43 protein-coding genes and 2 pseudogenes (2 of these 45 only partly in view) are annotated in these 57,671 nt (G+C 55.5%); 22 read left to right on the top strand and 23 right to left on the bottom strand.

All coding sequences use genetic code 11. The features are described from left to right. From murA to HY788_05045, 3 genes and pseudogenes are all read left to right on the top strand, one after another. On the top strand, positions 1 to 1,081 hold the 3' portion of the coding sequence (murA, locus tag HY788_05055) for a UDP-N-acetylglucosamine 1-carboxyvinyltransferase (GenBank protein ID MBI4773541.1). It extends 167 nt beyond the left edge of the window; the window shows 1,081 of its 1,248 coding nt (coding positions 168-1,248); its start codon lies off the left edge, out of view; its stop codon occupies positions 1,079 to 1,081. Positions 1,082 to 1,186: 105 nt separating this feature from the next. Then, a complete protein-coding gene (locus HY788_05050) occupies positions 1,187 to 3,673 on the top strand; it encodes a DNA internalization-related competence protein ComEC/Rec2 (GenBank protein ID MBI4773540.1) in 2,487 nt (828 codons plus the stop codon). 531 nt (positions 3,674 to 4,204) lie between these two features. Further along, positions 4,205 to 4,528 (top strand): annotated as a pseudogene (locus tag HY788_05045) (hypothetical protein). Positions 4,529 to 4,669: 141 nt separating this feature from the next. On the opposite strand, the gene HY788_05040 reads toward HY788_05045, so the two are convergent. Further along, the gene (locus HY788_05040; GenBank protein ID MBI4773539.1) at positions 4,670 to 5,761 is read right to left on the bottom strand and encodes a DUF362 domain-containing protein; all 1,092 of its coding nucleotides are present in this window, start codon (positions 5,759 to 5,761) and stop codon (positions 4,670 to 4,672) included. A gap of 351 nt (positions 5,762 to 6,112) precedes the next feature. Here HY788_05040 and HY788_05035 point away from each other — a divergent pair, with 351 nt between their 5' ends. Both HY788_05035 and HY788_05030 read left to right on the top strand, forming a co-directional pair. Beyond that, entirely contained in the window at positions 6,113 to 6,748 is a 636-nt protein-coding gene (locus HY788_05035) for a hypothetical protein (protein MBI4773538.1), read from the top strand. 349 nt (positions 6,749 to 7,097) lie between these two features. Further along, entirely contained in the window at positions 7,098 to 10,685 is a 3,588-nt protein-coding gene (locus HY788_05030; protein ID MBI4773537.1) for a DUF4020 domain-containing protein, read from the top strand. Positions 10,686 to 11,084: 399 nt separating this feature from the next. Here HY788_05030 and HY788_05025 read toward each other — a convergent pair whose 3' ends face one another. Beyond that, a complete protein-coding gene (locus tag HY788_05025) occupies positions 11,085 to 11,801 on the bottom strand; it encodes a DUF3047 domain-containing protein (protein ID MBI4773536.1) in 717 nt (238 codons plus the stop codon). An 863-nt stretch (positions 11,802 to 12,664) separates the two neighbouring features. On the opposite strand from HY788_05025, the gene HY788_05020 reads away from it, so the two are divergent. The 3 genes from HY788_05020 (at position 12,665) to HY788_05010 (ending at position 15,951) form a co-directional block, all read left to right on the top strand. After that, positions 12,665 to 13,966 carry an acetyl-CoA hydrolase/transferase family protein gene (locus tag HY788_05020; GenBank protein ID MBI4773535.1) on the top strand — a complete coding sequence of 434 codons (1,302 nt, stop codon included), beginning with the start codon at positions 12,665 to 12,667 and terminating at the stop codon, positions 13,964 to 13,966. 332 nt (positions 13,967 to 14,298) lie between these two features. Beyond that, positions 14,299 to 15,210: a carbon-nitrogen hydrolase family protein gene (locus tag HY788_05015; GenBank protein MBI4773534.1), complete on the top strand. Its 912-nt coding sequence runs from the start codon at positions 14,299 to 14,301 to the stop codon at positions 15,208 to 15,210. 78 nt (positions 15,211 to 15,288) lie between these two features. Beyond that, positions 15,289 to 15,951, top strand: a complete 663-nt coding sequence (locus HY788_05010) for a nitroreductase (protein ID MBI4773533.1) — start codon at positions 15,289 to 15,291, stop codon at positions 15,949 to 15,951. Positions 15,952 to 15,994: 43 nt separating this feature from the next. Here the strand turns inward: HY788_05010 and HY788_05005 are convergent, their stop codons facing one another. From HY788_05005 to HY788_04980, 6 genes are all read right to left on the bottom strand, one after another. After that, positions 15,995 to 16,720, bottom strand: coding sequence for a hypothetical protein (locus tag HY788_05005; protein ID MBI4773532.1), 726 nt, complete (start codon positions 16,718 to 16,720; stop codon positions 15,995 to 15,997). Then, complete coding sequence (locus tag HY788_05000) at positions 16,717 to 17,895, bottom strand: cysteine desulfurase (protein ID MBI4773531.1); 1,179 nt, start codon at positions 17,893 to 17,895, stop codon at positions 16,717 to 16,719. Before HY788_05000 ends, HY788_05005 begins: the two co-directional genes overlap by 4 nt. 72 nt (positions 17,896 to 17,967) lie before the next feature. Continuing rightward, positions 17,968 to 18,492, bottom strand: coding sequence for a Fe-S cluster assembly scaffold protein NifU (gene nifU, locus HY788_04995; GenBank protein ID MBI4773530.1), 525 nt, complete (start codon positions 18,490 to 18,492; stop codon positions 17,968 to 17,970). Positions 18,493 to 18,748: 256 nt separating this feature from the next. Next, positions 18,749 to 19,219, bottom strand: a complete 471-nt coding sequence (locus HY788_04990) for a DUF2141 domain-containing protein (GenBank protein MBI4773529.1) — start codon at positions 19,217 to 19,219, stop codon at positions 18,749 to 18,751. A gap of 87 nt (positions 19,220 to 19,306) precedes the next feature. Next, positions 19,307 to 21,085 carry an NAD(P)H-dependent oxidoreductase gene (locus HY788_04985; GenBank protein ID MBI4773528.1) on the bottom strand — a complete coding sequence of 593 codons (1,779 nt, stop codon included), beginning with the start codon at positions 21,083 to 21,085 and terminating at the stop codon, positions 19,307 to 19,309. A gap of 358 nt (positions 21,086 to 21,443) precedes the next feature. Further along, on the bottom strand, positions 21,444 to 22,892 hold the full coding sequence (locus tag HY788_04980) for a choice-of-anchor D domain-containing protein (protein ID MBI4773527.1): 1,449 nt from the start codon (positions 22,890 to 22,892) through the stop codon (positions 21,444 to 21,446). 267 nt (positions 22,893 to 23,159) lie between these two features. Here HY788_04980 and HY788_04975 point away from each other — a divergent pair, with 267 nt between their 5' ends. After that, the gene (locus tag HY788_04975; protein MBI4773526.1) at positions 23,160 to 23,936 is read left to right on the top strand and encodes a hypothetical protein; all 777 of its coding nucleotides are present in this window, start codon (positions 23,160 to 23,162) and stop codon (positions 23,934 to 23,936) included. Between the two features lie 967 nt (positions 23,937 to 24,903). On the opposite strand, the gene HY788_04970 is transcribed toward HY788_04975, so the two are convergent. Further along, entirely contained in the window at positions 24,904 to 25,212 is a 309-nt protein-coding gene (locus tag HY788_04970) for a hypothetical protein (GenBank protein MBI4773525.1), read from the bottom strand. Positions 25,213 to 25,477: 265 nt separating this feature from the next. On the opposite strand from HY788_04970, the gene HY788_04965 reads away from it, so the two are divergent. The 7 genes from HY788_04965 to HY788_04935 all read left to right on the top strand — a co-directional run bounded on the left by HY788_04965 (position 25,478) and on the right by HY788_04935 (position 37,510). Further along, on the top strand, positions 25,478 to 26,278 hold the full coding sequence (locus HY788_04965) for a VanW family protein (GenBank protein MBI4773524.1): 801 nt from the start codon (positions 25,478 to 25,480) through the stop codon (positions 26,276 to 26,278). Next, positions 26,262 to 26,927 (top strand): AMMECR1 domain-containing protein, encoded by a 666-nt coding sequence (locus HY788_04960; GenBank protein ID MBI4773523.1) that lies wholly within the window; start codon positions 26,262 to 26,264, stop codon positions 26,925 to 26,927. Before HY788_04965 ends, HY788_04960 begins: the two co-directional genes overlap by 17 nt. After that, entirely contained in the window at positions 26,924 to 32,137 is a 5,214-nt protein-coding gene (locus HY788_04955; GenBank protein MBI4773522.1) for a carboxypeptidase regulatory-like domain-containing protein, read from the top strand. Before HY788_04960 ends, HY788_04955 begins: the two co-directional genes overlap by 4 nt. A 137-nt stretch (positions 32,138 to 32,274) precedes the next feature. Continuing rightward, entirely contained in the window at positions 32,275 to 33,297 is a 1,023-nt protein-coding gene (locus tag HY788_04950) for a CopD family protein (GenBank protein MBI4773521.1), read from the top strand. A gap of 188 nt (positions 33,298 to 33,485) precedes the next feature. Continuing rightward, a complete protein-coding gene (gene pdxA / locus HY788_04945) occupies positions 33,486 to 34,538 on the top strand; it encodes a 4-hydroxythreonine-4-phosphate dehydrogenase PdxA (GenBank protein MBI4773520.1) in 1,053 nt (350 codons plus the stop codon). Then, on the top strand, positions 34,525 to 37,338 hold the full coding sequence (gene uvrA, locus HY788_04940; GenBank protein ID MBI4773519.1) for an excinuclease ABC subunit UvrA: 2,814 nt from the start codon (positions 34,525 to 34,527) through the stop codon (positions 37,336 to 37,338). The genes pdxA and uvrA overlap by 14 nt, the downstream gene beginning before the upstream one ends. A gap of 31 nt (positions 37,339 to 37,369) precedes the next feature. Then, on the top strand, positions 37,370 to 37,510 hold the full coding sequence (locus HY788_04935) for a hypothetical protein (protein ID MBI4773518.1): 141 nt from the start codon (positions 37,370 to 37,372) through the stop codon (positions 37,508 to 37,510). Here the strand turns inward: HY788_04935 and HY788_04930 are convergent. Then, positions 37,499 to 37,765 carry a hypothetical protein gene (locus HY788_04930; protein MBI4773517.1) on the bottom strand — a complete coding sequence of 89 codons (267 nt, stop codon included), beginning with the start codon at positions 37,763 to 37,765 and terminating at the stop codon, positions 37,499 to 37,501. The genes HY788_04935 and HY788_04930 overlap by 12 nt on opposite strands. Positions 37,766 to 38,006: 241 nt before the next feature. Here HY788_04930 and HY788_04925 point away from each other — a divergent pair, with 241 nt between their 5' ends. Further along, entirely contained in the window at positions 38,007 to 38,273 is a 267-nt protein-coding gene (locus HY788_04925) for a hypothetical protein (GenBank protein ID MBI4773516.1), read from the top strand. A 224-nt stretch (positions 38,274 to 38,497) separates the two neighbouring features. Here the strand turns inward: HY788_04925 and HY788_04920 are convergent, their stop codons facing one another. Together HY788_04920 and HY788_04915 are read right to left on the bottom strand one after the other, a co-directional pair. Further along, a complete protein-coding gene (locus tag HY788_04920; GenBank protein ID MBI4773515.1) occupies positions 38,498 to 38,689 on the bottom strand; it encodes a hypothetical protein in 192 nt (63 codons plus the stop codon). Between the two features lie 29 nt (positions 38,690 to 38,718). Next, positions 38,719 to 39,237 carry a YIP1 family protein gene (locus HY788_04915; GenBank protein MBI4773514.1) on the bottom strand — a complete coding sequence of 173 codons (519 nt, stop codon included), beginning with the start codon at positions 39,235 to 39,237 and terminating at the stop codon, positions 38,719 to 38,721. Between the two features lie 246 nt (positions 39,238 to 39,483). Here HY788_04915 and HY788_04910 point away from each other — a divergent pair, with 246 nt between their 5' ends. Continuing rightward, positions 39,484 to 39,750, top strand: coding sequence for an ogr/Delta-like zinc finger family protein (locus tag HY788_04910; GenBank protein MBI4773513.1), 267 nt, complete (start codon positions 39,484 to 39,486; stop codon positions 39,748 to 39,750). 363 nt (positions 39,751 to 40,113) lie between these two features. After that, the gene (locus tag HY788_04905; protein ID MBI4773512.1) at positions 40,114 to 40,899 is read left to right on the top strand and encodes an endonuclease/exonuclease/phosphatase family protein; all 786 of its coding nucleotides are present in this window, start codon (positions 40,114 to 40,116) and stop codon (positions 40,897 to 40,899) included. A gap of 73 nt (positions 40,900 to 40,972) precedes the next feature. On the opposite strand, the gene HY788_04900 is transcribed toward HY788_04905, so the two are convergent. From HY788_04900 to HY788_04865, 8 genes are all read right to left on the bottom strand, one after another. Then, entirely contained in the window at positions 40,973 to 42,391 is a 1,419-nt protein-coding gene (locus tag HY788_04900) for an aminopeptidase (protein ID MBI4773511.1), read from the bottom strand. Positions 42,392 to 42,406: 15 nt separating this feature from the next. Then, the gene (locus tag HY788_04895; protein MBI4773510.1) at positions 42,407 to 43,075 is read right to left on the bottom strand and encodes a TIGR04211 family SH3 domain-containing protein; all 669 of its coding nucleotides are present in this window, start codon (positions 43,073 to 43,075) and stop codon (positions 42,407 to 42,409) included. A 122-nt stretch (positions 43,076 to 43,197) separates the two neighbouring features. Further along, positions 43,198 to 43,758 carry a hypothetical protein gene (locus tag HY788_04890; GenBank protein MBI4773509.1) on the bottom strand — a complete coding sequence of 187 codons (561 nt, stop codon included), beginning with the start codon at positions 43,756 to 43,758 and terminating at the stop codon, positions 43,198 to 43,200. 133 nt (positions 43,759 to 43,891) lie between these two features. Then, positions 43,892 to 44,668, bottom strand: a complete 777-nt coding sequence (locus tag HY788_04885) for an adenosylcobinamide-GDP ribazoletransferase (GenBank protein MBI4773508.1) — start codon at positions 44,666 to 44,668, stop codon at positions 43,892 to 43,894. After that, entirely contained in the window at positions 44,661 to 45,722 is a 1,062-nt protein-coding gene (gene cobT, locus HY788_04880; protein MBI4773507.1) for a nicotinate-nucleotide--dimethylbenzimidazole phosphoribosyltransferase, read from the bottom strand. Before cobT ends, HY788_04885 begins: the two co-directional genes overlap by 8 nt. Positions 45,723 to 45,854: 132 nt before the next feature. Beyond that, a complete protein-coding gene (gene cobU / locus HY788_04875) occupies positions 45,855 to 46,400 on the bottom strand; it encodes a bifunctional adenosylcobinamide kinase/adenosylcobinamide-phosphate guanylyltransferase (GenBank protein ID MBI4773506.1) in 546 nt (181 codons plus the stop codon). Positions 46,401 to 46,482: 82 nt separating this feature from the next. Continuing rightward, positions 46,483 to 47,328, bottom strand: coding sequence for a DegV family EDD domain-containing protein (locus tag HY788_04870; protein ID MBI4773505.1), 846 nt, complete (start codon positions 47,326 to 47,328; stop codon positions 46,483 to 46,485). Positions 47,329 to 47,331: 3 nt separating this feature from the next. Then, on the bottom strand, positions 47,332 to 48,903 hold the full coding sequence (locus HY788_04865; protein ID MBI4773504.1) for a DAK2 domain-containing protein: 1,572 nt from the start codon (positions 48,901 to 48,903) through the stop codon (positions 47,332 to 47,334). Positions 48,904 to 49,377: 474 nt separating this feature from the next. Here HY788_04865 and HY788_04860 point away from each other — a divergent pair, with 474 nt between their 5' ends. Then, the gene (locus HY788_04860; protein ID MBI4773503.1) at positions 49,378 to 49,980 is read left to right on the top strand and encodes a hypothetical protein; all 603 of its coding nucleotides are present in this window, start codon (positions 49,378 to 49,380) and stop codon (positions 49,978 to 49,980) included. A gap of 55 nt (positions 49,981 to 50,035) precedes the next feature. Here the strand turns inward: HY788_04860 and HY788_04855 are convergent, their stop codons facing one another. From HY788_04855 to glgA, 3 genes are all read right to left on the bottom strand, one after another. Continuing rightward, entirely contained in the window at positions 50,036 to 51,169 is a 1,134-nt protein-coding gene (locus tag HY788_04855; GenBank protein MBI4773502.1) for a DUF362 domain-containing protein, read from the bottom strand. Between the two features lie 391 nt (positions 51,170 to 51,560). Continuing rightward, positions 51,561 to 53,774: a GAF domain-containing protein gene (locus HY788_04850; GenBank protein MBI4773501.1), complete on the bottom strand. Its 2,214-nt coding sequence runs from the start codon at positions 53,772 to 53,774 to the stop codon at positions 51,561 to 51,563. After that, positions 53,771 to 55,222, bottom strand: a complete 1,452-nt coding sequence (glgA, locus tag HY788_04845) for a glycogen synthase GlgA (GenBank protein ID MBI4773500.1) — start codon at positions 55,220 to 55,222, stop codon at positions 53,771 to 53,773. The genes HY788_04850 and glgA overlap by 4 nt, the downstream gene beginning before the upstream one ends. A gap of 182 nt (positions 55,223 to 55,404) precedes the next feature. On the opposite strand from glgA, the gene HY788_04840 reads away from it, so the two are divergent. Next, on the top strand, positions 55,405 to 57,297 hold the full coding sequence (locus tag HY788_04840; protein MBI4773499.1) for a SurA N-terminal domain-containing protein: 1,893 nt from the start codon (positions 55,405 to 55,407) through the stop codon (positions 57,295 to 57,297). A 251-nt stretch (positions 57,298 to 57,548) separates the two neighbouring features. Further along, a pseudogene (locus tag HY788_04835) lies at positions 57,549 to 57,671 on the top strand (DnaJ domain-containing protein); it runs 859 nt beyond the window's last position.

The raw sequence follows: 57,671 nt of genomic DNA, 5'->3' as shown, positions 1-57,671 counted from the left end.
GCTCACGAGATTGGGAGTCCGATTCGAGAACTCCGATGGGCTTGTGGTGGACGCGGCGCAAATGGATAGATGGGAAGCCCCTTACGACCTGGTAAAGACCATGCGGGCATCGGTCCTCGTACTGGGACCGCTTCTGGCTCGCTTCGGCCGGGCCAAGGTGTCTCTGCCCGGGGGTTGCGCCATAGGAGCTCGCCCCATCGATGTGCATCTCGCCGGGCTGGAAAAGATGGGAGCAGCCATTGAACTCGACCATGGTTATGTGGTGGCCAGGGCTTCCCGCCTGAACGGCGCCGAGATCGATATGGACATCCCCTCGGTAACCGGCACGGAAAACCTGCTCATGGCCGCGACTCTGGCAAAGGGAGTAACCGTCCTCCGAAACGCGGCCCGGGAACCTGAAATCGTGGATCTGGCAGACGCCTTGAGCAAAATGGGGGCTCGCATCCACGGCCAGGGAACGTCCACGATTACCGTGCAAGGCGTGGATCGCTTGCACGCCGCCACCCATACCGTTATCCCGGACCGAATCGAGACGGGGACCTACATGGTCGCCGCCGCCATCACGGGAGGGGACATATTGATCCGCGGCGGCCGGATGGACCATTTGACGGCCCTCACCGAGAAATTGACGGCAGCGGGAGTCCGCGTCAATGAGGAACCCAACGGCTTCCGGGTCAGGGGAGAGCGAAGAGTGCGGGGCGTTGATGTGACCACGGCGCCTCATCCGGGTTTTCCAACCGATATGCAGGCCCAATTTATGGCGCTTATGGCGGTCTCGGACGGCCTGAGCGTAATTACGGAAAACGTGTTCGAAAACCGGTTCATGCACGTGAGCGAATTGAAACGCATGGGAGCCGACGTTCAGGTGGTGGGAAGAAACGCCGTAGTCCGGGGCATGCCTTCCTTGGGAGGCGCGCCGGTCATGGCCACGGATTTGAGAGCCAGCGCATCCTTGGTGCTGGCCGGTCTCGTTGCGGAGGGAGAAACGGTGGTGGATCGCGTCTATCATCTGGATCGCGGCTACGAGGCGCTGGAAGCCAAATTCTCTTCCCTCGGCGCTCAGATCGAACGTATTGCATAAGGATTCGAAAAACCCTCAGGGTCAACCACCGGCCATGAACGTAAGGGTGCGTTTTCGCCTGATGTAAGTCATTCATATATACCCTCCAGCCATACGCCAAACATCATGCGCAGACTTCTGGTGGTCATAACCATCGCCTTTATGGCGGGCCTCGTTCTGGGTCCCCTCTGCGTTCCCGTCAAGCCTCTCATTTACCTTGCGCTCGCCCTGAGTTTCCTTACGGCAGCTTTTCTGCTGCTGAAAAAGAAAAACGCGGTCGCAGCCATCGCGCCCGTTTTCATGTTCATCGGAATGCTGCATGGAATTCCGAGCGATCCCACCTCGTCTTCGTCCGAACACATCGTCCTTCTGGCCGACAAGGAGGCCGCTTTTCCCGTGATTGCACGTGTTACGGACGACGCAGTCAACTATCTGGACCGCACGGTCTTCACGGTGGAGAGCGACCGGGTATGTGAAAGTGGGACCTGGCAGTTGTGCCAAGGCAAAGTCCGTGTCAACGTACTTCATGCTGCACAAACGTATTACAAGGGACAGCAGCTCGCTCTGCTCCTGGAACCCAAACGACCCAAGAGCTTTCGAAATTCCGGGGGATTCATATACGATCGATTTCTGGCTCGAAGAGACATCTACGCCACGGCGTTTGTGCCGGACGAGGCGTACGTGGTCCCGTTTGGTCCGGACGAAGAGGTCTCGTTGGAACAGCGTATTCTCGACTACCGGCAGCGGTTGTCCCGGTTTTACAGCAACACGCTGGGGCCCGACGAGGCGGCGGTCTTAAAAGCCCTGATCCTGGGGAATCGCGGAGAATTGAGCTCGGACGTCAAGACGTGGTTCCAGAATACCGGGGCGGCCCATCTGCTGGCCATCTCCGGCCTGCACATGGGCATGGTGGCTTTCGGATGTTTCTGGTTGATCCGATGGCTGTTGAGAAGATCGGCCCGACTGGTCTTGCACACCAACGTGTTCAAGTCGGCATTGATCCTCAGTGTGGCGCCGCTGATAGGCTATGTGGCTGTTTCCGGAGGCTCCCTGTCCGCCTTACGCTCCTTTATCATGATTTCAGCGTTCATGGCCGCGTTTTTGCTGGACAGGGATCCGGATACGCTTACCTCGCTGGCACTGGCTGCCTTGGTGATTCTGGCCGTGTGGCCCACCGCGGTGTTCGAACCTTCCTTCCAGCTTTCTTTCGTCACGGTGACCGCCCTGATTTGTGTGGCGCCTCGCCTGGCGGACATCCTACCCAGGGAATCGTTCCGATCCCGGTTTGTGTTCTACGTTGCCGCTCTTCTGGTCACGTCCCTGGTGGCCGGGTTGGCGACGGCGCCTCTGGTGGCCTACTATTTCAACCGGGTTTCCCTGGTGGGACTGCCGGCCAACGCCTTACTCGTGCCGTTGACCGGGTTCTGGATTCTACCGCTGGGCCTGCTGGGAACCGGACTGCAGTCCGTGTCTCCGTGGGCGGCGGCCCTCGTGCTGAAGGCCTCCGCTTTGGGTGTGTCAGGCATGATCCGGATCGTACGAAGCCTGGCGGAACCGGATTGGAGTTCCACCACCGTGTTCACGCCCAGCCTGATTGAAATTTCCCTCTGCTACGCCGCTCTGTTGCTTGCCGTGAATGTGTGGAAAAGAAGATGGATACCCTGGGCGTTGGCGGGCGTGCTGGTGCTCGGCATGGTCGACGCGGCCTACTGGGCGGTCAAGAGGTGGGGGCAGGAAGGCATCACGGTGACGATGTTCGACGTGGGGCAGGGAGCTTCGACGTTGGTGACGTTTCCCAAAAGCGTTCACATGGTCGTCGACGGCGGCGGTTTCGGCTCGAGTTCGTTCGATGTCGGAGAGCGGGTGGTGGCCCCGGTGCTTTGGGCTCAAAAAATCTTGCGCCTGGACTATCTGGTGCTCACGCACCCACAGATCGATCACGTGGGAGGACTCCCCTTTCTGGCGGAAGAGTTTCGACCCCGGGAGCTTTGGACCAACGGGGAGCCGGGAGATAATGAAGCCTATGCCCGCCTCATGGCCGTGGTGCGGGAAAAGGGCATCCGTCATCGCGTCCTCTCTTCCCGGAGCGCCCCTATGAGCATCGGGGACGCCCAAATCGAGGTGCTCCATCCCCCGGAACCTTTTCAGCCGGACGGACGGCCGGACGGTGGACTGGACACCAACGACCGCTCGCTAGTACTCAGAATCCGGGGGAACGGCATGACCGTGTTGTTTCCCGGAGATCTCCAGAAAAAGGGGGAAAGGATATTGATAGAGTCGGGCAAGCCGATCCGATCCCACGTCCTGGCGGCGCCTCACCACGGGAGCCGGTCTTCCAGCTCGATCGCCTTTCTGGACCGTGTGCGGCCTCGGATCGCGGTCATCAGTGCGGGCCTTGGAAACCCTTGGAATTTCCCTCACCCCGATGTGTTGAGCCGCTACCGCGATCGGGACTGTTCCGTCTATCGAACGGATATGGACGGGGAGATCGTCATCCACGCGGAAGATGGGAAGATCCGAATACGCACCTTCGGCCGGAGAGAGGAAACCTTCGAGCTTTTCGAAAGGTTGGAAGACGGTTTACCCGATCCCCGAGAGTTCGGGCTGAAATAGGCCGACTCGAGGCGCGACACCGGACCCGCCGGCGGATCCGGTCACTGGATCCGGCTCGCGGCCAACGAAGGTACCCCGGTTTGGATTGGCCCCTCGGGTGAGGCGCGTTATTTTTCCGTGCGTATTCATCTCTCGCCACCAGAAAAGCCGACCTTTTCCGATTCTACAGACCGCGATTTCATCAACAAAATTGGGTTCATACGGAATTATTGGATATTGACCCGGGAAAGAGCAATCAGGTAGCCTATTCAGCAAGAGCAGGCCTTGGTCACCATGAAATGCACTACAATCCGAACAGAAGTTGCACAAAAAGGAGCTGACACACAGGACGAGGAAGGGGGTTTGACCGGGCTTTACGATGACATAAATCGATGTTCTGCGCTTTAATGCACCATCATGAGAAGGTATTTACTTTACATTTCTTATTAAAAAAGAGGCGCTATCATGAAATTATCCCGTATGAGTTTGTTTGCCGGTTGCGTACTTGCCGTTACATTAGGCTGTTTTCTTTATCCGTCTACAACAGTCGGTTTCGATATCCAGATCGATGTTGCTCCGAATGTACTCAACATTCAGAGCGAAAGCACGGTTGTCACTGTTCACACCGACATCGACTATAATTTGGTCGTTGGATCGAGCGTGTTTCTCAACAATGTTGCAATCGACCACTGGAAAGCCGACGATCGAGGCAATTTTGTTGCCAAGTTCTTGTCGGACGAGATAAAAACCTTGGACGGATTGATCATAGGCGATTACAATACACTGACGTTGACCGGTTACACGACCGAGGGAGAAGCATTCATAGGAAGTCAGGACATCATGGTCGTTAACAATATCCCTCAAGGGAAGAAATAACGATCAGACGGCGCTCAGGTTACATCACTTTGGTTTTATGAAAGGCAGAGATGGATATGCTCTGCCTTTTTCTTCATGCTCGGGGGATTCCGGGGAGCTAAATAGCTCCCCGGTTTATCTTCCCCGGAGTGTTGAAGGCCTTCAGGCGGGAGGAGCGGTCATCTCCCTGAGCCGCTTCAGCAGATCCGCGGGAACCGTGTCATCAACCGCTTCGAGAGCCGGTTCCGGCCGGCCGCCAAGCACCTCGAAGCCGCGATTGAGCACGCGATCGTTCCAAATCGCATCCAGATCGTTCTTGATCAGCTTTTCGGAAGCCAATTCGATCGGCCGTTGACTTAATTTGCTGACTACCCAATGGTTGGCGACATTGGCGAGCCATCGACTGTTGTCCCGAAATGCATCCTTATTGTGAGGCAACAGAGCGCGCCTGGTAAGCAGGAGCCACGCGAGGGTCGCCATTTCGTGGGCCGTAACCGACTCCGAGGCCATCACCAGACCGGTCTCCGGCTCCAGCACATACCCATCGTCCGGACCGAACGTGGCGAGCATTTTGTCCGCCGCGGAGAGCACCAGCCGTTGTTTTTCGAGCAGGGTTTTCACCGTATTGCCCTCGGCCGTTTTCTCGTGGAACGTGGATGCATCCCGATGATATTCCAGGCGCGTGTCCGTGCGCCAGTAACCCACGGCCGCCTTCAGGCCCAACGTGGCGCCCGCAAGCACGTGCCGGCCGCAACGGGGCACGAGAACGATATGATCCACCTCCTTGAGTATGCTGGGCATCATGAGTCCGCGTTTCCAGTGGGAGCCGGCGGCCGGCATATCCTCATAGAAAGCGTCCCATCCCGCTTCTTCGAAAAAATGGAGTTCCGCCCCCGCCTCGATCACGGCCCGGGCCATGCCGCTGTGTTCCATCAAACGGCGGGAACTGCCTTTGAAGCCTTTCGGCGTCAGTTTGACGTGCTCGATGCCGGACATATCTCCCACAATCACCCGGCCCGCTCCCTTTTCCTTGAGCGGTTCGATGGTCGCCGCAAGGGCCATGGGGCTCGTTGTGGCGGGATAGGGTTTGCCCGAGTTCGAGGCCGGTTTGACGAACACGGCGTCGCCTTTGGACAACCAGGAAAAATCCGTGGCCGCTTCCGCCACGGCGCGAATCGCGGACTTCAATGTTTCGGAAGAGGGGTCCTTGGGTACGCTGGCGAGGAAGACTCGGGCGGTAGTTGTCGTGGTCATGATGTTCTCCTATTGAAATCCGAGGGAAACGTTGAAAATCCCACCGGCGGGACTCAGACTCCCTTCAAACCTTCCAAGCATGCCCGCACCGCTTTTAGCGGAGAGGGTGTGGAAGGGCGCATTTTTTAACCACCGAACCTGTCGGGTATTAAGCAGCCGAGCGTCCGGTGAATCCTATTTCCGCCAGGCCGCATGATATCTAGGGGTATTGATTTACGAGCCAATGGCAGGTAGCCTACCATAATTCAGTTGATTTAACCCGCCCTCGTAGTAGGAATTTTCAAGAAAGGGCCTGTCTGCTCAAAGCCGGGTTTCAACGGCGGTTAAGTCCGGCGGAAAGGATTCTCCACCATGCGCTGTCCTGCATCAACTCCCGTCCTCGCAAGCCGTCCCATGCGGAAGTCCGGCGCCTTCCATCAACGAGCGGCCCACGAACGCCGGCGCAGCGCCCGTTGGAAAGGGACCTGCCGTATCATTCTGCTATTCTTGGTTGTTGCAGCCCTGGCCGGATTCCCAGGGCTTTTTCCCGGAAACCCCGCGGCGTTCGCCGAACCGCCCAAAGCCACGCAAGGGGCTTCGCCTGCGGCCGCGTACCTGGAACTCCCTTTGCCCCAGGATGGCGAGATCAAGAGTTTTACCGACCGGGAATGCCTGGCCCCTTTCGAAATCAAGGCCGCGGCCGGATCGAACTATCTGGTGAAACTGGCGGACGACGCTTCCCATGCCGCCGTCATGACGATCTTTGTGAAGGGCGGTTCCACCATCCAAGTCGACGTACCCTTGGGAACCTATGAATTAAAATATGCGGCGGGCGACAAGTGGTACGGCTACGACCACCTGTTCGGACCCAATACCGGGTACAGCAAAGCGGACACCCGGCTGAACTTCATCCGCACCGAAAACCAGGTGTCCGGCTATTCGGTGACCTTGTACGCCGTGCCGAGCGGAAATTTGAGGACGTACGCGATTAATGCGAGCGAGTTTTAGGAGAAAAGGTCCGAACTGCGCCCAAAAAACCTTTGACGATGCTCGCGAGCTTGAGTTTTAATACCAATCGGTTTATTGTGACGTCATATAAACTGAAGTAGAGTGATTTTCGGGCCCCGTTGGGAATAGGGGATTGTACTCAGAAACCACGGACGTGGTAAGGGGCAGTCCCCTTTTTTCTTTGTTGTAGGAGGGACGCTAAACCAAGTTCGTTTCAATATGATGTAATCACATAAAAAAACAGCATCCGTCCTCTATATGGAGACGAAGATGAGAATATGCTCATATGTTGTCAAAAACGGCTTCAATATTTAGACGCAAAGAGTGGCAGTTATCTCGGGGGTCAATTGTGATGAGAATTAAGGGGGTCGACTTTGACGACCATTTGCTGGCGGCTCAACGCGAAGGATCGTTGGTGGTTTTCGCCGGAGCCGGCGTTTCCATGGGGCCACCATCAAATTATCCGAGTTTTAAGGAGCTGGCTGAAGAGATCGGTAAGCTGGCCCGTGACAAAATCAAGAGTGATGAACCCATCGAATACTACTTTGGCAGACTCGTTCGGCGTGATTTCCCTGTTCACGAGCGAGTAAAGCATCTACTTTCCGATTCAGCGTCGAAACCAAAAGGGCTACACGAAGACCTCCTCAGGCTTTTCAGCGACATAAATCGGGTTCGTTTGGTCACCACTAACTTTGACACCCATTTACAAACGGCCGCAGAGGATGTGTATGGAAAAGCCCCTGAGGTTTTCAAAGGTCCTGCTCTGCCTTTAGGGCATGATTTTCACGGGCTCGTTTACCTGCATGGCAGTGTTCTCGACGATTCAAGGCAACTTATTCTGACGGACCAAGATTTCGGCCGGGCCTATTTAACAGAGGGCTGGGCCACCCGATTTCTTTTTTCCATGTTTTCTCGATACACGGTCTTGTTCGTGGGCTACAGCCACAACGATACTATAATGCATTACCTTTCGCGTGGGTTGCCGCCCGAAAGAACTGGGACTCGCTTTGCCTTGGTCGACGCGAGTGCCAACATGGATGAATGGCGGTATCGCGGTATTGATCCGTTATCATACTCCTTATTGATGGATGGAATAGATCACTCAAATCTGGACGTGTCAGTTGCCGGCTGGGCTGATTTGGCAAACCGTGGCGCATTGGATACGGAACAACGCATAGCGGAACTCGTTGAGGGAGAACCTCCTTTGGACCCGGAGTCTCAAGGTTATTTGCTTTGGGCGACCAAAGATCGAATTGCGTTGCGGTTTTTCGTACGTCACGCGAAAGAACCGGAGTGGCTGAAATGGGTTGCCGACCATAAGCTGTTGGATTCCTTATTTTCACCAAAAGACCTTTCCGAACGGGAGTGGGAGCTGGCAGTGTGGGTTGCCGAGGATTTCGCGGCAGACCATCCTGAAAGTGTTTTCTGCATACTGGGGCGTTACCCTACGGCGCTGAACGATGTTTTTGTTTCGGAGATCGCCAGACAGCTTGCTCATAGGAAACCGTCCCCTAATAAGGAAACCATTACTCGATGGATTCTAATTCTGGTGCAAAATAGCGCTTCTGTGAATTACCAGCCCGGCTTGTCGTTTGTCATCTTGCTGGAACGGGCTATTGAATTAGACGCCATCAATGCGGCTACCTTGTTGTTTGCGCACCTCACAGAGCCCCGCCTAAAGCTGAAAAAACCTTTCAACTTGCTGGATGAAGAACAGAAAGAAGAGAATGTAGTAGATGTGGAAGTTGAATTTCCAGATGTTCATCTTCACCTGCAAGAGCTTTGGAGTGGAAAGCTCCGTCCTAGACTCGCAGATCTGGCGATTCCTCTTTGGCCAAATATCATACGGAACATCTGCCAAGCTTACGAACTCCTCCATGTATGGGGAAAGGCATCACCGCAATGGGATCCTCTGAGTTTGGAACGCTCATCCATCGAGCACCACGAACAAGATCAATACCCGAGTAGTATGGATGTCCTAATTGACGCGGCAAGGGATTGTCTGGAGTGGGCCCTTCACACTCATGAACCTATTGGACGCGCATGGATTGAAAGCCTGGCGGCTATGGATTCGCAGATTTTACAGCGTTTGGCAATCTATGGCATTTCAATCACCAACAGCCTGACTCCTGCGGAAAAGGTACGGTGGCTGCTTGAGAAAGGTTTTCTGATGGCCACAGGATTGAAGCACGAGGTTTTCCAATTATTGAAACAAGCCTATCCAAAGGTTGGTGCCGAGTTACGCCTAGCACTTCTGGATGCCGCGATAACAGAGATAGATTCGGTTCCCGAGGAAGATAAGCGGGATAAGGACGGAAAGGAATACAAGAAGTTCAATTTATTCATCTGGTTATCTTCAGCAGATCCATCATGTGAAGAAGTAAGGACTCGATTGGACGAAATTAAGCTTAAATTCCCCGACTTCCGGCCCAGAGAACATCCTGATCTGGCTTTTTGGCTGTCTGGAGCAAGTTGGTCTGGCCCCCGAAGTCCCTTATCCGTGAATGAACTACTTGAAATACATCCGCAGGAGTGGATGGAGGATTTTGTGACTTATGTTGGGGATGATTTCAGGGGACCAGATCGGAATGGACTACTCAAGATGATCGGAGAGGCCGTTGCGCTGGATCTCAGTTGGGGAAAAGAACTCGTTGGATGCCTCATTGAAAAAAACGATCCAACTTTGGATCTCTGGGAGTGTGTCTTTAGCGGGCTGAGGAGTACGGAACTGTCAGAGGAAGAGTGGGATTTCATTCTTTCGATTTCTCAGGAAGTGCGGGGACTGGCAAGGCATCGTGCCGATGATATCTCAGACCTGCTGGAACACGGTGCACAAAAAAAAAGTGGAGGAATACCAGTCTCGTTGCTTGGCAAAGCCGATGAGGTCGCCGAGAAAGTCTGGAGCACTCTTGAGGATAAGGAAGACGAGGGGGGTAATGACTGGGTAATGAAAGCGATCAATCACCCTGCCGGAAAGCTACCCTTGTTCTGGTGTCATGCTCTCACCAAATCCCAAGAGAAGGACGGAGGAAAGAAGCTGGAATTGATCCAGCCGTACAAAGATCGGTTCAACACGATTATCGATGCCAAGACCGAGGCTGGGGCATTGGGTCGGGTCATCCTCGCCAGCCAGTTAGGGTTTCTGTCCTTCCTCGATGAAGTCTGGTCGCGTGAAAACATTGTTCCACTATTTGACTGGAATAAAGGGGCAAAGCAGGCTCGCCAAGCCTGGGAGGGGTGGCTCACTTGGGGACGGCCTTTGGCCCCCGTGCTAGATGAACTCCTACCCCATTATCGAAACGCATTCTCACATCTTTCATCTGAATTAGAGAGAAAAAGGGAACCATTTGTACAGCATGTTGTTGTCATCTCACTGTTTGGAATAAACAATCCGTTGGAGGATAATTGGTTATTCGATTTTTTGGAAAAAGCTGAGGAGCAAGACCGGACTATCTTCGCATCGCATCTCGGGAACCGTCTCTTCAACATGAAAGATGACACTAAAACCGGACTCTGGCAACGATGGTTGAAAAGATATTGGGAGGCCAGAAATCAAGGGGTGCCGTTGTCGCTTTCTGAGGGGGAGCTCAATCGGATGGTCGAATGGGCGGGCGAGCTGGAACCGGTTTTTCCCGAGGTGGTTGACGTCATCTGCGAGGGCAGGGTTCCTACACTAGAGCATACTTCGGTCTTTCACCGCATGAAAAAAGGGCAAAGCGGTCTCTCTGTTCGCTATCCTGAGGCCATGTGCAGGTACTTGATTCATCTGATATCATATACCGATGTTCCAAGATATTTTTGCAGGGATCTCGAAGAATTGACGGACCAAGTCGTTTCTTCCGAAGCCCCCGCCGATTTGCTGAAACAACTTTGCGAAAGGTTGGCTAAAGTTGGATGTCTCAATGCCGGTGAGCTATCAAAGAAAATCAAAGGCTGACTACTACTATCTGACCGTCGATTCAGGAGGATCAGACGGACCCTGCCCAACCGGCAATCCCCCGCTCGCTCGGCCTACTCGATCTGCGTGTTGCCGGGCAACAAAAGGCCCCACCCGAATTATGACCGCATTCGTATGCAAAATGTAAGCCGTACAGCCGCCTCTTGTCCTACGGACCCGGACAACAAGTTGTCCGGGCCACCCCTTGAAACGTTCTTATCGGACGTGTCTGCCCCTCCCCGTTTAGTAATCACTTCCCAGGTACCGCTCATCCCCGGTTGCGGCGCGGAAGCGGCGCAACCCGCTCAAAAAGTTTTGAAAGGGGGGTTACGGGGGGGAAACTTTTCCAAAAGTTTCCCCCCCCGTGATTCACTTCAATACTAACCTCTCCTCGGCTCCTTACCGCGGGCGCTTGCGGAACACGATGTCTCCGTAATAGGCCGTGGCGGACTCGCCGGTGTTGTCCGTATCGGTCATGACGGCCACCCCGGAAATCGCGGGCGGCTCGTCTTTGAACGCATTTTTGTAGTCCTCATAGAGATTCCGTTCTTCATCCACCCACGTATTGAGCTTCTCCTTTCCGCTTTCGATCACCACCATCATGGTCCGGTCGGTGTACGGGTTGGGTACAACCAGCCCCTGCGGCGCATTGGAAGCCCAGATATAATTGATGGAAGCCAGGGGGGGATACTCTCCATAAAACAGTTTCGCCACCTGGTATTTGACCTTGTCGGAGAAGCTCAACTTGTCGGCGTCGTAGGCAAACGTGATGTAGATCCGGGCCGGGTAGTCGTCCCCTTCCTTTTTATGCACGTCGCCTTTCTTGAGAATGTTGACCGCCTTCCATCGCCATTGGACAATGGGATATTCCTTGGGATCGATGGCGATCTTTCGAATCAAGCCCGAGGCGGAAGCTTCGGCCGTGGCTTTCACTACCACCTGTCCGTTCTCTTCGACCAGTTGGTACCGGGTGTGGCGTTCGATTTTCTTGAAATTTAGCGGTTCCCAGTGGGCCGGAAGCGGGCTGGTCGCCGCTTCGGCCGAGAAGGGACCCACCTCGATTACGGACGGGGATTCGGCGAGGGTGATCGGACCGCTCAGGACAACAAGGATCAAAACGATGGTGAAGGAACTCAGACATGCTTTTGATACGTTCATTTTGCACCAGACCTTGCTTGGGTACGTGGACAGAAAAGAAGGTGTTACCATGAATGCTCATTTATCTTAACACAGTCATCATCGGTTCATAAATGAAGAATAGCTTTTCGGTGCGACATCATGCCGGTCTATGATGCAATAGATACGGCACCGAGTCCGAAGGACAGAAGGCGACTTACGTCTTAAATCATAGGGCTGTGTGATGTCATACGCCGGGTGGGACCTCTTGTTGCTGCGCAAGGCGGACAAGCAAGTTGTCCTGGCCACCCATGTCCCTGTTTTCACGGATGAAATCAGGCTCTATCGGCTTATTGGGGCTGAAGCGGAGCCAAATAGATGATGCCCTCATCGCGACCTTTTCTCTCTCCCTCGACGAACTCGGGCCATACTACAGAGGGAGAAGAGGCTATCTGTCGGACGTCCGGGTACGGGGGTGCGTTTGCCTCGCCCTTTCCAGCACGCATGCCGGGTTACGCTCGCGTTGCTCGCTAACCCAGCCTACCGCTGCCCTGAATTCCGGTTGCGGCGCTACAACAGAGGGAGATGGTAAGGCACTTTGGCTCCTTCGGGGCGATGTACGGTGCCCCGGCCTCCGGTTGCGACGCGGAAGCGATGCTTGCCGCTCGAAACGTTTCCCCGGAAAAGCACGCTTGGGACATGTTCAAATCGCCAACCGAATATTGTACCCGCGCGATCAATAGGGTACACTAGCCACTCGGCCGATCGTCGGATTAGGAGGAGGATTCGAGGGAGACACCGCCTCGTGGAGAACCTCCATATCGAGAAAATCCTTTCACATGACTATACACAGGAGCCCATAGATGGTTCGGAAAGCCTACGCAGATAAGCTCATGTCCCCGGAACAGGCCGTGTCCATCGTATCCCGGGGCGCCACGCTGGTTCACGGTATGGGCGCCTCGGAACCGCCCGCCCTGCTGGGCGCCATAGCCGACCGCATCCGGAGCGGCGATCTCAAGAATCTATACGTATTCTCGCTCTTTCCCATGGGCACGGCGGCCAAGACGATCCTGGCTCCCGACATTGCGGACCAGGTGTTCGCTTATACCTGGTTTGTCAGCTCATCCGACCGGGGAACGGTCAAATGCGGGTTGTGTTCCTTCGTGCCCAACAATTTTCATGAGGTGCCCAGGCTCTGCAGCGAGTTCATGAACATCGACGTGACGGTCACCACGGTATCTCCCATGGACCGGGCGGGGTATTTTACCTTCGGCACGGTGAACGATTACATTTCCACGGCCGCCCGCCACTGCAAAACGCTCATCGTGGAGGTAAACGAGCATATGCCCAGGGTGTTCGGGGACTCGCTCTTGCACATATCCGAAGTGGACGCCGTGGTGGAGCACCATTCGCCCCTGCTCGAGTTGAAGCCCGCCGAGCCCACGGAGGAAGACAAGATCGTGGCGCGTCAGGTGGCGGAGTTGGTGCCCGATGGAGCCACCATTCAGCTCGGCATCGGAGGCATCCCCAACGCGGTTTGCAGCTTTCTCGATGACCGCAGGGACCTGGGCATCCATTCCGAGCTGTTCTGCCCGGGCATGATGGATTTGATCCGCAAAGGCATTGTCACCGGAGCCCGAAAGAACCTCCACCCCCGCAAACACGTGTTCACCAATGCCCTGGGTACCCGGGAAATGTATGATTTCATCCACGACAACCCGAGCATGGAAACCTATCCGGTCTCCTATATCAACGATCCCGGGGTCATTGCGCGCAACGATCGATTCATATCCATCAACGCCACCATCGAGGTGGACCTGTTGGGACAGTGCAATTCCGAGTACTTGGGCGATATGCAGTTCAGCGGCACCGGCGGACAACTGGATTTCGTTCGAGGGGCTTTCAACTCGAAGGGAGGGAAATCCATCATCGCCTTCCGTTCCACGGCCAAAAACGGGCAGGTGTCCCGCATCGTACCCAGTCTCGAAAGTGGGGCCGTGGTCACCGTGCCCCGCATGGATACCCAGTACCTAGCCACGGAATACGGCATCGTCCAGGTCAAGGGCAAATCCACCCGAGACCGGGCCTTCGAGATCATCAAGATTGCTCATCCCAAGTTCCGCGATGGACTGCTCCGCGAAGCCGAGGAACGGCGAATCGTGTAAGAAGTGTTTCTGAGAGTGCCCGGGGAAACCTTTTGAAAAAGGTTTCCCCGGCCCCCTTCCCAAACTTTTTGAGCGTGTCCGCACCGCTTTCAGCGAAGCGGCTGAGTGATTGCTGGTGTACCATCTTCGAGGGAATGACCCTGTCCAGGTTTGAAATCGTGGAGCTATGCCTTACACTGTCCATATGCTCCAAGAGCAACATGCCCTCCGGCAACAAGAACGCCTTTCCGCCTTGCGGCATGGTGATCGCTTAGGTTTTTTGCAGGGGGTCCGGGGGACGGCTTTTTGCAAAAAAGAGTCCCCCGGACAACATTTCTATCCAGGAGTCCGATATGAAGCATGAGGACATCATCACCGTAGCATGCGCCAACGTGCATCAGCTTGCTGCGGGCCGGGAGGGCGATCTTGACAGACTCACTCAATTCATCGGTCTGGCCGCCCGGGCGGGAAGCAATCTCATCGTGTTCCCCGAGACGGCGTTCACGGCGGCGGGCTCGTTGACGGACGAGTCGGAAACCCTGGATACGCCTCGCCACGAACTCGCCGAAACCATACCCGGACCGCTTACGGAAGTCCTGGAGAAGGAGGCCCGCAAGCACGACATCTACGTGGTGGCGGGCATGCTCGAAAAGGACGTTTCCGATCCCGAGGTCATCTACAATGCCGCGTGCGTCATCGATCCGGAGAAGGGACTCGCCGGGGTTTACCGCAAGACACATCTTTTCAAAACGGAGAAGGCCTACCTGACTCCGGGAGACGCCTTGCCCATTTTCGAGACCAGATACGGACCCATCGGAGTGCTTATCTGCGCGGACTTCTATTGCTACCCCGAAACGGTCCGAACCTTAGCGCTTGACGGCGCCAGGCTGATCCTCCTGGTTACGAGCGTCATGGTCACACTGAAGGACCTCGAAGGGAAGATCGTCATTTACGAGGGAGCCCTCGAGTTTGTGCCGGACATCATCAAAGTCCGCTCCTACGAGAATCACATCCACATAGCGGCAGCCAACACCGTTGGACCGTCGCTCATGGGGTACAGAGGCTTCGGTAAAAGCATGATCGTGGGCCCACATCCGCCGGGATCATTCTTCGTGAAGACCTTTGCCGGACCGGCGAGTCAGGTGCAAGACGAACTGATTACAGCCACCTTGAACCTGAAAGACATGGACGCGGTCCGCCGGCGTCTGTGGGAGAACCGTCGTGCGGATCTCTACGGCGCCTTGATTCGGGGCGCGAAAACATAAAGACCCCAACGAGCCTGGGGCAACCGGGACGAACCGGCGTTATCCGCCGTCAACAATTACATGGAAAGGATGGAGGACATGGACATTCGAGAGGCGATCCTGGCGCGACGCAGCATACGGCAATTCCTTCCAAAACCGGTTTCCGAGGAAATGATACGGGAGTTGCTCCAGGACACCCTTTGGTCACCTTCGTGGGGCAACACCCAGCCCTGGGAAATCGTGGCTGCTTCGGGCGATGCTCTTTCCCGGTTTCGAGAGGAGAATGTGGAGGCCCTGCGTTCCGGCAAGCCGATGCAGCCGGAAATACCCTTGCCGTCCAAGTGGTCCGAGGCGCTCAAAGACCGGTACAACGACGTTACCAAAGGCGTTTATGACGCCCTGGGCATCCGGCGGGACGACAAAGAAGCGCGGTTTCAGCACCTGGTGCGTATCTTCGGCCTGTTCGACGCTCCCGCTCTCGTTATCATGGTCCTGGACGAGTCCCTGGCGCTCGAGTATTCCATGCTGGACATCGGCATATTCCTGCAGACATTCTGTCTGCTGGCCCACGGCAAAGGACTTGGGACGTGCATCCTTGCCGCTTCGGTGCTTTATGCGGAAATCGTGCGGAGGCACTTTCAAATTCCTTTGGAAAAGCGGCTGGTCATGGGCGTGGTTCTGGGATGGCCGGACCTCGAGGCCCCCGTAAACCGGTTCGAGCGGCGGCGGGGAAACCTGGAAGAGTTCGTGCGATGGGTTTGACGATCCTTCTATCCTGAAAACGAATGCTTCCTATGCATTCGGGTTAGTGCCCGCGGGCGCAGAAGCGGTCCCAGCCCATGAGATGCGCGGCGCCTGCAACGGTGGTGCCGTAGAAAAGAACCGGCTTTTTGCCCAGGAATCGTTCAATGGTCCGATTGACCAGTGTGCTGCCGGTAACCAACAGCAGATCGGCCCATGCAATCACGTCGTCCGCGGCTTCGGGACCTTCCACCAACACCTGGAACCTCCGGCCGCCCACGTTGTCCGGGTCCAGGTCCAGAAGGCGCATGGGGTATTCCGACGCCAGGGACTCGACCATACGGGGCTGAAATCCCACCTGGCCGATGTTGACCCGGCCGAAGCGGTTCTTGATCTGTGCGGCCAGTTCCGCGGCGCACTGTTTCGGTTCCTGATCCCTGCAGTGGACGGTTCCCCGCACCTGTCCCATATGGCGCAGCGCGGCATTCAGCGTGGCGATGAAAACGGCGCGGCGATAGTTGTTTTCCAGAGGCATTTCCAGAACCTCTTTCAGCGTTCCTTCGAAGTCCCCGAACCGGTCCGTGAAGGCCTGTCCCGAACCCCGGCCGAAGTCGGCCTGCATCAGTCGCTCTTTGCCTTTCTGAAGCGGAAAATCGTCGGCTTCCGGATTTCCGATGGCCTCCTCCGTGCTTAGGGCCACGGCCCGAACGGTTACAGGCTCCTCCAGGATTCGGGCGGCTTTCCATAATGCCAGAGCCCGTTCTTTCAAAACGTCGTAAAGGTCATTCATGCGTTCGCCACGGCCTTTCGATACAGGGGCGACATGCTTCGCAACGTGTCCACGGCTACCTTCAGTGCGTCCAGAAAGCGATCCACATCCGCCTCCGTATTCTCGGCGCCGAAACCCACCACGAGGGTTCCTTGAGCGTCCGCGAATTCCCTTCCTATGGACAGAAGCACATGCGACGCCTGGAGCGCCCCGGCGGCGCAAGCCGATCGGGTGGATACGGCTATGCCTTGCTCATCCAGCATGAGGACAATGCCTTCGCCCTCGATATACTTGATGGACACGGAGACCAGATTCGGCAGGGAAAGTTCCGGATGGCCGTTGATAATGACATCGTCTATGCGGTCTTTTAACCCCTGTATGCACTTTTCTTTCAATTTCCGCGTTTGCTCGATGCGCCGGTCCATCTGTCGAGCGGCCAACTCGGACGCTACGCCCATGCCAATGATCCCGATGAGGTTTTCCGTACCCGCGCGCTTGTTGTTTTCCTGCACCCCGCCGTCGAGCAACGGCCATGATCCCGTACCCTGACGGATGTACAGTCCCCCCACTCCTGCGGGACCGTAATATTGACCGGCTGCGAAGCTCAACAGATCCACCTTGAGTTTTTGCACGTCAACGGGCACAACCCCCACGGAACACACCGCGTCACTGTGGAACAGGATCTTTCTCTCTCGGGTGATCTTTCCGATTTCCTCGATGGGCTGCACTGTTCCGATCTCGTTGTTGCTGTGCATGATGGTTACGAGAATGGTGTCGTCCTGTATGGCGTCGGCCACGTCTTTGGGATTCACTCGGCCGTACTCGTCCACGGGCACGGAGGTCACCTGGTACTCGAGCATTCTGAGTCTTCTCAGGGAACGCAACACCGCGTTGTGCTCGATGTTGGAAGTGACGATATGCTTGCCTTTGTCCGCTTTAGCCAGGGCAACACCCTTTATGGCCTGGTTGATGGATTCCGTGCCCCCGGAAGTAAACACCACTTCCTTGTCCATTTTGCTGTTGATGAGTCGCGCCACCTGTTCCCGGGCCTTTTGCAGCGCTTCGGCCGCCTCGTCCCCCAGTTGGTGCTGACTGGAAGGATTGCCATAGTTTTTATGAATGGCGTCCACCATGGCCTTTTGCACTTCGGGCGCTAACGGAGTGCTGGATATATGATCCAAATTAATGATGCTCATTGCTTTTCTCCCAATCCGAATCCCACATATGCTTTATTCGAAGAACAGGGCCGGACGAACAAGGTGAAGGGATTATATTACCGGGAAATCCCCGCTTTTCACTTTCTTGCCGCATGCCGCGCAGTATTCCATATCATCTGTAACGTCCGCATCGCAGTACGGGCAGTAGCAGTGCTCATCGTGATCGTGTTCCAATGGCTCCACGCGTTCGGCTTTGGGCGCGGGTTTTCCGTCTCTCTTGCGTTCATAGTCGCTTATGGCCAGATGCAAGGCGTCGGCGCCCAGATTGGAGCAGTGAAGTTTATTCTTGGGGAGGCCTTCAAGTGCGTCCGCCACGGATTTGTTGGTTATTTTTTTTGCTTCCTCGATCGTCTTCCCCTTGGCCATTTCCGTTATCATGCTGGAAACAGCGATGGCGGCTCCACATCCAAAGGTGAGGAACTTGACGTCGTCGAGCCGGTCGTCTTTCACTTTGATATACAACGTCATCATATCGCCGCACAGGGGGTTTCCCACTTCGCCGACACCATCGGCGTCTTTCATTTCACCCACGTTCCGAGGGCTCTTGAAATGGTCCATCACGGTCTGACTATACATCGTTTTGCTCCTTTGTATGAACTTGCTGAGAAGAGCCGACCAAAGACATTTAATCAAATATAGGTCCATTTCAGTAAAAGTCCATCCAAGGAGGAATGCATGGGGAATAATACCGCGTCATCGGAGAACAGGATCTAAGTTCATGTTGCAGGGGTATTCCAACTTAGATGGAGCGCCGCGGATCGAAGCCTTACATTTGTCTGAACAGGTGTGCGTAGCTTCGGCTGACCGTGAGGATTTCGGGGCGGTCTTTCAGCTATTCGAGTTGCACAACGATTCCGTTTAACGGCCCGTTCACATCAAAGGCGCACTCGTCGAACGCCGGGGCGCGGAAACTCGGGCGGGACGGACGGTAGTTGCCCCAGGGCTCTTTGGGACCGAACATCCCAATGTCCAGCTTTTTGTTTCCGTTGATATCCTGGAAAGACTGAAGAGCGTATCTCCCCGGAGGCACATCCTTCAATACAAAGGTGAGGCTTGCCCCGGCATGGTCCGGATTCCCGATAGGTATAACGCCGCCCATCCTGAAATGACCAGTGTCCGCAGGTTCCTCGAAGGCTCCCCTGTCGACGAGACGATAGAAGACGTCGCCTTTGTCACCGGCCCCCCGGATTTCCCCTTCCAGAGTAAATCCGCCGGAGCCGCTCCAGGAAAGCGAAGCCGCCATCACCAACATGATCGCCACAAACCCGCCTGTTTTGTACATCTCAACGCCTCTTTGTCCCATAAACCACCGTGTCCTCCCGTTGTCTTCCGCGTTTCCTTGCTTCAAGGGCGCCGGCGGCCATTAACCCGTATGCTGTCCGGATTTCGGTCAACGATTTACGGCAAAGGCCGCACCCATTTTAATCAGAGCTCCCAGGTCTCCGTCCACCGTATAGAGGCCTTTCATCAGCGCTTCCTGACCTGACATCCCGCCCTCCGAAATGGACATCCAGACGTCCAAAGGTGTGTTGACGGTCACTCGGGGATCGGGCGCCTTTCCCTCGTGAAACCGGCATTTATGGTCCTTGATTTCGATATAATAGCTGCTTTCGGATCCGTCGTTGATATTGAATTGAAAAGCACCCTCCAAATCTCCGGCTTTTGACGAGTCGTAGACGGACGCCATGCCGGCGAACATCATGGCCCCATCTCTTTTCAGATAGTCATCCAGAGGCGGCATGCTCTTCCCGCTCTTCTTTTCCTCTTCATAGGCGCCCCACGTCTTCCAGAACGTATTGGCCACATCGCGAAAACTTCCCACATCGGGAAAGAGCGGTTGAGAAACGGCCTGTTCCGTGGCACGGGATACGTAGCCGTTTGTAACCACCTCTTTGCCGGCTTGGTAAAAGGCGTCCATAACGGACCGGTAGGCTGGTACACGTCCATCGCCGAAACGCATGGACTCGGACGCCGGGCGGAGCAATTCTCCCACGATGGGATTGCCCGTGGTCCTGGACATGGTTCGAAACATGCCGAGCATGGGTTCAAAATGCTCGAGTTCGGGGAATCCGCACACGGAAAACACGAGCAGCCTGCGTCCGAAAGCCCCCGGCGACCTCAAAGGATGCCGGGTGGAACCGTCCGGTCGTTCGATCAGACGCGGATCGAGGCCCGGAATCATGCGATCCAGAAAATTCTTGGTGATGCCGGGCACGCTCATGACATACAGAGGCTGAGCGTACACCACCAGGTCCGCCTTCGCCACCTTCTCCCTCATAGCGGGCATGTCGTCCTGGTGAATGCACGTTCCCGGAGTCTTGGCCCAACACGTATAGCAGCCGACACAAGGCTTGATTCGGTATTTGTGCAGAAACAGAATCTCGGGCTCGATGCCGCTCTCCCGAACTCCGTCCAGAAAACGGTCCAGCGTCTTGTAGGTGTAGCCCTTCTCTCCCCGGGGACTGCCGAACACCACCAGTATGCTTTTCACAGGACCCAGTTTTTGTGCTTCTTCCGCACGGTCGCCCTTCGGCGCCTCGTTTATGGTTTCCGCCGAGAGCGGACTCGGAACGGTGTTGACTTCCAGTTGCGCCCGCCCTCCCAGACCTTTCGATCTCAAATACGCATCCGGAAACGCCTTTGTAAACGGCACACCCACGGCCAGCAACAAAACGCCCGGCGCCAAGATCTGAGTCCAGATTCCGGGAATCAGCGTGATAAACATGGCGGCGGCAAACAGACCGGACCAGACCAGAGTCATGAGCCGGTTGATGCTCCGGAAGAGATCCGTGTTCCAGAACGCTTCCGGGGTACTGCGTTTGGCAAATACCGAGGTGAAAGGTTCGGCTCCAAACACCAGGGGAAGGAACAACATCAGGAAAAGAGAAAGATACAGGAAGGTGGTGAAACGGTCGAAGAGAAAGGTCAGATGATAGGCCGACCCGGACAGGGCCAATGCAGCCCCCACGGCGAAAAAGAGCGCCACTCCGAAATCCAGGTGAGTAACCCGCTTGGCTCCAAAGGCGATCAGAGTGTAACCCAGGGCGTAAGCCAGCGCCAATACGGCCGCCGGGGCGGCGCCCGATTTCGCCCCGAGGATCAGCCCCCAGAAAATCGCCATGCTAGGCCACGCGCCTGCCGCGAAAAACGCTTTCTTCACGATATTCATAGCCATGCCCTCCTTAGAACCTGTTTGCCCTGATTTTACGAGCTTTCACTTCATAGGGCAAAACGCATGAGACGAAACGGTGAAAAAGGGGAGCGAACGGCACCGGCGACGGATGAATCGCTCCCGATTCTTTTGTTCCGGGAGTATGCGCCCGGTGGGAAAGAGACGGCTCCTCTCTGAAAGAACCCGGCTCCCCAACCGGAATCGAGCCTATCGAGTATCCGTTCAAAGAGCATTCGGGGAATCCTCCCCGGGACTTCCGAATCGGGGCGCCCGCACCCCGCGCCGGCCTCAGCCATGTTGAAAGGGGGTCAAGGGGGAGGGCCTTTCAAAACGGTTTACCCCGTGCTCGATTATCTTACGGATTATATTCGTTGTACAGCATGTCCTCCAGCGGAGTATCCTTTATGGCCCAGATGAGGAGGGTCGGATCCGCCGTTCCGGCGTTCCACGCAAAGGCCATCACTCCTCTCAATTCGAACACCTCGGACACTTCATTCCTCACATCCATTATGGCGTTGAATTTGTCGCTGTCAGTGACCAACGGATCGATATGATTGCATTCCGTGATAATCACGTCCTTGGAAATCAGGAAGCCCAGTTCAAGAAGTTTGAGCTGCTCACCGAAGCTCACTTCGCCGTGGGGAAAGTAGTGGAAGTTAAAGATGTTGATATGATCTTCGATGTCCATATCCAACAGATCCTTGGTTCTTGAGTTGTATTGAGATTCCACGATACTCGTCATGGCGCTGTTGAAGATGTCCACCGACGGATCCTCGGACCGGATGACGGACCCGACGCGCGCAAGATGATCGATGTACTCCCCGTTGGAAATCATTTGACCGGTTGGACCCAGCAAATATCGGCTGGGTTCCCAGGCCTCGTTCCACACCTGGTAAGCAAAGACCTTGCCCTTCCCGTACTGCACCAGGGACCGGACGTATGGTTCGAAAGAGGTAACGAACCAGCTCTCATCCGTGGGGCCCGGAGTCGGGTGGTTCGAGATTCTCGAGGTGTCTTCGATACGAATGATCAGGAGGAGACCGTTCGAGGCGCATCCATCGATGACTTTTCGCATTTCGGGACCGTCCACGGGATCGTCCCAATAGGACTTCCATATGTTACACACCACGAAATCGCCAATTCCTTTCAGCCGCTGATAATCCTCCGGTGTGGGATACGATTTCACAAGGCCATCCGCTAGAGGTAGCTGAACGAAACGGGTTCCATCTGGGGAGAAGTAGGAGAAGTACCGATCGTCCGGCTGAGGTTTCCTCAGGTAGTGAACGTTTTTTTCGAATCTCAGTGCGCCGGGACCGTTCAGCAGCACCGGATTCAAATGGAAGCCGAACGGCCTGAAAAAAGCCGCTACGGCGCTAAACTCGGCCGTTGCGAAGGGTTGTTTCGGATCGTCGCTCTTAATGACCAGCTCCGCCAGCTTTGGACCTTTGGTGGTGGGTTCGAATCGGACGGTGATATTCCGTGATTCGTCGGGGGCCAGGCTCAGGGGTAGGGCAGGTGGATTCGGCAAGCTGAAACCCTCATACGGTAAACCGGCAAGCTCGGTGATGGTAAGCGTGCGGCGCCCCGCGTTTGAAATGACGAACGTTCTCTCCCACGCCGTACTGATCGTAACGGTCCCAAAACTGACTTTATCGGGGGTTACCTGGATTTTCGGGGATAATACACTGGCCAGTAATGAAGGAAGCCGAAGCAGAAACTCGTCATCGCTTTCGGCGGCGGGAATCGTGATTGGGATGAGATGAAGCACCAGAAATAGCGCGCCAAGAACAAAATTTCTTTTCATGGTCTTTCGTTTGGTACTGAACATGCCTTTCTCTTTTCTTTTTCAGAATCTTCGATTCCCAGGGAATGATCCGGGAACGCACGCGTCCTCAACAAGATATCAATAAATGGAGGGAGGAGCAACTTGTGTGCCAACCACCGAAACTCCTTCGGCATTTCGGAAAGGTGAAAGCTCGGGTCCATTCCATGTTACGCGGACGGAAGACTAACGGTTTCAGAATCGTGCTCTTTGGAGTACAATGGAGTTCAAAGGAAATTCCGGACAGACATGAGAAGATGGTCCTTATTATGGTTGGCCCTGGTGGTTGTCGTTCAGCCGGTCGCCTGCGCGCCGCGCTCATCCCCGATATCCGGTAGTCCTGCTCCGGGCGGGAACGGTGCAGGAGCCTTGGGCGGGCGGATCGGCTACGTAGACGTCATCTGTCTGGAGGGCTGCTCGGGCAAGCGGGGAGTGCCTGATACGCTGTTCGGGTGTCTGCTGAACGCCAAGGAAAAAGGGTTGGGAACCGTGGTGCTCCCCGAGGGAGTGTATCTCGGACATGTCACTGAATTCATCGTACGATCTCTGAATTACTACGAAATGGAATCGCATTTTGAATGGTTCTATGGATATCGGGTGGTACTCAAGATAAGAGAGGTGCGGAGAAGTGAAATCAGCTCGCAGAGGTTTAAAAACTATGTCTATTTCGTATTGGAATCCGCCGGAGGGGTGGCGGTTAATGCGGCTGCGGAAGTGATGGTCCCGGTCATGCCGGTCGGCTTTTTTTTCGAAGCCATAAAATCGAGAAACGAACGCTACGAATTGGAGCAGAAAGCCCGGCGAGAAAGCCTGCCGGAGCCCACCAAAAGCAGCATCGGCGTAGCTTGGAACCGCTACAAGGAAAGCTTGACGTTCATATGGGCCAGTGTTAAGAGCGTCTTTGTAAGGAATCCGGAAAACCAAGAGATTCGAGTCGAGCAGAAGTTCGTTGTCGAGGAATGTTATCTTGCAACCCCTTCCTATGATGAAATCGTACGGCTTGCAGAAGAACAGGACGATTCCTGATTCCGCACAATGCATCGGCGCGCGCTCTTCCGCAACATGCCCCCTCCACGGACTCACCCGGCCGGGGGACGGCTAATCGAAGAAGACCAATCATCCGGATCATCCTCCATACAAGTCTGCGATCCGTTCATGCACTGGAGGTATCCGGAGGTTAAAGGCGCCGGGGCGGCCGATATCAGACCACAAGTGGTCGGGTACGACCACATGGGACGGACTGAACGGTTCGGCTCGAGTTCAAAAACCCGCCCGGTTCCCTCCGTCTTGAAGATCCGAGAAGGATGCAAGGAAATGGGTCAGGATGAATTTAAGTAGGAATTCAGGCGGGATAGACGAAAAGCGCGTTAGGCGTCGAGTACGATTCCGCGGAAACGGCGAAGAACTGTCCCGCTCGAGCGGAAATGGCCTACTTGTTGCTTGACTGATAAGACGAGAAGAACGGGAAGCAGAGCTGAGAAGGCCCAAGCCCGACCGAAGCAAGTCAGGATGGCGCCTTCTCTTCATTACGAAACAGATGAATCGCTAAGGGAAGTGCTCGGTGTTTTCAGCACGTTGGTAGCCGGCGGCGCTCCACGCAGAGATTGAAAGCTCGATAACACGAAACCTCACAGCCGCACGGGAGATACACGGATGGCCATTGAAAATACGTTATGGGAAGTCGTTATGGGATTCCTGGTTTGCAGCACCGCGATCGCGATGTTCCTTATTTAAAAATCACTCGGCGCTTGCCGGGGTTGCACCCACCGGAAAGCCTCCTCTTAACGAGGCTTCAAATACCCTCATTCATTCACGCACACGGCATACGGGGAAGCCTAAACGGTTTCCCCGGAGCCGTCCTTACCGGCTCGGACCCTCCTAGGGAGCGCTAAACATCCGTGTCTTCTCCACGCGAGTTCACACGGCCGCACAGATCCCATATCCGTTCAGTTCGTACTTGTGAAACCCGCCGGATACGGCCCCACGTGTCGGGTTACGCTCGCTGACTCAACGCACACTGCAAAAGGTTGGACTCGGTAGCCGGCGGCGTCTTGTGTTTCTTCTGGATGCCCACCAGCCACAAAAGCGGACCACGTCCCGTCTCCCTGCGGACGCGCCCGGAATCCATTTCGCATGATTTCGGGGTTGGATCCCGCATGACGAGTACGTTGTTTCTATCCCTTCGGATCCTTACGTTAAACCTGCCGTAGCATACGGGGCAGGAGAGATAAGGGCAAAGGTCGTTCATGTTTTGGACATCCAGGCTACCCTGAACGCCACAGTTTGGGCAGGTTAGTTTCATTAGGAACTCCCAGAACAAAAGACAATAAAATAGACCAAAATAGTTCCGTTGCTGTTCATCGAGTCGATTTCTTGCGATGTATCGGAGTTGATTAAACATTCGGCACGTTACGGCACAGACTTTAGAAAATATGCTATGTTTCAAGCCGAAGGCTCGAAAAAGCCTGACACATCGTATGGACGGACTGGATTCGTTGGTTCGCAAAGATCTGAGGTGCGACCGGCGATTAAACAACGTATAATGATGCAACCGGCAGAGGTGGATCATGCATAAGAGAAGCTTTATACTGGTTTGCGTGGTTATTCCTGTTTTCTTCCTGACGTTCGGGGAGAGTCCGGCTTCGTGGTTGGATCGCCCCCTGGTCCCCGCGGTCCCATCGTTTCCCTATCTCCTGGGAAGCTTTTCCACAGCCCTGGATTCGGATGCGGATCGGACTCACAACATCGGACTGTGCGTCCGGCAGTTGAACAACCGGGTCATTCCTCCTGCAGGCCGATTTTCATTCAACCATGCCGTAGGGCCCCGAAGCGCCAAGCGAGGTTTTCGAAAAGCGCCCGTACTCTATTTCGACGATATGGAAAGATTGGTGGGGGGAGGGGTCTGTCAGGTCTCGACCACGCTTTACAACGCCGCGTTGTTGGCGGACCTGATCATCGTCAAACGCACCAAACATTCGAGCCGGGTATACTATGTGCCGCCGGGTCAGGATGCGACGGTATCTTATGGATACAGAGACCTTGTTCTGCGCAGTTCCTTCGATTTTCCGATTCAGATCAAGGCGGCGACCACACCGACGGAGCTGATGATCTCCATTTACGGCAGAGGGCCCCTGCCGTACGAGGTTCGTCTCGAGCGCCGAACCCGGGAGGTGGCGCCGCCGTTTGACAGCCCAACCGCCAGGCCGGGATTAGAGATACAACTGTATCGGCTCCGCTTTGAAGACTCCGTGGAGGTGAGCCGGGAGCTCGTTTCGGTGGATGTCTTCCCTCCGGTGCACGATTGGAAGGAAGCGTCTGAATTCGAATCATCGGCCGATGTGGACGGGTCGGATGGGCTCGAAAATTAGGACGGTTGCAGAGAGGCGCCGCCGCGCAATGGTCATGCTCGCCGTCCTCGCCGGTGTGGGGTTCCTGTTGGGATGGCTGCCTGATGCCGGATGGGCCGATGTGACATTGTATCCCTACTTCGTGATGAAAGGAACCGCTTCAGAGCGTCGCATTCTGAATGCGGCTCGAAGTTCCATCCAGCGCGCGCTGGGTGCGGACCTCTCGATCCCGGAGCGGATTCCGTGGCCTGCGGTGCGCGCGGGCGTTTTTATCTCGCTCATGGACGGCGCCCGTGTCCGCGCCTGCGTCGGATCCTTCATGCCGGCGGAAGACAGTCTGTCGGAGGCGTTGATGTCACTGGGCCCGCACGTCGTTTCCGTGGACATGCGGAGGGAGCCGGTGGCTTTGGAAGAACTGAAAGATCTCAAGTTGGTAGTGTCGTTTGTCGGCCGACCCGAACCGTGCTCGGATCCTTTTGACGTCGACTTTCGCCGGGAAGGTCTGAAAACGGTTGTGGAAGGACGACAGCGCCTGCTCTTGCCCGGAGAATCCAGGACCCTATCGAACGGGATCCGAACCGTGCTCGGCATTCAGGATCCGGGCAGGGCGGTTTTCGAACGTTTTTCCGTAGTGACTCTGGACGAGCGTAGCTGGGAGGAGTCGAGATGACTCGGAAGTGCAGCACATGGCTTGTGTGGGTTCTGGCGTGGGCCTCTTCGATGGTTTACGCAGGGCAGCTCGAACTGAACGGGGTGGTGGTCGATAAGCTGACGCAAACCGGTATCGCCGGCGCCCTCGTGGAGATCGAGAACGCTTCAGGCGGCTCCGGTTATTCCCGTGCGTTCACCGACAAGGAAGGCGGCTTTCATTTCCCGGATCTGCCCGTGGGGGTGAGATTTCATTTAACGGCACAGGCAAAAGGATATTCCACGATGCGCATGGCTTACTGGGAGCCGGGTATGGGGTCCGTGGAATCCACGTTGCGAGTCGCTCTGCCGCCCGGAGGAATTCTCGAGGGCCGCATAGCGGACAGCGCGGGCCTCCCGTTACCCAGGGCCCGAATGACGCTGACGCAGATGTTTCCGGAACCATACCTCGTGAACCGGTTCGAGCGGGAGACGGACGACAACGGGAATTATGTCGTGGAAGGAATCCCGGAAGGCGCGTTCAGACTCGAGATCGAGACCGAAGGATACATTCCCGAAGAAATCAGCAACGTATTCATACGTTCGGGAAAATCAACGGATCTGAACGTGACGTTGTACCGTCCGGCGTCCGTTACAGGGAAGGTGGTATTGAAAGTTGACGGGACGCCGTTGTTCAATGTGGCGGTCACCGCGGAGGGACCCGCCGTACATCGCTCCGATTCGAACCTTGAAGGGACTTTCCGGCTGGAGGATCTGCGTCCCGGGCGGTATCGGATCGGTGAAGATACGAAAGAGTTCTCGCTTGCAGGCGCGGCGCCGGTCGTTCTTGTGAATGAAGGCGAGGACGTCGACGGCCTGGAACTCCGGCTGGACTCCGCCCCCCCAAAAGTACTTCTGGCTATTTACCAGGACGTATACACCCTGAAAGAACCGATCAAGTTCGTTGTCCGAGGATTCAACGTTCAAGCCGCGGATGTGGAAATGTACCGCGTTCCCGAGAAATGGCTTCTCGATCATCCTCGCGGTTTGAAATCGCTTCTTGCGAACGGGGCGCCGCTGGAGCCATTCGAACGGATTCACACGCAGCCGTTCGCGTTTGGGCGTTTTCGTCCCTTTTCGTGGGCCAACGAAGAAATCGAAATCAAAAAATTCATCAGCCCCGGAGTGTACCTGCTTCGAGTGGCCGGCGCCTCGAGTGAAGCCCGTCACTCGATTTTCATATCGAATCTGGGCCTGGCCACCAAGAGGGGCAACTCCGACCTGCTGGTGTACGCCATGAATCTCGAGCCCAATCAGGCGGAGCCGGGGGTGCCCGTGTACGTCCTTGCCGAAGGAGTCGAGAAGTCCGAAACGGAGCAGTCCCTGTTTCAGAAGATCATGAGCGTTTTTGGGTTGGACGCCGCCGTGGCCACGGGACAAACGGACGCCACGGGCGTATTCTTTCATCGGCTGACCGAACCGGATCGTGAAATCACGGTGATCGCCATGAAAGCGGAACTGGGACTGGCCGTGTCCAGCGCGTTCCGGACACGAGCCGCCTCGGCGGAGGGCCGAAAAGCGCTCCTTTATACCGATCGCCCCATCTATCGGCCCGGACAACAAGTGTATTATAAGGCCCTTCTCAAACAGTTCGAAGACGGGAAACTGCAGGCCGCTCCCCAAGGAACTCGGGTAATCGTCGAGCTTTCAGACCCGGACGGAAGCATGGTTTTTTCTCAAGAAAAAACGTCGGATGAATGGGGAACCGTGCATGGGGTGGTTCAGCTCGAAAAGGAGCCCCGCCTGGGGGACCATACCCTTTCTGTCAAGGGTTTTGGGATCGGTCATGCGACCTTTTCCGTCCAGGCCTATCGAAAGCCGGATTTTTCGATTATCGTGCGCCCGGATCGCGCGGCCTATGTATCCGGAGACCGTATTTCCGTGAAGATCGAGGCGCGCTTTTTTATGGGGGCCCCTCTTCAGCAGGCTCCCATCCGATATCGGGTCTTCGAGCGCATAAGCGCGACCCCTCCGGCCACCGCGTGGTGGGAACAATCGTACTATGAATCCGCGGGATACCAGCGACTGATTAAGCAGGGAAGCGGCTCCACGGACATGCAGGGCTTCTTCGGTTTCGAGGTGACGCCGGGACCCAGGTCATACGACCGCACCATCACCGTGGAAGCGGACGTAACCTCACCGTCCGGGAGAATCGAATCCGAGCGAACGGAAGTCTCTTACGAACAAAGCCTGTACAGAATCCGGGCCGAGTCGGAACGAAGCCTGTATCGTACCCCGGGGACCGCCGTTCTGAGGATTCGGTTGACGGATCTGGACGGGAAACCGGTGCCCGACGCTTCGCTCCGGATTTCGTTGGACCAGGCCGTGTGGAATCCGCTTCGACGCGAGTATGAGAAAGGCCGGACTCCGCTGTGGCAAGGGCGTGAAGTCACCGGTCCCGGCGGCATTGTACGCTCGGAAATTCCCCTGGACTCCGTGAAACCCGGTAGGGCGGACCTCAAAGTGACCGCGGTGGATCCGAGGGGCAACCAGGCCCTGGCAAGAAGCTCGTTGTGGGTGTACTCGGAGCGGTCCTTTTCAGCCGAATATGACTATCGTCCTCTGGAGCTGATGCTGGATAAAGACTCGTATCGCGCCGGAGAAACGGCCCGCTTAATGATCCATTCCTCGATTCCGGACGCGGAGCTGCTGTTCACCGGGGAAAGCGAAGATATCCTTTTTCATCAACGGGTTTCCATGCCCGGCCGTTCGATGGTGATTGAGGTCCCTGTGAAGGCCGAGTATGCCCCCAACGTGTATTTGAGCGTACTGACGCACAACGGGAAACAATTGCACTATCATCATGTGTCCCTGAATGTTCCGGTGGAATCCAAAGACATCCGGATCGAGGGAATCTTCGACCGCAAGGAGTATCAGCCCGGAGACGTGGCCGTGCTTACGATACGATGTTCGGACTCGAACGAGAAACCCGTGTCCGCGGACGTAAGCGTCGGAATCGTGGACGAATCGCTGTACCGTCTGCGCAGGGATGAGACCCCCGAACCGGCGGACTTCTTTTTCGCTAAACGTCCTCCGTGGATTTCCACTTCCTACTCCTTCCCCTTGCGATTCATCGGAGGGGCCACCAAAGAGCAGGGAGACCAGAGGGCCAGGTCCGAGTTTCGGGATACGGCTCTATGGGTTCCCCACCTCGAGATCGGGCCTTCGGGCGCGGGTACGGTTCGGCTAGTAATGCCCGACAACCTGACCACGTGGCGTGCCACGCTGCTGGGACATACCCGTGACGGCAGATTCGGACTCAATCGGGCCAAAACCCTCTCGAGCAAACCGCTGGTGACCTCTCTCAGAGTGCCGCGGTTCCTAGTGAACGGAGATCGAATCGGCCTTTCCGCGATTCTTACCAATCGAACGGACGAGCCGATGGAGCAGGTTCGTGCGGAACTGAAAACGGATGGAGCAGTCGAGCCGCCGGCGGAGCCCGTGAGGCGACTGTCCCTGCCGCCGGAAGGCACCGCCCGGGCGGAATGGTACGTTAAAGCAAAGGACGATCTTCGCGCGGAAGTGCTGGCGATGGTTTCGGCGGATCAAGCAACGGACTCCGAAAAGCGAGTGATTCCCATCGAAAGCATCGGTGTGCCGGTCCAATTGGGAGTATCCGGATGGATGCAAGGCGGGTCCGGCCAAACCACCCTCCGGATTCCGGAAACGGTCTCACTAAAACGAATTCGGGCTCGGATCAGCGGTACCGGTCGCGCGGCTGCTGCGGCTCTGACGGCCATTCCGTATCTTTTCGAGTTCCCCTATGGGTGCGCCGAGCAAACCCTGAATTCCTTTTTGCCCATGTCCGTGTTTCTGGAGACATACACCCGAATGGGCATCCCCGTACCCCGCCGGGAGCGCATTGAAGCCCGCTTCAAAGAAGGCGTCGATCGCCTTGAGACCTTCATTTACGACGGAAGCGTCCAATGGGGCCCCATGGGCGAGGGTGACCCCTACCTGACGGCCCTGGCCTATTTTGCGCTGTACCCCGTGCGTTCGCTGGGTGATGAGGATCTGCAGAATACGCTTAAGTCCATGCAGGAGGCCCTGGAACGTTTTCTCGAACAGGAGCGGAGCCCCGGTCTGAGGCGGTTCGTGTTGTTCGCGCTGACAACGGGAACGTATCGCAACAGGGAGGCGGCGGAGAACCTGACCTGGGATGTGGCCAACATGGATCCTCCGGATCTTGCCATGTGCATGGTCATCACAGCCCGGCACGGACTGCCGGACGCATCGGACCGGGCGCTGGCCGCCCTCGAACGGTTCCAGGTATCCGATCCCTTGGGCCTGCACTTTGAAGTTCCCGGATCCGAGGCTCTCGGGTCCACTTTGGTGGAACAGAACGCGTTTTGTCTCCTGGCATTGGCCGAAACCGCGGCCCGGGATTCGAGATTGACGGCGCTCGGGGACTGGCTCCTGAGTCAAAGACAGGGAATGCAATGGGAATCGACGAGAGCCACGGGGCTTGTGCTGGTGGCTCTGGCAAAGCTCCTCGAGGTCCGGCCCGAACTGGTCGGTCCGGATCGGGGCGTGCTTTCCGTTCAGCTGAATGGAAAGCCGGTGGGCGGTATCGATTTTTCCGCCAAGGAATTCATGCTTGAAAAAGGCGCCGTCCTCGAAGTCGACGGGCAACATTTCGCGCACGGTGAGAATGTGTTTTCCCTATCGAGCGATCATACGTCCAAACTATATTATGCGGTTCAGGTGGACGGCTTTGACGAACGGCCCTTCGAGGAACCCGAGTCCCTGCAGTGTGCTATGGCCCTCGATAAAACGATCCACAAGGCTGTTCGAATACTGGACAGCCAAAACCGGCCCAGGGTGCTCGCCATGCCGTTGAGCGGACCACTGCATCCGGGGGACGAGGCCTTGGTCCGACTGTCGTTTACCGCGGATCGCGAGTACCGGTATTTTGTCCTCGAGGATTACCTGCCGGCAGGATTTGAAACCGTACACTTTGATGCGGAGGAGGAGACATCCTGGTGGCCGTCCTACCTGTGGAAGGAACGCCACGACCAGCGCGTGGCGTTCTTCTTCGACCGGTTGGCGGAGGGAGAAGAGGTGAGGCTGGAATATGTGCTGCGGGCGGAATCGCCGGGCGCGTTCCATGTGCGACCCGCCGTGCTCCAGGGGTTTTATCACCCGCAAATCCGGGCCGTCAGCAGGAGCGGGACCCTGGAAGTGACGCGGTGAAACCGCTCCGCGGAACCATCGGGAGCCGGGAGAGGTATTTGAAACCCGAGGAATTGGATCACGCAGCCGCCGGAACGTGCGGCCGCTGTACGAATGGGAATTCATTTCAGCACAATGATCCTTAGGGAGATTTTCCCATGGTGCTTCGGCGATCGAAAAGGATGGCGATCGGACGTCCCGTAGTCGGGGTGAAAACCGGTCTGGTCGTTTATGTGCTTCCCCTGCTGACGATCCAGTGCCTTTCGTTCCTCTCGCCGGCGCAGGCGACCGAGGAATACGCGGAACGCACGGGCCGGGAATGCACGTACTGCCATGTGGAGAGTATAGGCGGCCGGTTGAATACCACGGGATTCGCTTTCATCCGCAACGGATATCAGTATCCCATACCGAGTGAGGTACTGGAGAAAGTACGGTCCTTCCGGTCGCCGGTTTTCAAAACCGTCCGATTCATCGTAGGCTATCTTCACCTCCTGGCCGCCATGGTGTTCTTCGGCGCGATTTTCTATATTCACATCTTCGTCAAACCGGCGACGCTGGTCGGAGGCATTCCCAGGAGTGAGCGCATACTGGGAGTAAGCTGCATGGCGGCCCTCATCCTCACGGGAATCTTCCTGACATGGGAGCGGATCTACCGGTGGGAGCAGTTCTTCAATAACACGTTCGGACTGATGCTGTTCGTCAAAATGGCGCTTTTCGCCGTAATGATCCTCAACGCCTTGTTCGCCATCACGATTCTTCATCGCCGAATGGGGCGGGAGGCGCACGGATCCCCTGATCCGGCGGACGCTGAACACGCCGGGTTTTCCGACGTGGGCCGTTTCGACGGGACGGGGGGACGCCCGGCATACGTGTTGTACGAGAACAAAGTGTATGATGTTAGCAAAAGCGCCAAATGGAAAGACGGCAAGCATTTCGGCCGGCACACGGCGGGGACGGATCTGACCGAAGCCATGAAGGGCGCGCCGCATGGGCCTGAAGTGCTCGAACGCGTGACGTACGTGGGAGAAAAGCCCGAAACGGCCCCTTCCGCCGGCCGTTCCCCCGGGCCCGCCCATCGGGTCTTTGTCGGGGTGGCCTACGCCAATCTGGTCATCATATTCCTGATCCTGGGCTGCATCAGTGTGTGGCGATGGGATTTTCCCATTGAGCTTGTACCCTGATGAGCCTTTTCGCAGGCAACGCTTCGGAGTCCCGAGGAGGAAGGTTTTACGGTCCGGTTTGGGCCTTGGAGCACTGAACAACGGCTCCTGATACGCCTTGATCGAGGGCATATCGGGACCTATATTGTGTTGTGGGCCGGGATTGAGCCGGAGTCGGCGGCATGTCCGCACGACAGGGGAATCCGGCAATGGGAAACCGGGAGGGGCGAATATTGGACAGACCGCTGATCGGTCTTACCATGGGGGATGTGGCCGGCGTAGGTCCCGAAATAGCTGTGAAGGCGCTGCAGGAGCGTAGCCTTTTGAGCGTCTGCCGGCTGGTGGTATTGGGAGATCGCTCGGCATTGCTGAACGCCATGGAGCGTCTCGATGCCAGACCCGACTTGAAGGAAGTTGCCTCCATGGATGAGCTCCAGGCAGCGGACGAAGACCTCCTTTTTTACGCACTGACCGATGACGTGGGCCGTCGCGCGCCAATGGGCAGGGTTAGCAAGGACGCCGGAAAGGCGTCGGGGATCTACATCGAAACCGCGGCCAAACTGGCTATGGAAGGCGTGATCGGCGGCGTGGCCACCGGCCCCATTCACAAGGAAGGCTTGCGCCTGGCCGGATACCCGTTTCCCGGCCACACCGAGTTTTTTGCCTATCTTACCATGGCGCCGGACTACGTTATGATGCTGGCCGGCGAGCGACTTCGGGTCACACTGGTCACCATCCACTGTCCTTTGCGGGAGGCGCCCGCGCGGCTGTCGGTGGAATCGATCTACCGAACCATGGACATCACGTATCGGGGACTCGAGAGGGATTTCGGCATCCATCGTCCCAGGTTGGCCGTGGCCGGACTCAATCCTCATGCCGGAGAAGGCGGCCTTTTCGGCGACGAGGAAATGCATATCATCGTTCCGGCCGTTGAGAAAGCCCGCGAAGCGGGCATGGATGCGGACGGACCGCTTCCTCCCGATACCGTTTTCGTGAAGGCGGCGAGGGGAAGCTATGACGCCGTGGTCTGCATGTATCACGATCAGGGCTTGATCCCTCTGAAATTGCTGCATTTTTCGGATGGTATCAACGTCACTCTGGGACTCCCCATTGTTCGCACCTCGGTGGATCATGGAACCGCTTATGATATTGCCGGCGCCGGAAAGGCGGATCCCAGGAGTTTGATCCAGGCCGTCAAAGCAGCGGCTCTCATGGCTGAAAATCGAAAGAAAGCAGGTTTTGCCGTTCATGGCTGTAGATAAAATCAGTATCCGGGGCGCCAAACAACACAACCTCAAGAATATCAATCTCGAAATTCCCCGTAATCGTCTGGTGGTCATTACCGGAGTCAGTGGATCGGGAAAGTCATCCTTGGCGTTCGACACCATCTTTGCGGAAGGGCAGAGGAGGTATGTGGAATCGCTGTCCGCATACGCCCGTCAGTTTCTCGAGCAGATGGAAAAACCGGACGTGGAATACATTGACGGTCTTTCACCCGCCGTATCGATCGAACAGAAAACCGTCAGCAGGAACCCTCGATCCACGGTGGCCACGGTTACGGAAATTTACGACTATTTCCGGATCTTGTACGCCAGTATCGGACGACCCCACTGCTACATATGCGGGCGCCCGATCGCCAGCCAGACCGTTCAGGAAATCGCCGATCGCATCGCGGAGCTTCCCGAGAAATCACGGGTGGTGATTCTGGCCCCTTTAGTGGAAAAGCGGAAAGGAGAACACCAGAAACTCCTGGATCATCTCCAGGCGGACGGATTCGTGCGAGTCCGCATCAATGGCGAGATCCGGGATCTGGGCGAACCCATTCAGCTCGACAAGAACAAGAAGCACTCCATCGAAGCGGTGGTGGATCGCCTGGTGATCACCGACAAGATCAAGAATCGGCTGACGGATTCATTGGAGTTGGCCTTGCGCCAGTCCGGAGGAACGGTCATCGCCCAGGTGGACGGGAAACAGGAACTGTTTTTCAGCGAACACGCGGTATGCCATACGTGCGGCATCAGTTATCCGGATCCGACTCCGGCCATGTTTTCGTTCAACAGCCCGCTGGGGGCTTGTCCGGAATGCGAGGGCTTGGGCATGAAGCTCGAGGTGGATCCGGATCTGGTGGTGCCGGATCCTTCGCTTTCCGTCCGTGAAGGGGCTCTGGAACCCTACGCGAAGAAAAATTCCATCTTTTTTCATCAGAGAATGGTTTCCATTGCCAACCACTTCCATTTCGACCTTTGGACCCCGTTCCAGGATCTCCCCGAACAAGTTCAACACGCGCTGCTGTATGGAAGCGGTGACGAGAAGATCGAGTTTGAATTGGAGACCAACGGCAGCCAATACAGGTATAACAGCCCCCTCGAAGGCGCCGTCAATCGGCTGAAGCGAAAGTATCTCGAGTCGGATTCATCGTACGTGCGCCAGGAAGTGGAACGTTTCATGAACAAACGACCCTGCGATCTCTGCCAAGGGGCCCGTTTGAAAAAGGAAAGCCTGGGCTTTCGGGTCGGAAATCTGAACATCTACGAACTCACCCGGCTCACGATCAAAGACTGTCTGAGAACATTGGACGAATGGGAGCTGAATCCGACGGAGGAGCGGATTGCCCGGCGCATCATCAAGGAATTGAAGGACCGCCTTCACTTTCTAGTGGATGTGGGGCTCGATTATCTGACATTGGACCGGTCATCCGAAACCCTTTCCGGAGGCGAATCGCAGCGCATCCGACTGGCGACTCAAATCGGATCGCGCTTGTCGGGCGTGCTGTACGTTCTGGACGAGCCCAGCATAGGCCTCCATCAGCGGGATAACCGAAAGCTGCTCCAGTCGTTGCTTCACATGCGGGACTTGGGGAACACGATACTGGTGGTGGAACATGACCGGGATACCATACTCAGCGCCGACCACGTGGTGGATATGGGACCGGGGGCGGGTCTGAGCGGCGGAGAAGTGGTGTTCAGCGGGACTCCGGAGGACCTGCAGCAGTGCGAGACCTCTCTGACGGGCAATTATATTTCCGGGAGACTTGAGATTCCGGTCCCTGAGAAACGCCGGAAACAGCGGAAAGGGTTTCTCGAATTCGTCGGGGCGGAACACAACAATCTCAAAAACATAGACGTGCGCCTTCCCCTGGGCGTGTTTACGTGTGTAACCGGGGTGAGCGGCTCGGGCAAAAGCAGCCTGGTCATAGAAACAATCTATCGTCATCTGGCGCGGAGGATCAACCGCTCCCGGGAATCGGTGGGAAAGATCAAAGAAATCAAGGGGATCGAGAACATCGACAAAGTGGTGGACATCGATCAGAGCCCCATCGGCCGTACCCCGCGATCGAATCCGGCCACCTATACGGGTGTATTTACGTTTATCCGGGACTTGTTTGCGCGGGTTCCCGAATCCAGGGCCAGGGGCTACAAGCCGGGGAGATTCAGCTTCAATGTCAAAGGCGGCCGGTGTGAGGCCTGCCAAGGCGACGGCGTGCTCAAAATCGAGATGCATTTTCTTCCGGACGTGTATGTCACCTGCGACGTGTGCAAGGGGAAACGTTACAATCGCGAGACGCTGCAGATTACGTACAAGGGAATGAGCATCGCCGAAGTTCTGGACATGACCGTCAACCAGGCGGCAGGGTTTTTCGAGGCTGTTCCGAACATCCGGCGCAAGCTGAAAACGCTCCAGGACGTGGGTATGGGTTACGTAAAGCTCGGCCAGCCGGCGACCACGCTATCGGGTGGGGAGGCGCAGAGGATCAAGCTGTCCAAAGAACTGAGCAAGAGGGATACGGGCCGTACTTTCTATATTCTGGACGAACCCACTACCGGGCTGCATTTCGACGACATCCGGAAGCTGCTGGACATGTTGAAACGATTGGTCGAAAAGGGAAATACGGTCGTGGTCATCGAACACAACATGGACGTGATCAAGTCCGCGGATTACATCATTGATTTGGGGCCGGAAGGCGGGGATCTGGGCGGCTACGTGGTGGCGTCCGGAACACCGGAAGAGATTGCTTCCGTACCCGAATCCCATACGGGCACGTTCCTGAAGGAATTGTTATAGAATACCGGGAAGTGACCGGACACGCCTCAGCATGAAACTTGTAGCGGACAATCTCCACGCTCTGAACCCAATCGTGGCGGAGACCCTGGAAAGGCTGGACCCGGTTCCGCTCCAGGACTTGGCCCGTCGCTGTCAACGGGCCGGGGCCGGAGAGAGGCGTTTACCGTTCTGATTTATCGAACACTCCCGCACGAGGGGCGGCTCCTTTGTAATAGGTGAGATCCCAGGACCACGCAACCGTGTCGTGACGAAGTATGTAAACGGCCCCGTCACTTCCGAGCACCTTGAAATACCGATGACCGGGTGCGAGCCAGCGATCCAGGACTTCCCTCACTTCGACCATTTCGGCATCTCCGGCTCCCAGCTGGAAACGCCGGGGCGTCTCTTCGCCCCGATAGCCCGCGTAGCATTCCACCCGGATCTTCATGATTCACCTCTTGCATATCCTTTTCCGGCTTGTCCGCCGCCATTATTCGGAGTTTCGGTGAAATCCAAAAAATGGAGTCTAAGACGTGTCCGTTCGCCTGTGCTCCTGCATTTCAAAAGAAGATCCAGGGTCAAAAAAAGGTCGAAAGCCGCGTTTTGTTGCGCAAATTTCCTATTGACTTTATAATAATATATAAGGGCGATACGTCAGCCCGTATCAACTAAGAAAGGAGGGTCGAAACATGGAAGAAGAACAAGTATTCCATTGCCGGCACGGAACGTGGGTGCGGTGTGACGTGTGCCATGGCATCGGAAAATATCGCATGCCTGCACCCAATGACGAATACTGGTTCGGCGGCATGCCGCGCACGTGCACGTTCTGTCACGAGATCGGGTGGGATTTCAGGTTTGAAGATCATGAATTCCTCACCTACACAGCGAAAGAACCTTGTTCCTGTCTGAAAGAGTATCTCGCGACCAAGCGCCGCGGTTCGCTCAGAGTGGCTTAATCGCCTGGACACAATCGAAATTCGATTCCTGCCGAACATCCTTATCTCCGAAAACGTGGATGCCACACCATTTCCATTCGGCTGCCCACATTCCCCTGCACGTGGTGGTTGAGAGTTCCGGGGAACCCGGTGAGAGGTTTCCCGGAACGGTTTTCCTCGGATTCGGAAAAGGAGTCGCGGCATCCTCTCCTCGACGGAGGGGACTCCGGCTGGGCGCGACCTCGCTACTTCAATGCCTGATCGATTTCCTTCTTCACCTTATCCCATTGTTCTTTCGCTTCTTTCTTTACTTCTTCCACGGACTTGTCCACTTTCTTCCCCGCTTTTTCAAAGGAATCCTTCTCGCAGGATATCGTCGCACCTAAGAAAACACCTGCCAAGAGAACGATCAGAAAGAAACGTATCGTTTTGCCCATGACCGCCTCCGATTCCGTTTGCATCAAGACTAGAGGGCGCCCCAACGCGGCCCCCATAGTCCCCCGAACAGTACCATAAACAATAGTACGGCTATGATGGGAATTACAACCGACATCAGGGCTTTCCTTCGATCCAGACCATACACTTCTTCCACCGTTATCACGTCGATCACCAGAAGCCATAAGGACGCGATCAATGCCAGGATGCCGCCGAGGAACGGCAGAACCGCAACCCAGGTAAGCACGTAGGCCGCACCCAGCACCTGAACGAGTTGGTTGAACCTGCCGTAGCCTTTGAACATGAAGCTCGCCATCGCATGCAGCAGAACGACATTCAAGAAAAACATAACCAGGGTCAGTATTGGATACAGAAAAATTCCGACGGGATCGATGGGCCCCAAGGCCGAAAGAAGACCCCCAATGGCCACAACAAGGATCGCAGGTTTAAGGGCATCCCGATCGCCGGCCAAATCACGCATCACCGCCCTGTTCAGTTTTGCCACTTCGATCCCCTGCATGAGAAAAGCTTTCAATGTGTCGAAACTCATGGATGCTCCTTTCTTTCACTCCAATTATATAGCACCGAAGTCTCATCCGGCGGAATACATCGATTCAATCGAAGGCCATGCGTCCCTGCGAGTGTCGGGAATCCCGAAAGAGAAACCTGGTCAGCCCGAAACACCAGGAGAGCCTCAACGGCCCCTCCTAGCAAATTGACAAAACGCAACCGGGTTCTTAAAATGATGCAAATACTTCCCGATGAACTATCATAGCATCCGGGAAAGGAGGTTGTAATGTCTCAAAATAATAATCCGGAGTGTCCTCATTGTGGTGTGAAGATGGAGAAATGGGCTGTGCCGGACGCGACCACGTGGGATACCGAGTATCATTTTGTCTGCTTTAATGATGAATGCCCTTATTTTGTGAGGGGATGGGATTGGATGCTGGAGAAGAACCAGGTAAACGCCTCCTATCGTCACCGATACGATCCTTCCACGGGGAGCAGCGGCCCCATAGCCGTCTGGTCCCATAAAGCTCTTCGAGATTACATTATCGAATAGGGCTCTGTCTTCGAGAGCGGGCAGCCGATGCTCGCTCTCTTTTCTGTGTACCAACGATTCCGACCGGCTGCCAAAGCAACGAACCGTTCCGTCCGGTCGCGATTCCTGAAAGCAAAGACCTCCCGAAAGATATAACGCCGTCTATGCATCGCCTCTAGAGCCCGTCTTCTTTTTTCAGAACAGGTCACGCCTTCGCGGCGAACAATCCCTGTGAGTTCAGGCGGAATTTGATTTGACAAAGCCGGGAAGGTTTGCTTTTTTCAGGAGCAACGAAAAAGGCGCCGGCATAGTAAGGGATGCATTCCCCGGTTTCACGTCAGGCTTCACTTTCAACCATACGATCATGATTTGAATACGGCTCGCATGCAACTGAGTGTTCTAACCATCAATCTGCGTCATGAACTTGCGAATGACGGACCCGACAATTGGCCCCGCAGAAAGCACCGGACGGCAAGACTCATTTCGGAGCATTCAGCCGATCTTTTAGGCACCCAGGAGGGCCGCCAGCCGCAGATTCGCGATTTGGAACAACTCATTCCGGGTTACATTCTCTCCGAAGCCCACCGTCAGTGGGATCCCGACCGCATGTATCCCTGTCTCTTTTATCGAAGGGGCAGATTCAACGTGCTGAAAAGCGGGGATTTCTGGCTTTCGGAAACACCTCACAAACATGCCACGAAGAGCTGGGAGAGCGCCTTTCCCCGGCTGGCAACCTGGGCGCACCTCCGGACCATTCCGGATGGGGTCGAGTTGTATGCATGCGTGACCCATCTGGATCATATCAGCTCCGCGGCGCGTTTAGGTCAGACGGGCGTTCTGATCAGCGAACTGGACAGAATAGCGGGTGACAGGTCGCCGGTCATACTGACCGGGGATTTCAACGATCTTCCCGGTTCAGACGCGTATCTTCGCCTTACCGGCGCTGAAGGCCGTTTTCGAGACGTGTGGGCCGACTGCAAAAGGTCCGAGGAAGGCTTCGATACGTGGCATGGTTTCACCGGCAAGGGACAACGCGGGCGCATCGATTGGGTCTTGGTGCGCGGACCGGTGGCTGTGCTGAATATTCGAATCCTCAGGGACACGTACGACGGGCGATATCCTTCAGATCATTTCCCGGTTCAAGCGGATCTCGAGATCGAAACCGGATGATCGAAGAAGCCGGGAATCGAAGCGCGTTTCATCCCGACGGACATTCGCCGTCAGCGCGCAACGCCCGGAACGATCATGTGGAAAAAAAGGCTTTGAATGCACGACATCCCATGTAGATATCGCCTTTGTGGGTTATCTCGAAGGGAGAATGCATAGACAGAACGGGCACCCCCATATCTACAACGTCCATACCATGCTCCGCCAGGAACTTGGCAATGGTTCCGCCGCCGCCTTCGTCCACTTTGCCCAGTTCCCCCGTGTGCCAAACAATGCCCGCATTCTTGAAAACGCGTCTCAGCCAGCCGACGTACTCGGCGCTGGCATCGTTGGAGCCCACCTTTCCCCGGATTCCCCCGAACTTGCTCAAACTGATCCCGTAACCCAGCCGGGCTGCGTTACGCTTTTCGTGAACTTCAGCCCAATCCGGGTCCATGGCTGCATTGACGTCGGCTGAAATGGCTTTGGATCGAAACAGGGCCTTTTCAAGATGGGAGACCAGCACCGGCTCGCCGGCTTTAGCGAACAAATCCATGACCACCATCTGAAAAAAACGGCTTTTGGCTGCAGTCGGCCCTTCGCTTCCGACCTCTTCCTTATCCACAAAAAGCGCCAGGCAAGTATATGTAGGATTCAGTACTTCACATAAAGCCGACAGAGCCATAAACGCGCTTGCGCGGTCATCCTGACCGTAGGATCCAACCATGCTGCGATCCATTCCCACGTCTTTGGCGGGCCCGGCAGGAACTACTTCCAGTTCGGCGGATACGAGATCGTCTTCCGTAATTCCGTAGGTGTTGTTCAGGTAAACCAGGACGGCCAGCTTGAAACGGTCGCTCACGTCCGTATCCGGGTAGGGGAGCGCTCCGATCAGTACGTTGAGCTTTTCCCCCACCACGATATCGGCCATTTTTTTTGTAGCCTGAACGTTTTGGGCGAGATGCGGCAGAAGGTCGTTAACGATAAACACCGGCTCGTCGGCAGCCTCGCCGATCTTCAGATCCAGCTCTCGTCCATCCGCCAGGACCACTTTTCCGTGGACGGCGAGCGGGCGGGCGACCCACTGATATTTCTTTATTCCGCCGTAGTAATGGGTTTTCAGATAGGCCATGTCCAGATCTTCATACAGAGGATTTTGCTTCAGATCCAGACGCGGGCAGTCCAGGTGGGCGGCAACGATGCGTAGCCCCATGTGCAGCGGTTCACTGCCCAGGACGGCCAGTGCAGCGGCTTTTGCCCCGTTCACCGCATAAAGCTTACGCGAACGTCCCGCCTTATTGATATCCCTGAAACCCGCAGCTTCAGCAGTGGCGATGATTTCATCTACCGCTTCGCGTTCGGTTTTGGCTTTGGATAGGAATTGCTTATACCGTTCTCCTAAATCAAAAACCTGGTCTTTCTCTTTGGAGGAGAGTTTGTCCCAGACCAATTCGGGTTTCGAGAACAGTCTTTCCTTTAAGGCTTTTGTTTCCTTCTTACCCTTTGCTTGGGCCATGGTACATGCGCACCGCTACACTCTCAAATAGTGTCGTTTCCTTTTAGATGTCCGGGCTATCCTGAAGAGGGATCCCACTACCACTCCCACCAGCAGAATGCCTCCGCCGTACACCATCCAGAGGTGCTTTTGGAGCGATTCGTCTCCTTCTCTATGGAGCACGCTGTATTCTTTTTCGAGTTCCTCGTGGCGAGTTTTGAGCTTCGCATACCGGTCTTTCAGAGACACGTATTCCTTGCAGCCTTCCTCAAGCGATCCGAGTTGCAACTTCACCGTTTCGACAGAAGCCGCGGTATTGGCCAGCTCAGTCTGCAGTCCCGAGTTCTCCGAACGAAGTTTTTCGAGTTGGTCCAGATATCCCGCCTTCTCTTCCTTCAGCGCGGCGTTTTCCTTGATGAGACTATCGGCCTGAAGGGACAGGGGTTTATCGCGCATGAGATAGCGGCTCAGCACCCAGCCTACGTCACCGTTTTCGAGACGCACCTGAGTCCATCCTTCCGCTTCGGAAAGAAACTCGACCGCATCGCCCGAGTGGAGGAGCTTTATGATTCTGTAATCCGTTCCAGGACCGGTCCGGCAGGAGATTTCAAAATAGTCGGTCACGTAGGCCTTGTATTGGCCCAGGGCCGGAAACGGAAGAAACACAATTAAAACCAACAGCCACAAAAGCTTGAACGTTTTCACGATGATATTCGTCGCTTTCCTGTATATCCAATGTACGAAAAGGCTGGAGTACTTCCGTCTATGAGGATCAAAACCCGGCGCCACCCATCCCTAAGGATCGGATCGCCGGAGCTCGAAGGCCATCAGGCGCCGGCCAGAGGCAGTGAAACCGCCCCCATATGATCCATCAAAGCTATGAAAATGACTCCGTACCACAATATTAAAAACGCGTAGTAGTATATAGGACCTTTCCTGGACTCGGTGTCCACCGTTTTGGTGGGAGAATTGAAAGCGGAACGTTCCCCCCGATCCATCAACAAGCGAATCAGGACGTAGATGTTCGCCATTAACCAGCCGTATGTTACTATGACGTCCACCATTCCCCGAGAAGATGGGGTACTGGCGAACGCGAGGCGGACAACTCCTGAAGAAATCGTGACCAGGATGAGGGATCCCACTACCACCGTCGTCAAACTTTTTGCCCATCGTCTAAAATTGAGAACGCCGTGGCCGCAAATGGGCAGCAATACGGCCATCAACAGATAAAAAAGAATGATAGGCATAGGGAAATCGATGGAAATCAAGTATAAGACCAAGCTTCCGGCGATGATGCTTCCGGAAATGCTCAGCACCCCGGCGAACCAAACCCAGAAAGGATAATCCCTGTTCAATCGGGCGGCCGGAAACAGTCGAAAATCGTTCATACCAATTACCTCGAAGACGATCCCGGCGGATCGACGCTGATAAAAAACATTCGCATAGTGTATGTGGGAAGGGCCGAATTTTCAAGTTCCAAATGTGGACCTGTCCAAAAACTAGATCCACACCGGCCGGCTTCTAAAGTCCGGCCGCTCCGTAGGCTGCTCCCGCCAGTATCACCAGGACGAGGGCTTCGTTGAATTCCGAGGCTGCCCCGAGGACATCACCCGTCACTCCTCCAAGCCTCCATCGAAATATAAACGATTCCAGAGCCGTGACGATCCAGATCACTCCGAAAAGGATCGCGCCGAGCCGTCCCGCAATAAAGGTGCAGGCAACCACGGCCGTTATCCCGGCGATAGCATAGTCGAACCATCTCAGGTCATCGACGAAGCTTTTCCCCAATCCTCCGGTCGACCTGGCGTATGGAGCTATCTTGGCCAGTTGCACCATGGTATGCCGTCCCAATATGGGTAACAGACACAGGGTCTCAAATTTGATGCGCATGGGTACGGCTGTTAGGGCGGCGAACTTCCAGACCAGGATAGTCACGATGCTGACCACGCCAAAGGCGCCCAAACTGCTGTCTTTCATGATTTCCAGGGACCTTGCCGGGAGGTGGGAACCGAGCAGACCGTCCATGGTGTCCCCCAGCCCGTCCAGATGGAGAGCTCGGGTAAATACAATCATAAGCAGTATGGCCTGAAAGTCCGCCAGCATGGGCGGCCAAATATGTAGGGAGAGCCGGTGGCCCCAGGCCACGAGAACACCCAAGACGACGCCTATGGCCGGATAAAAGGCCATGGAACGCGGCAGATCTTCATCCGTCGGGCGCAATCGACCCCATATCTGAATCACCGTCAAGAACTGAAGGGCGAAGAGGAATCGCCGTCCTAAAGCCAACAGACTAGTCATCTTTATCACTTACGCCCGCGGATTCGAACGTAGCCATGTCGTGGAAGATTTCCACGCCTAATTGAATGAGATCCATACCGATGCTCGCTCCCGTTCCTTCGCCCAAGCGCATGGACAGATCCACGAAGGGAGTCAGCTCGAGTCTCTCGAGCATAGCCGCGTGTCCGATTTCAACCGAACGGTGCGCGGCGAACAAGTAATCGCGGACACGGTTATCCATTTCATACGCCGCCAGTCCCCCCGCCGTCGAGATGAATCCGTCCAGCACCACGGGAATGCGCCGAATCGCCGCTCCTATAACCAATCCCGCTATTCCGGCAATCTCCAGACCGCCCACTTTGGATAGAACATCCAGAGGATCCTTGGGGTCCGGGCGGTTTACCTGAATCGCCCGCTCTATGACGGCCACTTTGTGGGCATGGGTGTCATCGTCAATTCCAGTGCCTCGGCCGGTGACGGCCGTGACGGGCTTTCCGGTGAATACGGCGGCGATGGCGCTTGACGCCGTCGTGTTGCCGATGCCCATATCTCCCGGGGCCACAAGATCGACACCCTCGTCCGCCAGTTTTTGGGCGAGGGCATATCCCTCCTGCATGGCGGCGACGGCCTGCTTCCGGTCCATGGCGGGGCCGACGGCCATGTTCCGGGTGCCGCGGCTGATTTTCGCATGAACGAGCCCGGGAACATCGCCGAAATCATGATCCACTCCAATATCGACCACATACACGCGGGAGCCGGTATGCCTGGATATGACGTTGATGGCCGCGCCTCCCGCCAGGAAGTTCAGCACCATCTGATGGGTCACATCTTTCGGATATGCGCTGACCCCGTCCTCCACCACTCCATGATCCGAAGCGAATACGATTACAGCCTTCTCCCGGACCCGGATCGACAGGTCACCTCGCATGACCAAATAGTCACGGGCGAACTCTTCCAGACGTCCGAGGCTTCCCCTGGGTTTTGTCAGGGAATCCAGGTGCTTTTGCGCTTCGTCTCGAAGCCTTAAATCAAGTGGAGGAATCGAGCCAATAGCTAGTTCCACTTCTTTCTTCATCGGTTTCTCCCATTCAATCGAAATCCGTTCGACCGCGTTTACGGTCCGCCACCCGGCACGGGCTTGCCGACTAGAACGTGCGTTCAAAGCGGGAAATGGCGGATGCGCTTAAACGGGCCGGGTCCTGGACGTTCATCCGTCCTTGAGCACCAAAGGCAATCCGGATACTACAACCACCACCTTGCTCGAGGTCCGAGCTACCTGTTGGTTCACGAAACCAACCGTATCTCTGTAGGCGCGGGACACGGGATCACCGGGCACAATGCCCCATCCTATCTCATTCGAGACGACGACCACAGCGCCCCGGACTCCCGACAGCGTCCGGACCAGCCGATCAACGTGACTCAATATGGCTTCCTGTTCGTCGCCATGGTTCATGTACAGGTTATTTACCCACAAGGTCAAACAGTCGACCAGAATTACCCTGTCCTCCCGATCCAACCGGCTCAAAACCCCTGGCACATCGAGAGGTTCCTCGATCGTTCGCCATTCCGACGTCCGTTCCTCCTTGTGCCGCCGAATCCGCTTTTCCATCTCTTGATCGAGGGCCTGAGCCGTAGCCAGGAAGATTTTCTCCTTATCCATGGCATCACAGACTTCCAGTGCGAGGCTGCTCTTTCCGCTTTTTGCCCCACCGGTCACCAACAGGCAACCTCGATCAAAGGCCGTTCCAAACATGATTTTCCTTCCATGCCGCGTCCGGGCCGCCGCACGCAATTTCTTCACATAAACGGGCGCGGCGTATGCACCCCGGGGCGTCTCATCCCGAAATCCAGGCCACGCTCCATGTACCCGGTCCCATATGCGTTCCCGCCGCACCGGCCATGGGCACCCTGTGGATGGCAGCCGCCGGAAACCGGTTCTTTAGCGCCTGCTCCGCATTCTCGGCCCAAACGGCGTTATCCGCGTCCGACACCAGAAAGAACGGATTGGGGGAGTTCAAACCGAGCTCCTGGATCTTCTTCAATATGAAGTCCAATCCCTGTGCGTGGGTTCGGACTTTTCCCCAAGGCGATGCGATGCCGTTCAGGTGTCCAATAAGAGGTTTGATTGACAGGGCGAGCCCAAGAAGCGAGCGAACCCTGCCGATTCTTCCGCCTCGAGCAAGATACGTAAGCGAGTCCAGAACGATAATTTCCCTGGCCTTTGACACGGCTCCCCGAGCCACGGACTCGAGATCCTCCCATGTGGACTCCGGTCTTCTGGCCGCGGCCACCTCGAGAACCACGGCCGCCATCTGCCCGGAAGCGGCCTCGGTGTTCACAATCCGAATCCGATTTCCTTCCGGATGATGCTCCTTGATGTTCGACGCCATATCGAAAAGCTGGGTGTAGCCCGGCGAGACCGCCATATAAAGGACGGTTTCGTATTCGGACAGTTCCTCGGTTATAACGGCCTCAACCTCCTCCATGGAAGCGTGCGATGTAGTGGCAACGTCGCGTGAAACGCGCATCCCCGCATAATACGACGGCAGGTCCAAATCATGATCACGAAAGCTGTGATTGGCAGTGACCACGTAATTCTGGATCACGCGGATGTGAAGTGCGTCCGCCATGGCCCGGCTGATGCAGCTCGCACTGTCCGTTATCAGGCCGACTTTTTTCATGACTCACTCCACAGATACCAGACACAGGCAATGGGTCTGTCCACCATGTTGCCGTTCCACCACGAGATCTGAAAAGCGCTCCGCCAGAGCCGCCTCGAGATCGTGGAAAAAGCCTCCTTCCAGTCCCGCCCCTGCGTAAAGGGTCACCAATGAGGATTTTTCTTCCCGTAACGACTCCACCAGAGCTTCTCCGGCTTCTCTCAGGCTCCTGTAAGGGGCGGACCGCACACTTTTCCTGTTTATCTTGAAGCGGTATCCCCCCGTTCCGGAGTCGGCGATCAAACTTCCGGAGACCGTCTGATGAACCGCTTCGGTCAAACGACGGCGGTTGATTTCCTCACGTTCGTTTGGATCGAATGCGAGGCCGGCCGCCACGACCTCGGCCTCGTTTTCGACCATCACCAGCTCCCAGGGCTTGGTCAGACGGCGGAGATTTTGCTCAAGAACCGATGAATGGGCGCCGTGCGTTGTTACGAGCAAGAGTTTTTGGCAACGAATCCGCTCCAGTTTTTCCGGCAGGTGCTCTGCTGAAAAAGGATGTGCTTCCACGTCCAGGACGAAATCCAATGCCATGCTCTCGAGTATGCGGGCAAATCCCGAACCGGCAACCAGCGCCGCAAGGCCGGTCGGACGAAGAGATTCCCGGCGCTCCTCGAATATACGCGCCTGGTACCGCATATCTTCCACCGACATTTCCAGAACGAACACGTCTTCGGGAACCAGGTTCCGAATGGCGAAAGGCTGGTCCGTGTGCAGGTGCAAGCGGACTTGCCCTTGGCCCCACGCCTTTTCGAGGGAATCACAGAACGATTGAAGGCGTTCGAGAACGTTTTCAAGCCCCGCTGAGGGTCCTTCGAGTAGCAGCTCCACACAATAGCTCGACGAATACGCGCCCATAAGGTTCGGCTGCCGTTCCCCGCCATTGAGGCGCGCCAAATCCAGGTGTCCCGCAATCCACCCGCTGGAGGCGGGGATGTCCGCTCCACGCTCTGTTAGGGCCATCCCTTCGATCAGGAGCACCAGGCCCAATCCACCGGCGTCGACGACGCCCGCCCGATCCAAGGCGTCCAACTGGTTCGGGGTTTCCAGCAGCGCATCCCCGCACACGTGCAGCAAACGTTCGAGTCCCTCCGAGTCGACCGTAGCCTCCGATCGCCCCGCCTCCCTGACGGCGGCGTCCAATACCGAGAGAATGGTGCCTTGCCTGGGGCGCGCAACGCTGGCGTAGGCCAAGTCGCGCCCGCTTCGCCAAGCCCGCGACCAGGCATCCGAATTCGCGGTGTCTTTTCCCCTCAACGGAGCTATCCAGCCTTTGAGAAACTGGGAAAAGATCATTCCGGAATTTCCCCGGGCGAACTGAATCGCCTCTCTGGAGATCAGGTCATACAAGGCCTGAAAATCGTGTATGGATTTTGTCCGCAGGATGCTGAACATCCCGGACAAAGTCGCCACGAGATTTCTGCCGGTATCACGGTCCGGAACGGGAAATACATTGATGGCGTCCAAATACTCCCGTTGCAAACACACGTTCTTCAGGCCGCCACACAGAGCGTCTGCAAATCGACTTGCGTTCATATGGATCAGGGAAGAACCTTTCCGGATGTGCCCAAGGCGCCTTGAAAGGAACCCGGCCCGGAATCTTATTCAAATCTTTCGCCTTGAAGGTCGAATCCGGCCCCAAAGAGCCGATTGAGCAGCCAAAGCCGCTGTGGGAACAGCTATTATAGGGAATGATTCTAGAAGATCAAAAGAATTTTTCCGTTTTCACAATACCGGGCGGGGAACGGTCGCATGGCGTCACGCAATCGGAACAGCCATCGCCCCCTGATCTCTTGGAACGAAGACCGACTCGACGATGCGATGGGTTGAATACAAGCTGCGGTCCTGATATTATACGCACCAAACGGTGCTTCTATTGGTTCTATTCATGACGGTAACAGGCGCTTCACATGAAGCTGGATTCTGAGGTTCCCCCGACTTGGACCGGCTGAGGAATCCAGCCGATCCGATAGCTTGGCCCTCGAGGCGGATCAGAATATGGACATAACCATGCCGATTGCATCAAACCTGTTGATCTTGGCCGGAGTCATGCTGCTGGCGTTCGTTTCAGTAGCGTTGCTCATTCAGAATCAAAGGCTGAAACGCTCCGTCGCAGCCGTAAACCTTGAAGCGGCGACCCGCAAGGCGCGGTACGCCGAGGAGCACAACAAACGCGTGCAGCGGCTCAAGGAAGAGATCCTAAAAAGAGAGCAGCTCATCAAGCGCCTCCAAGAGGAACTGAGGAATCTGAAAGAACAGCAGAAACCGGACGAGATCCAGTCCCGTCTTTTATCTCTGGCCTCTGAGAAAGCCGCCCTGGAAGAGGAATTCGAGCTCGAAAGAAAAAACCTCGACCCGGATCCGCCCAGCGATATTCAGGAGGTCATCAAACTCAAAGAGGAACTGAGCCAAGCTCGAGTGGAAAAAAACAAATACAAATCCCTGTTGGAAGAATATCAAAAACGTTATCAGGACATTCTTTCTTGGGGCAACCGCACGAAAAAAGAACTCAAGGAATTGGAAGATCAGAATCAGGTCCTGGAAGAGCGCGTACAAAAGATGAAGGACACGATTCGGGACTATCAGTCACGCGCGAAGGGTCCTTTCTCCTAAAGCTCTTTTCCGATCCGTAACAGCCGGGCTGCGGATAAACGCAGCTCCCGGCTTCTCACTTCTTATCGGGCTGTTCCTTTTTGACGGCTACCAGTTCGTAAGCCCGGCTGCCCAATCCGATGTTTTCAGCGTATTCCAACTGGAGTTTCCAGTCGATTTGAGGATAGATGCCTCGAAATTTGTCCGAAACGCATTCGTCCTTTCCATCCAAACAGGATCCCGCCATGATGGAACGTTGGTTCACAAGATCCACGGAAGCCTGGTCAATGGCCACCGGATCGGTGGACGCCAGGATTCCGATATCACCCACGATAGGAGCATCGCAGTGTCCATAGCAGTCGCACGCCGGCGATATCTGCGTAAGGAAGTTCACAAATAGGCTTTTTGGTCCTTTGCCTTTGAGCACTCCTTTGGTGTACTCCACCATTTTCTCCATGAACACCGGAATGGATTCGTTCCATTGAACATTGATGGCCCCTTCCGGGCATACGAGAATGCATTCTCCACATCCGACACATTTCTCGGGATCGATCCAGGACTTCTCGCCTTCCTCGATCGAGATGGCCTGCTGTGCGCAGTGATCTACGCATTCACCGCAACCGATACATCTTTTCTTGGAGACCTTCGGGGAAACGTTCGAGTGCTGAGCGAGTTTTCCTTTTCGGGACGCCGATCCCATGCCCACGTTCTTGATGGCGCCTCCGAATCCGGCAAGCTCATGCCCTTTAAAATGGGCTACGCTGATCAGGGCGTCCGCATGGGCAATTTCAGCGCCTACGGAGACGGTTTCGAAGTGCTTCCCGTTTACCGGAACTTCTACCGCCGACGACCCCAACAGTCCGTCCGCTATGATCACGGGAGCGCCTACCACCGAATATGCAAATCCGTTCTCGATAGCGGTATTCAAGTGTGAAACACTGTCACTCCGGGCGCCTACGTAGAGCGTATTCGCGTCCGTCAAGAACGGCCGGGCGTTCAGCGCTTTCAGCCGATCGACGATTTGGCGTATAAATACGGGACGGATATAGGCCGTGTTCCCCCGTTCTCCGAAATGCATTTTGATCGCCACCAGGTCTTTGGCTGAGATCTTTTGGCTCAGTCCCACCCGATCCAGCAGGAGATGCAGTTTGTCAAACAGGTTCTCTCGGATGCCGGCCCGCATATCCGCAAAATAGACTTCACTCGACATGCTCTGTTCCTCCTTGGGTTACGAAAAAATACGGTTTTTACAGGGAGCTTGTGTCAGATCGGGCGCAGTAGTTTGAACCCACCGCCGGAATAAAGCCTCGTGGCGCCTATCCATGTGGATTGTTTTTCGGGTTTCCGTAAGGCCGCAAAGAGGCGATGCGACTTCGTTGGCCAACGCGTTTCCGGCGTCCGCGTCGCTCCGTACTCATTGCTGCAGTTGGAAAAAAATCAGATTTCGATTTACCCCCAAGCCCGGGGACTCATCGCCCAATCCGTGTACGGCTCCTGACCTTACCTGACCTCGCGCTCGGGGATGTCGCCTTTATCGTATCCGACGTGGCAAGCGGAGGGGCAAGGCTGAATCTCAACGTCACCGAAACCACGGGCGGGCATCAGGCAGAAGCGTAAACCGGAAATTTAATGATGAAAGATACCCCTTTACCGGGGACGTTGTCCACGCTTATATCGCCTTGGTGCCGGGTGACGATCTTGTGTACGATGGCCAACCCGAGACCCGAACCGCGCGCCTTGGTGGTAAAGAACGGATTGAAGATGTTGTGAAGAATTCCGACGGGTATGCCTCCTCCCAGGTCTTCAACAACGCTCGTAATGTATGTCCGACCGCTTTCCGTGGAGTAGAATGTCTTGATCTTTAGCAGGCCTCCCGACTCCATGGCTTGAATAGCGTTCAGGAAGAGGTTGAAATACACGTGCCGGATCTGGCGGCTGTCGCCGAACACTTTCGGAGACGGAACCAGGTCCTTTTCCACCTGAATGTCGTTCTCCTGCAGGTCGAGCCTCAAATGATCCAAAGCTTCATTGATGACCACATTCAAATCGAAGTACTTGAAGCCTCCAACGGCATCCTGGGAAAAGTTGAGCACATCCTTCAACGTGTTTTCGAGCCGCGCCACCCCTGCGACAATGAAATCGATGTAACGCTTGAGATCTGACTCCGGACTGACAATACCGGATGCTCTCCGGGCAAAACCTCCTATTGTCACCAGCGGATTCCGGATTTCGTGGGCGATGCCGGCGGCGATCTCCCCGAGGGCCGCCATCTTTTCAGACTCGATCAGCTTCTCTTTCGCCTCTTTCAGCTCTCGATTCACATGATCGATGAACCCATACAGCCGGCTGTTTTCCAAAGCAAGGCCCGCCTGGTAGACCAGCATGCACAGGTTCTTGAGTTCGTCCTCGGAAACCGGTCTGCGTTTCAGGGCGTGGTCCACCAAGATGACTCCGATGTCCTTGTCCTTGGCCAGCAGCGGCACGGCTGCAAAAGGGAATTCAAGGAAGGATTGAAGGGGTCCTTGCGGATTGAAGAATGCATCCCCGGGGTCGATGACGTTAATGGGTCTGCGTTCGGACAGACATTGGGCGGGCGCTCCGGACTCATGTACGAAATCGATTTGTATATCTTGAACTGGGGGCTCATGCTCGCACGATTGACTTTCGGCGCGGTTTTCGGTTACCGGTTCAGGAGATCGCTCGACACGGGAGAAGCATTTATGCAGTCGTAACGTTCGGCTCCTTTCGTCCAGCAGGAGCAACGCACAGCGGTCGAACCCCAACCCTTCCGAATGAATCATGGATTTTAGAATAATGTCGATAAGTTCTTCGAAGTCCACGGTGGTCATCATGTTGCTGGATATGTTGTACAAGGAACTCAGCGTCTGTACCATGATCGCGTTGTTCCTGGCCAGAGACTCCACTTCTTTGAACATGATGGACTTGTCCAGCGCACTGGAAACAAAGGAACCGACCGAATGAAGCAATCGCCGGTCCTCTTCGTCGAAGGGAACATTGGTCCCGTCCTGCCAGGAGATCTTGTCCGCTGCGCACAAATCACCACAAAAATCATTACCGAGTCCGAGGCTTACGCAAACCGAAGGGTGCGTGTCTGCGATCTTTTTCCCGAAAGTGGCTCCGGCGACGATCTCGTTGGCTTGATCGGTAATGGAAAGCTCGGCCCAACGGGCGCTGACAAGACGCGCACAGATCGACACCAGATTGCCTACCAGAGCCTCGAGATTCATGGTGGACGACATGGCCTTACTGACTTCAAACAGAGCGTTCAATTCCATCACTCGGCGCTTGGCTTCCACCGTCATCCGGAAATCTTGGATGATTCCGCCAAGTTCAAGACTAACCGCTTTCAGGAGGTCGATTTGTGCGCCGGTAAGTCGTTTCGTGCCGCTGTTTACGAAGACCATAGCGCCGTACAGAAAGCTGTCGTCGGAAACGGGCATAGCGATGATTCGTTTGGCCGGGTCACCGACATGCGTCGGTTGAGCCTCCGCTTTCAGGGAGCCTGAGAGAAATTTACGCTCTGAGCCCGCGCGCCCGATCATCCCTTCTCCCAACTTGTACGCTTGCTCGCCCGTCCAGTTTTCGATGCGGTCTCCGGCGACTTGCAGAACCAGAAGATCTTGCCCTTTGTCCAGAAGGAAAAGGAATCCTTCTTCCAGGCCCAATTCGCCTGCAACGGTTTTTAGAATGTGTTGCAGCTTTTTCTCATGGCGGATCCTGGAATTGACGATGCGGATCACCTTATCCAGAATTCGGGCCCGATTAATGCGCTTTTTTGTTGCTGTGGTCGTCATACCTTACGCGCAACGCTTTCATAAAGGTCGAGATAGGCTTTGGCGGAGGTTTCCCAGGAAAATTCCTCCCGCATGGCGTTTCGTACCAACTGCATCCAATGATCCTTATTATCGTAATAATTCACGGCCTTGCGGAGCGAATCCATGAGGGCCTGAGGGGAGTAGTCATAGAAGCGGAATCCAGTCCCCTGACCGGTTTCCGGATGGTACTCCTTTACGGTCTCGCCCAATCCTCCTGTGGCGCGAACCACTGGAATGGTTCCGTAGCGCATGCCGTACAGGTGATCCAGACCGCAGGGTTCATACAGGGAAGGATTCAAGAAAAAGTCCGCGCCGGCTTCAATGCGGTGCGCCATGCAATAGTCATACGATATGGACAGCCCCACCTTCCCTGGATGGCGCCCGGCCATTTCTTTGAGGAAGCTGTGGTACCTGTCCTCCCCTTTGCCCATAATCACGAATCGAAGGCCCATGGCGATCAAATCGTCGAATACTCCGGCCAAAAGGTCGAATCCTTTTCGACCGACCAGTCTGGAAATCATCGCCACCACAGGACACGAGAGGTCCGAATCCATTTGAAAGGCGGAGAGGAGATCTTTCTTGCACAGTTGTTTCGGTTCTAAATGATCGATGCCGAAATTCGAGGCGATGTGGCGATCCAGAGTCGGATCCCACCTGTTGTAGTCCACGCCGTTCATGATGGCGGACAGATGGTTTTTTCTGGTGAGGAGCACTCCATCCAGACCGAAACCGAATTCAGGAGTCAGAATTTCCTCGGCATAGGCATGGCTGACCGTCGAGATGCGGTCTGCGAAGACGATCCCTGCTTTTGTCAGATTCATGTTGCCGTAGAATTCCAAGGCCTCCATGTTGAAATATTCCCACCCCAGACCGGTGAGATGCATGTCCAGACTCCAGAAGATGCCCTGACTTCCCAGGTTATGGATGGTAAACAGACTCCCGGCTTTGGCAATTTGTGGGACTTCACGGTAGAGACTTTTCATGTACAAAGGGGTGAGGCCTGTTTGCCAATCATTGCAGTGGATCACATCCGGTTGGAGCCCCAACTCTTTACAAAGATCGAGGACGGCTCTGGAGAAAAAGATGAAGCGTTCGGCATTGTCTTCGTAGTCTCCGTATTCATTACCGTAGAGCCCCTCCCGGTCGTAGAGGTCGTCCTTTCGGATCAGGTGCACGACCACCGATTCCGATATATCGGACCGGTACAGGCGGGCTTCCTCGGTTCGGAAGGAGATGGGTACGAGCAGAGTACGGCCCGTATCCGTAATGATTTTGCCGCATTCTCGTGCTTCCTTGTACATTGGGGTAACGACGTGGACCTCGTGACCCAGTTTGGCCAACGCTTTAGGCAGATGGTGAGACACATCGGCGAGGCCTCCCGCCTTTGCAAAAGGGACCACCTCGGACGAAGCAAACAAAATGCGCATAATGGACTCCAGAAAATTGAAGACACCGCACTGTTCGAATACGACACGAGTGTATCTCAGGCCACGAGAAAAAACAAGTTGGGTGGAGAAGTCCTCCAGTTTGCGAATTGACCGGCTTGGAGTTCCGTGTTATGAAGCCATTGGACCGATTTCCGATCACGCTGGATGCCAAGGAGTACTGAATGCTTAGCCTGATGCGAAAACATGCCACGTCGTGGCTTATAAAAACCTTTATGGCGGTTATCGCCGTTGTGTTTGTCTTCTGGGGTCTGGGCAGTTTCCGTGAGCGGCGGGCGGCGCGCTACGCAGAAGTGAACGGGGATGGGATATCCGCATCCGAAGTGGCTCGCCTGTACGATAACCTCGTCGAACAGGCGAGGAAACAGTATCGAGACTTTCTCACGCCGGAACTGCTGCAGAGACTGGATCTGCGAAAAGAAGCCGTTAATCGTCTAATCGAAGAACGACTGGCGATTCAAGAGGCGGTTCGACTCGAGCTGGGTGTCACGGACGACGAAGTTCGGGCCCAACTGCAGAAATATCCGATGTTTCAGCGAGACGGTCGGTTCGATCGGGATCTCTATCTTCGAGTGTTGTCCGCGAACCGTATCCAGCCGGGTGAATTTGAAGCCCAACAAAAAAGGGCTCTTTTGATTGAAAAACTGCGCAATACCATCGAATCCATGGCTGTTGTCGGGGAGGCTGAAGCGTTCGATCTGTGGCGATTGGAAAAAGAAAAGGCCGTGATCGATTTTGTTTCATTCGATCCGGATCGATATTTGAAAGACACAACCGTCGACGACAAAGAGATCGAGGAATACTACGCAAAGAACAACAAGGCCTATGAAGTGCCCGAGCAGGCCAGGATCGGATACATAAATTACCTGCAGGCCGAGTTTGCCAAACAGATAGCCATTTCCCCCCAGGAGATTCAGGATTACTACAATTGGCATTCGGAAGAATTTCAGCAGGAAAAAGAGGTACATGCACGTCATATCCTGTTCAAACTAGCGGAAGACGCTACGCAGGAACAGGTGCAATCCGTCCGAAAAAAGGCGCTGGTGGTACTGGATCTGGCCCGGAAACCGAACGCGGACTTCGAGAAACTGGCTATTCAATACTCCGAAGACACCTCGGCGCCCAAAGGCGGTGACCTGGGATTCTTCAAAAAAGGCTCGATGGTCAAGCCCTTCGAGGAAGCGGCTTTTAATATGGCGCCGGGAGAGATTAGCGATCTGGTTCGAACCCCGTTTGGACTCCATATCATCAAAGTTGAGGAAGTCAAAGAGCCCGTTGTGCAGCCCTTGGATGAAGCGAAAGGACAAATCGAGGCCAAGTTGAAAGCGGAACAGGCCAACGACGTTGCTTTTGAGGCGGCTGATAACGACGTGGAGGACGCTATGCAGGGAAGATCCCTTCGAGAGATCGCCCAGGCTCGGGGAGTGCAATACGTGGAGTCTCCCTATTTTAATGAATCCGGTCCCGTACCCGGTCTCGAAAAAGTGAAAACTGCCGCGAGTTCCGCCTTTTCCTTGGAAATCAAGGAGGTGGGACCCAAGCTGGAAGCACCGAACGGATACGTGGTCATTCAGCTCCTGGAAAAGAAGCCTGCCGCGATCCCGGAACTCGATTCGATACGTGGGCGTGTTGCCACGGATCTGAAAAAAGAGAAGGCCGACCAGTTGGCTGAGAAGAAGGCTGCCGAGTTCATCGAAATCGTAGCCGGAGGCAAAGACTTCGAAACAACCGCCAAGGAGATGAATCTGGAAATGAAAGTGGGGGGACCTTTCAATCGAAGCGGAGCCGTCTCCGATCTAGGAATCAATCCCAAAATCAATATGACTGTTTTCGCCTTGAACAGCCCTGGAGACCTGGTACCCGAACCCATAAAGAACCGTGGTAAACTGCTCGTTGTTCGGTTGAAGGAAAAGATCAAACCGGACAAACAGGAATTCGAAAACGAGAAAAAGGAATTCATGGACCGGATGACCACAAAACAGGAGAACGACCTGTTCAGGGATTGGATCGAAGCCGTTAAAGATCAGGCCAAGATCGAGATCTTTCAGGAAATCTGAGCCGGGCGTGACGTGGTGTGATCGACGGGGCCGTTCGAAGTCAGGAACGGCCCCATGACTTTTCTCATACTCTGCAATCAAGGCTCCGGAGGTTCCTGTCCCGCGCAACGCGGAACCCCCAGAACCCGCTGAAGCCGTTCCGCCGTTCTTCTTGACTCGAACTTCTTTGTGATTATTGTTTGAATAGTTCTCGGTTTCCATTTCCATGTAGCTCCGAAACCTGCCATTCCTGAATCGGGTAATTTGAGGATATGCCAAAAGATTATTATCAAGTACTTGGGATTTCCAAGAGCGCTTCCACGGACGAAATAAAGAAAGCGTACCGTAAACTGGCTATGCAATACCATCCGGACCGAAACAAAGGCCGGCAGGCG

Source organism: Deltaproteobacteria bacterium (genome assembly GCA_016208165.1).
Classification (GTDB): domain Bacteria; phylum Desulfobacterota; class Desulfarculia; order JACQYL01; family JACQYL01; genus JACQYL01.
This window is presented reverse-complemented; position numbering and strand designations above follow the sequence as displayed.

What these genes read in the sequence shown, in the direction of transcription:
- HY788_05050 (MBI4773540.1), top strand. Translation starts at nt 1,187, where the DNA reads ATGCGCAGACTTCTGGTGGTCATAACCATCGCCTTTATGGCGGGCCTC.
- HY788_05040 (MBI4773539.1), bottom strand. Translation starts at nt 5,761, where the DNA reads ATGACCACGACAACTACCGCCCGAGTCTTCCTCGCCAGCGTACCCAAG.
- HY788_05035 (MBI4773538.1), top strand. Translation starts at nt 6,113, where the DNA reads ATGCGCTGTCCTGCATCAACTCCCGTCCTCGCAAGCCGTCCCATGCGG.
- HY788_05020 (MBI4773535.1), top strand. Translation starts at nt 12,665, where the DNA reads ATGGTTCGGAAAGCCTACGCAGATAAGCTCATGTCCCCGGAACAGGCC.
- HY788_05015 (MBI4773534.1), top strand. Translation starts at nt 14,299, where the DNA reads ATGAAGCATGAGGACATCATCACCGTAGCATGCGCCAACGTGCATCAG.
- HY788_05010 (MBI4773533.1), top strand. Translation starts at nt 15,289, where the DNA reads ATGGACATTCGAGAGGCGATCCTGGCGCGACGCAGCATACGGCAATTC.
- HY788_05005 (MBI4773532.1), bottom strand. Translation starts at nt 16,720, where the DNA reads ATGAATGACCTTTACGACGTTTTGAAAGAACGGGCTCTGGCATTATGG.
- HY788_05000 (MBI4773531.1), bottom strand. Translation starts at nt 17,895, where the DNA reads ATGAGCATCATTAATTTGGATCATATATCCAGCACTCCGTTAGCGCCC.
- nifU (MBI4773530.1), bottom strand. Translation starts at nt 18,492, where the DNA reads ATGTATAGTCAGACCGTGATGGACCATTTCAAGAGCCCTCGGAACGTG.
- HY788_04990 (MBI4773529.1), bottom strand. Translation starts at nt 19,219, where the DNA reads ATGGGACAAAGAGGCGTTGAGATGTACAAAACAGGCGGGTTTGTGGCG.
- HY788_04985 (MBI4773528.1), bottom strand. Translation starts at nt 21,085, where the DNA reads ATGAATATCGTGAAGAAAGCGTTTTTCGCGGCAGGCGCGTGGCCTAGC.
- HY788_04980 (MBI4773527.1), bottom strand. Translation starts at nt 22,892, where the DNA reads ATGAAAAGAAATTTTGTTCTTGGCGCGCTATTTCTGGTGCTTCATCTC.
- HY788_04975 (MBI4773526.1), top strand. Translation starts at nt 23,160, where the DNA reads ATGAGAAGATGGTCCTTATTATGGTTGGCCCTGGTGGTTGTCGTTCAG.
- HY788_04970 (MBI4773525.1), bottom strand. Translation starts at nt 25,212, where the DNA reads ATGAAACTAACCTGCCCAAACTGTGGCGTTCAGGGTAGCCTGGATGTC.
- HY788_04965 (MBI4773524.1), top strand. Translation starts at nt 25,478, where the DNA reads ATGCATAAGAGAAGCTTTATACTGGTTTGCGTGGTTATTCCTGTTTTC.
- HY788_04960 (MBI4773523.1), top strand. Translation starts at nt 26,262, where the DNA reads ATGGGCTCGAAAATTAGGACGGTTGCAGAGAGGCGCCGCCGCGCAATG.
- HY788_04955 (MBI4773522.1), top strand. Translation starts at nt 26,924, where the DNA reads ATGACTCGGAAGTGCAGCACATGGCTTGTGTGGGTTCTGGCGTGGGCC.
- HY788_04950 (MBI4773521.1), top strand. Translation starts at nt 32,275, where the DNA reads ATGGTGCTTCGGCGATCGAAAAGGATGGCGATCGGACGTCCCGTAGTC.
- pdxA (MBI4773520.1), top strand. Translation starts at nt 33,486, where the DNA reads ATGGGAAACCGGGAGGGGCGAATATTGGACAGACCGCTGATCGGTCTT.
- uvrA (MBI4773519.1), top strand. Translation starts at nt 34,525, where the DNA reads ATGGCTGTAGATAAAATCAGTATCCGGGGCGCCAAACAACACAACCTC.
- HY788_04935 (MBI4773518.1), top strand. Translation starts at nt 37,370, where the DNA reads ATGAAACTTGTAGCGGACAATCTCCACGCTCTGAACCCAATCGTGGCG.
- HY788_04930 (MBI4773517.1), bottom strand. Translation starts at nt 37,765, where the DNA reads ATGAAGATCCGGGTGGAATGCTACGCGGGCTATCGGGGCGAAGAGACG.
- HY788_04925 (MBI4773516.1), top strand. Translation starts at nt 38,007, where the DNA reads ATGGAAGAAGAACAAGTATTCCATTGCCGGCACGGAACGTGGGTGCGG.
- HY788_04920 (MBI4773515.1), bottom strand. Translation starts at nt 38,689, where the DNA reads ATGGGCAAAACGATACGTTTCTTTCTGATCGTTCTCTTGGCAGGTGTT.
- HY788_04915 (MBI4773514.1), bottom strand. Translation starts at nt 39,237, where the DNA reads ATGAGTTTCGACACATTGAAAGCTTTTCTCATGCAGGGGATCGAAGTG.
- HY788_04910 (MBI4773513.1), top strand. Translation starts at nt 39,484, where the DNA reads ATGTCTCAAAATAATAATCCGGAGTGTCCTCATTGTGGTGTGAAGATG.
- HY788_04905 (MBI4773512.1), top strand. Translation starts at nt 40,114, where the DNA reads ATGCAACTGAGTGTTCTAACCATCAATCTGCGTCATGAACTTGCGAAT.
- HY788_04900 (MBI4773511.1), bottom strand. Translation starts at nt 42,391, where the DNA reads ATGGCCCAAGCAAAGGGTAAGAAGGAAACAAAAGCCTTAAAGGAAAGA.
- HY788_04890 (MBI4773509.1), bottom strand. Translation starts at nt 43,758, where the DNA reads ATGAACGATTTTCGACTGTTTCCGGCCGCCCGATTGAACAGGGATTAT.
- HY788_04885 (MBI4773508.1), bottom strand. Translation starts at nt 44,668, where the DNA reads ATGACTAGTCTGTTGGCTTTAGGACGGCGATTCCTCTTCGCCCTTCAG.
- cobT (MBI4773507.1), bottom strand. Translation starts at nt 45,722, where the DNA reads ATGAAGAAAGAAGTGGAACTAGCTATTGGCTCGATTCCTCCACTTGAT.
- cobU (MBI4773506.1), bottom strand. Translation starts at nt 46,400, where the DNA reads ATGTTTGGAACGGCCTTTGATCGAGGTTGCCTGTTGGTGACCGGTGGG.
- HY788_04870 (MBI4773505.1), bottom strand. Translation starts at nt 47,328, where the DNA reads ATGAAAAAAGTCGGCCTGATAACGGACAGTGCGAGCTGCATCAGCCGG.
- HY788_04865 (MBI4773504.1), bottom strand. Translation starts at nt 48,903, where the DNA reads ATGAACGCAAGTCGATTTGCAGACGCTCTGTGTGGCGGCCTGAAGAAC.
- HY788_04860 (MBI4773503.1), top strand. Translation starts at nt 49,378, where the DNA reads ATGCCGATTGCATCAAACCTGTTGATCTTGGCCGGAGTCATGCTGCTG.
- HY788_04855 (MBI4773502.1), bottom strand. Translation starts at nt 51,169, where the DNA reads ATGTCGAGTGAAGTCTATTTTGCGGATATGCGGGCCGGCATCCGAGAG.
- HY788_04850 (MBI4773501.1), bottom strand. Translation starts at nt 53,774, where the DNA reads ATGACGACCACAGCAACAAAAAAGCGCATTAATCGGGCCCGAATTCTG.
- glgA (MBI4773500.1), bottom strand. Translation starts at nt 55,222, where the DNA reads ATGCGCATTTTGTTTGCTTCGTCCGAGGTGGTCCCTTTTGCAAAGGCG.
- HY788_04840 (MBI4773499.1), top strand. Translation starts at nt 55,405, where the DNA reads ATGCTTAGCCTGATGCGAAAACATGCCACGTCGTGGCTTATAAAAACC.